The following is a 57,671-nucleotide window of genomic DNA, read 5'->3' on the forward strand; positions in this document are numbered from 1 at the left end:
TTAGGATTTATCGTCTTAGATTTATTAGCTTTATTTAATATCCCAAATCAATATCACCTCGCTAAATTCCAGTTTGTCAATATGTATTTGGGATTAGTTATTTCACCCTTTCAAGTTGTGTATCTATAAAATAAATTCTTAATTTTCCCTTGTTTATTTTAATACAAGCTATTTATTAATACAATGGCTGAAATAAACTTTCATTGTCATGTTCCCTCTCTTGCTAGGCGCAGTAAAAAATCACGCTGAATATTATTTCAACGTGATAATTATAAAAATTAATCATTTTTCTCTTTCAATTCTTTAAGTAAGGCATCTGAAATAAAATAATAAGTCCATGTTGCGAGATAATTTTGTGTAATACGAGGAAACTGGTTCCGTTAATACTTAGGCAATCTTAGCGGGTTCAGTCGACGAAATATTACGCAAAATTAGCCGCTAGACGGCCTTATTATTTTTTTGAAGATGCCTAAATAGCAAAGAAAAAAGTGCTCCATCCCACAAAGATTAGCACCTTTTTCTTACTAAGATATTAATTAACTACTTAAAATATAAAAACCTACGATATTCCATCGCAGGTCAAAAGTGGAGGCGAAGGGAGTCGAACCCTTGTCCGAAACTGGTAACACTTAAGCATCTCCGAGTGCATTCCGTAGTTTTACATTCCCTCCATCAGACGCCTACGGACAGGCTTCTGACTTCAGTAGCTTCATAAATTCCGTTCCTTACTCAAAGCTTTATAAGGCTCGGTTCCCCGCTATCGACGCCAGGTCCTAAGTCGCGGGACTCTTAGGCTGACGTTAGCTGACTACGCAGCTAAAGCTAAATTATTTTCGTTATCGTTTAATTTTTATCCTATAGTTTTTTAACGCGGGTCCACAGGTTCCCTCGACTCGCTTCTTAAATGCAACACAACCCCGTCGAAACCAAAATGCGCCCCCATAATATTTGTTTAGATTGTGATAAACAATAAATTTATCCACAAACTAAAAATAGTATGACACAAATCTGTGAATAATCACAGGGTTTCGTGTTGATAACGAAGAATAAACATATTAAATTTTATTTTATACTGCATTAAAATTATAGCACAAATTTTTATATTTGCAAGTAAGCTTTATAAATTGCAATAAATTTAAATGATTTAAATTTATGCATTGTCACCTGCGGCATGTATTATAATACTCTAACAGCAGCACAATTTCAACATTTACTTTTTGGAAATTTACATAAATTTATCTTACTTTCATACTTCTTTCTATATCACGCTTTGCTGCTTTTTCCCTTAAGGAATCTCTCTTGTCATAATCCTTTTTACCTTTAGCAACTGCAAGTTTCACCTTTACACGTCTATTTTTAAGATACATAGCTATAGGAACAAGAGTATATCCTTGTTGAGCTGTATATCCAATAAGCTTTGTTATCTCAGACTTATGAAGAAGAAGCCTTCTTTTCCTCAAAGGATCTACATTATATATATTTCCCTCTTTGTAAGGACTTATGTGTATATTACAGGCAAAAATTTCACCATTTCTAACTTCAGCATAGCTGTCCTTTAAGTTGGCTCTTCCCCCTCTTATGGACTTAACCTCAGTTCCAACAAGTTCTATACCACATTCATAAGTTTCCTCTATAAAATAATCATGCCAAGCCTTTCTGTTATCCGCCAGAGTATTGTCAGCAGTATTCTTTTTAGGCATAAAATATCACCACGCTTGTAAATAAATTTAAACTACACTTATTATAACACACCAAAGGACAGAGTACAAAGCACAGAGTACAGATGACAATAAAGGTAGATTTATCTTCCTTTCGTCAGATAAATCTATGCCATCATCTCAAGATGGCGTCAGCTATGAGTTCTAAGATTTTCTGTAGTGAAGCGGAAGAAAATACTCCTTCACTGTACTCTGTACTCTATTTTAAGTGTTCTGGTGAAGCTGCTTCGCTTGTTATTGTGTTTTTTCTAACATGATGTATAGCTTCCACTCCGCTTTCTTCAATTTCAACACCTTCGTCTACAATTTCTTCAGACTCTGGGATTGGTTTCATTGCACATAACTGGAAGTATATTTCGTGGGAATCAAGGTCTACTCTTTCTACTCTTATTCTAACCTCATCACCAAGTTTATATATCTTCTTTGTTCTTTCACCTATAAGACTTAGGAACTTTTCATCATAAACGTAATAATCATCTGTAAGAGCACTTATATGGACAAGTCCTTCAACGGTATTTTGAAGTTCAACAAACATTCCAAAACTTGTTACGGAAGATACTATGCCGTCGTACTCCTCTCCAATTCTTTCTGACATATACTCAGCTTTCTTTAAATCATCAACTTCTCTTTCAGCTTCCTGGGCAACTCTCTCCATTTCTGAGGATTGAATTGCTGCATAGTCTACTGTACCTATTAGTTTTTTGCAAGATTTATCATCCAATCTGCCATTTAAGTAATACTTTATAACCCTGTGGATCATTAGGTCTGGATATCTTCTTATTGGGGACGTAAAGTGACAATAGTATCTTGCGGCTAAACCAAAATGTCCCGAGCACTCTGGTGAATACCTTGCCTGTTTTAACGAACGCAAAAGAAGAGTGCTTACAACTGTTTCTTCTTTCTTGCCTTTTACTTTTTCAATAATCTCTTGAAGCTGCTTTGGATGAACCTCCGCACTCCATCTTACTATATAGCCAAGGTTGTGAACAAAATCATTAAACTTCTCAAGCTTTTCACTGTCTGGATCTTCATGTATTCTGTATACAAAAGGGACATTTGCCCAGAAAAAATGCTCTGCTATAGTTTCATTGCAAGCAAGCATAAACTCCTCTATTATTCTATTGGCTACAGCTCTTTCATATGGTTTTATTTCAACTGGCTTTCCTTTTTCATCTAGTATTATTTTGCTTTCCTGAAAATCAAAATCTATTGCTCCTCTTTTAATTCTCTTATTGTATAAAATTTCTGCAAGTTCTTCCATTGCTTTAAAATCTTCATGTAAGTATTCATACTTTTTTATAGTCTCTTCATCTTCGTCTCTAAGTATTTTAGTTACATCTGTGTAGGTCATTCTTTCATTAGTCTTTATTACACTTTCAAATATCTTGTGATCTAGAACTTTTCCTGTATAATCTATTTCCATAAAGCAAGACAAAGCAAGTCTATCAACCTTTGGATTTAAACTGCATATTCCATTAGAAAGCTTTCTTGGAAGCATTGGTATAACTCTATCTATTAAATATACAGAAGTAGCCCTTTTAAGTGCTTCTTTGTCCAGTGGATTGTTTTGGGTAACGTAATTTGAAACATCTGCTATGTGAACTCCAAGTTTAAAGTTACCATTTGGAAGCCTTTCTATGGATACAGCATCGTCAAGATCTTTAGCATCTTCGCCGTCTATTGTAACCATTTTTATGTTTCTTAAATCTTCTCTTCTTTCATACTCTTCCTGTGGTATTTCATCCGGAATATTAGCTGCAAAGGCTTCAACCTTTTCTGGAAACTTCTCTGGAAGCTTAAACTTTTTGATTATAGTTAATATATCAATTCCTGCTTCTCTCTTGTTTCCAAGAACCTCTATTATCTTACCCTCTGGATTCCTTCTTTTCTCTGGCCACAAGGTTATTTCAGCAACAACCACATCTCCAGACTTTGCCGTGCTTTTTTGACTTTTAGGGATAAATATATCCTGAGATATTCTAACATCATCTGCTACAACAAAGCCAAAATTCCTACTATCCTCGTAAACTCCTATGATAGTTTTATTTGCCCTTTCCAGTATTCTTATTATTTCACCTTCACATTTTTTAGTACCTTTTACTTCTCTTGATATTTTTGCTACAACTCTGTCTCCATTTAACGCACCATTCATATAAGAGGACGGTATAAATATATCAGGTAAATCTTCCTCGCAAATTACAAAACCAAATCCTTTTGCATTTCCTTGAAGTTTTCCTATTATAAGTCCCATTCGTTCTGGAACCCCGTAATGGCTGGTTCTATTTTTAACTATGTCTCCATTTCTCTCCATTTCGTTTAGAAGTTTTTTAAAGGATTTGTATTCAACCTTTGATACTCCAAAAACTTCAGATAATTCTTGTATATTACAAGGTTTATACGCCTGTTCTTTCATAAAATCAAGTATATTTTCTCTTAAACTCATTTAATCACCTTCTTACTATATTTTATCATTTTTCTCATATATTATTCAGAATACACTATAAATAAAAAAGATACAATCCATTAAGTACTGAATTATATCTTTTAACTCCCGTTTATTTACTTGAATTGTGACAAATTTAATAAAATAGTTACTATTGCAAATAATACTCCAACTACAGCTGTAACCCTTTTTAGAAATGATTCACGTGTCTTGGACTTATTCTTTGCAAAAAAAGTATCAGTTGCTCCAGCTGAAAAATTTGTGAAACCATCCATTTTTCCTGGCTGTACAAGAACAACTGCTATGAGAACTATAGCTAAAATTATCTGCAACCCCAATAAAACATTGTGCATATCAGTACTAGACCTCCTATGATTTTAAAATTATGCCTGTAAATACATAAAATATCATCTTAGATTTCATTGTATCATAAACAATATTAGATTACAACCTAAAAATCAAGATGGCACAAGAGTCCATCTTGATTTAAAATAAAACCAACAAATTACTTTTTTATATTGTAAAATGCTTTTAATCCTCTAAACTCTGCTACTTCTCCAAGTTCTTCTTCTATTCTTAAAAGTTGATTGTATTTTGCAACTCTTTCAGTTCTTGCAGGAGCTCCTGTTTTAATTTGACCAGCATTTACAGCTACAACAAGATCTGCAATAGTTGTATCTTCAGTTTCTCCTGATCTATGAGATACAACTGCTGTATATCCAGCTCTTTCTGCCATTTCTATAGCATTTAATGTTTCAGTTAATGTTCCAATTTGATTTAACTTAATTAATATTGAATTTGCAACACCCTTCTGAATTCCTTTTTCAAGTCTCTTAGTGTTAGTAACAAACAAATCATCACCAACTAATTGAACTTTGTCTCCAAGTTTTTCAGTTAGTATCTTCCAGCCCTCCCAGTCTTCTTCTGCAAGACCATCTTCGATTGAAATGATAGGGTATTTATTAACTAAGCCTTCATAGTAACTTGCCATTTCTTCAGCTGTTAACACTTTTCCTTCACCTTTTAGGTTGTATTTACCATCCTCATAAAACTCAGATGAAGCAGGGTCAAGAGCTATAAATATGTCCTTTCCTGGCTCATAATTTGCTCTTTTAATAGCTTCAACTATAATTTGTATTGCTTCTTCGTTGCTGTTTAAGTTTGGTGCAAAGCCACCTTCATCACCAACTGCTGTATCAAGACCTTTTTCTTTTAAAAGTGATTTTAAAGCGTGATATACTTCTGCACTCATTCTAAGAGCTTCGCTAAAGCTAGGTGCTCCTGCTGGCATTATCATGAATTCCTGAAGGTCAACGTTGTTATCTGCATGCTTTCCTCCATTTATTATGTTCATCATAGGCACAGGAAGAACTTTTGCATTAATTCCACCTATATATTGATATAAGCTTATGCCGAGGTATCCTGCTGCTGCCTTTGCTGCTGCAAGCGAAACCCCAAGCATTGCATTTGCTCCAAGCTTTGACTTGTTTTCTGTTCCATCAAGTTCAAGCATTGTCTTATCTATTAATGTCTGATCAAAAATGTTCATTCCTATAAGCTCCGATGCTATAGTTTCATTTACATTTTCTACAGCTTTTAGCACACCTGTTCCATTATATCTTGATTTATCTCCATCTCTAAGTTCAACTGCCTCAAACATACCTGTTGATGCACCTGAAGGTACAGAAGCTCTACCAACAGTTCCATCCTCAAGAGTTATCTCAACTTCAACGGTAGGATTGGCCCTCGAATCTAAAATTTGTCTTGCTAATACGTCAACAATTTCAACATATGATTTCATATAAAACACCTCTCCTTTTTAATTTTAACCAAATTTACTTAACTCTATCTATTTTTATCTAAAAGCAGCTTTATTATTCTAGTAAATTCATCTTCACTTTAAATAAGTATTAGTCTTATACTTATTCAAAATAAAGCTTTTTTAGTGTCCATTAATGACATAAATTTTATTAAGTTCTTTAAATTATAGCATTATTTCACTAAAGTTTTACCTGTCATTTCTTTAGGTTTTTCAAGACCAAGCTCCTGAAGCATTGTAGGTGCTATGTCTGCTAACACTCCATCTTTTCTCATTTCCTTTGAATGATTGCTTACATATACAAAAGGAACTGGATTTGTAGTGTGTGCAGTCATTGGCTTTCCATCAGAATACTCTATCATTTGCTCTGAGTTTCCGTGGTCAGCAGTTATAAATACAGTACCATCAAGTTCAAGTACTTTATTCACAATTTTTCCAAGGCACTCATCAACAACTTCAACGGCTTTTTTAGCTGCTTCAAATACTCCTGTATGCCCAACCATATCAGGGTTTGCGAAGTTTAATATAACTGCATCATATTTATCTTCGTCAAGTCTTTTTAAGAGTTCATCTGTAACTAAATATGCACTCATCTCTGGTTGAAGGTCATAAGTTGCAACCTTTGGTGAAGGTATTAAAGCTCTATCCTCGTTTTTATTAGGCTCTTCAACTCCTCCATTAAAGAAGAAAGTTACATGTGCATATTTTTCTGTTTCAGCAATTCTAAGCTGATTAAGTCCTTTGCTGCTTATATATTCTCCAAAAGTGTTTGTAAGAACTTCTGGTCCAAATGCTACATCTACTCCCTCAAGAGTTGAATCATATTCTGTCATTGTAACAAATTCAAGTTTTAAAGTTTCTCTTTCAAAACCATCAAATTCTTTATCATTTATTGCTCTTGTTATTTCTCTTGCTCTGTCTGGTCTAAAGTTAAAGAAAATAACTGAGTCATTGTTTTTAACCTGTGCAAGAGGTTTCCCATCTTCCATAACAACAGCTGGAAGAACAAATTCATCTGTCTTGTTATCATGGTAAGATTTATTTAAAGCATCAAGAGCACTATCTGCTGTTTCTCCTTTTCCAAGTACAATGGCATTGTATGCAAGCTGTACTCTTTCCCATCTCTTGTCCCTATCCATTGCATAGTATCTTCCTGAAACAGTTGCTATTTTTCCAACTCCAATTTCAGTCATATAGTCTTCTATATTTTCTATATACTCTTTTGCAGAAGATGGTGGAACGTCTCTTCCATCAAGGAAAGCATGAACAAATACTTTTTTAACTCCTTTTTTCTTTGCAAGATCTAATAATCCTTTTAAATGTTCTATGTGTGAGTGAACTCCCCCTGGTGATAAAAGTCCCATTAAATGAAGAGTTGAATCATTTTTAAGTACATTATCTACAGCTTTGTTAAGTGCTGCATTTTTATAAAATTCACCATCTTGTATTGCTTTAGTTATTTTTGTAAGTGACTGGTAAACTACTCTTCCAGCTCCAATATTTAAATGTCCAACTTCTGAGTTTCCCATTTGTCCATCTGGAAGACCAACGCTTAATCCGCTTGCACCAAGATGTGTATGTGGGTAATTATTAAAGCATTTATCAAAATTAGGTTTGTATGCAGCTGCAACTGCATTTCCTTCAGTCTTATCAGTTAATCCAAATCCATCTAAAATCATTAACATTACAGGTTTCTTAGCCATTTTATTTCCTCCATTTACTCTTTAATTGACAATTGACAGTAGACAACTTTTTTATTATCTCATTGCCAATTCTCAATTGTCAATTATCAATCTCTTCCATTTAAGTTTATTAATGAATTCTAGAATGAACATTTATTAAAAATGTTCATTCTAAATTCATTTAGCTTAATAAAAACTTTGATTAAAAGTTTACTATTGCAGAGAAATCTGCTGCTTTAAGACTTGCTCCTCCAACTAATGCACCATCTATTTCAGGCTTAGCCATTTGAGCTTTTATAGTATTTGGCTTAACTGATCCGCCATATTGAATTCTTACTTTGTCAGCAATTTCTTTTCCGTAAACTTGTTCTACAGTCTTTCTGATTGCTCCAATTGTTTCATTAGCTTGATCGTCTGTAGCAGTTTTTCCTGTTCCTATAGCCCAGATTGGTTCATATGCTATAACAACTTTTTCTGCTTGTTCTGCAGTCAAGCCAGCTAAATCTAATTTAATTTGTTTTCCTATAACTTCGTTTGTTACATTTGCTTCTCTTTCTTCAAGAGTTTCACCACAGCAAACTATAGGAAGTAAGTTATGTGCGAAAGCAGCTTTTACTTTTAAATTAACTGTTTCATCAGTTTCATTAAAGTATTGTCTTCTTTCACTGTGGCCTATTACTACATAATCAACACCTAATTCTTGAAGCATGTTAGGTGCAACTTCTCCAGTAAAAGCTCCACTTTCTTTGAAGTACATATTTTGTGCTCCAACTTTTATGTTAGTTCCCTTTGTTGCTTTTAACACTGCATCTAAACATACAAATGTAGGGCAAACTACAACTTCTACTTTAGCATCCTTAACAAGTGGTTTTAATTCTTCAATTAAAGCTACTGCTTCAGATGGTGTTTTATTCATTTTCCAGTTTCCAGCGATTATTGGTGTTCTCATTAAATACACTCCTTATTTATGGATAAATAACATTTATTTATCTTTAATTACATTATAGCACTATTTAGCATTTTGTAAATATTATTTACTAATAATTATTATTATTTATCATTAAGTGCTGCAATTCCAGGAAGTTCTTTTCCCTCTAAGAATTCAAGAGAAGCTCCGCCTCCAGTTGAAATATGAGTCATTTTGTCTCCAAATCCTAACTGGTTAACAGCAGCAGCACTATCTCCTCCACCTATAACTGTTGTAGCATCGGAATCAGCCATAGCTCTAGCAACTGCTTTTGTTCCCTCTGCAAATTTTTCGAATTCAAATACTCCCATAGGTCCGTTCCAAACAACTGTCTTAGCTTCTTTTACTGCATCAGTGTAATTTTTTTGAGTTTTTGGTCCTATATCTAAGCCCATGTATCCTTCTGGAATGTTAGCATCCTCAGTTGTAACTGCTTCTGTCTCTGCTTTGAATTCAGCTCCAACGATGTTATCTATAGGAAGAAGTAATTTAACTCCCTTAGCTTTTGCTTTTTCTATCATTTCTTTTGCATAATCAACTTTGTCTGCTTCAAGAAGTGATGTTCCTATTGTGTATCCTTGAGCTTTTAAGAATGTATAAGCCATTCCGCCTCCAATGATTAATGTATCAACTTTTTCAAGTAAGTTGTTTATAACATTTATCTTATCAGAAACTTTTGCTCCTCCAAGTATAGCAACAAAAGGTCTAACTGGCTTTTCAACAGCATCTCCTAAAAATTTTAATTCTTTTTGGATTAAATATCCGCATACTGCTGTCTTAACAAACTTAGTTACACCAACTGTTGAACAATGTGCTCTGTGTGCAGTTCCAAATGCATCATTTACATATACATCTGCAAGTGAAGCTAAATCCTTTGAAAATGCATCGTCATTTTTTCCTTCTTCTGGTCTGAATCTTGTGTTTTCAAGAAGAACTATTTCTCCTTCTTTAAGTTCAGCAACAGCTTTTTTAGCATTTTCGCCAACTACTACATCGTCAGCAGCAAATTTAACTTCGCATCCAAGTAATTCGCCTAATCTTTTAGCAACTGGAGCCAATGTTTTTGAAGGATCTGGTCCTTTTGCTTTTCCAAGATGTGAACAAAGTACAACTTTTGCACCGTGCTCTGAAAGGTATTTTATAGTTGGAAGTGCTCCGTTAAGTCTATTTTCATCAGTTATAACACCATCTTTTAGTGGAACGTTAAAATCGCATCTAACTAACACTCTTTTACCTTTTACATCTACATCTTCAATAGTCTTTTTATTGAATTGCATACTATTCACCTCATAATTATATATTTTATAAAAGGTCCAGCCTCATAGCCTTAACTATAAAACCAGACCTTTCTACTATGTTTTTAATTCACATTATTTAATAAAATTAATTATTGAATTTTAAACTATTTTGCAATTTTTGCAAAGTACTCTAAAGTTCTAACTAATTGTGAAGTGTATGACATTTCATTATCATACCAAGCAGCTGTTTTAACTAATTGTGATCCATTAACATCAACAATTTTAGTTAAAGTAGCATCGAATAATGATCCGTAGTTAATTCCTACAACATCAGCTGAAACGATTGGATCTTCAGTGTATCCGAATGATTCATTAGCAGCTTCTTTCATAGCAGCATTAACTTCTTCAACTGTAACGTTCTTCTTAAGAACTGAAACTAATTCAGTGATTGAACCAGTTGGAACTGGAACTCTCTGAGCGTTTCCGTCTAATTTACCAGCTAAATCAGGAATAACTTGTGCTATTGCTTTAGCAGCTCCAGTTGAGTTAGGGATAATACTTACAGCAGCAGCTCTAGCTCTTCTTAAGTCTCCTTTTCTGTGTGGGCCATCTAATGTGTTTTGATCATTAGTGTAAGCATGGATTGTAGTCATGAATCCTTTTTCTATTCCAAATTTGTCGTTTAATACTTTAGCCATTGGAGCTAAGCAGTTAGTTGTGCATGATGCACCTGATACAACTGTTTCAGTTCCATCAAGAGTTTCATTGTTAACGTTGAATACTATTGTCTTTAAGTCGTTTCCAGCTGGAGCTGAAATAACAACTTTTTTAGCGCCTGCTCTAACGTGAGCTTCTGCTTTTTCTTTCTTTGTGAAGAAACCAGTACATTCAAGAACAACGTCTATTCCTAATTTTCCCCAAGGTAATTTTTCAGGATCTTTTTCAGCGAAAACTTTGATTTCTTTTCCGTTAACTATAAAAGCGTCTTCTTTAACTTCGATTTCGCCTTTGAATCTTCCCTGTGATGAATCATATTTGAATAAGTGTGCTAACATTTTTGCATCAGTTAAGTCGTTTATTGCAACAACCTCTAATCCAGGAACTTCAAGAATTCTTCTTAAAGCTAATCTTCCTATTCTTCCAAAACCATTAATAGCTATTTTTGCCATTCTAACTACCTCCAAAAATTTTTTTAATATTCTAAAATTATATGTAACATATAATTATTAGCAACTTATGTTTATTTGCCACTTAAAATTTTAACAATTTCATTTGCTGCACCCTCATCTGTAATGAGTACATTATTGTTATTGTTAATTTGCGTTGATATTATTGCTTCTGCTTTTGATTTTTGACCTGCAACTGCTATAAGATTCTTAGCATTTCTTATATCATCACTTTTAAGTCCAATTGAAGGCGTAGAACAAACAACTTTACCTTCATTGTTAAAAAAATAACCAAAAGCCTCGCCCACAGAGCCTCCCTCGAGTATTTTTGAAGTTTCCTCTATGCTAAGTCCTCTTCTTCTACTCATTTCATCGGCTCTTCCTATTCCATAAATTATTATATCGGCTTTTCTTATTGTATCTATAATATCTTTTATACCTTTTTCATTTATAATTACATTCATAATCTCGCTGCTTAAATTATCTGGAACATGCAGTAATCTATAAGCAGCACCAAGTTTATCTGCGAAATTTGCAGCCAATGTATTAGCCTCTGTTTCAACTTTTCTTGACATTCCGCCCCTTGCAGGAACAACGATAGTATTATGATAGCGCAAGGAAGTAGAAAAATTATCAATAACTTTTTTCATAGTAGTTCCGCCAGTAATTGCAATAGTGTTGCCATCCACAATTACGCTTTCTACATATTTTGCAGCAGTTCTTCCTAATTCATCTAGGACTGTCTCATCATCATCTATACTTCCCGGAACTATAATTACCTTTTTTATTTTAAGCTTTTCACGCAAGTAATCTTCGACTTCAGTTAACCCCTTAATCTCACGTATAAAATTCTTAAGCTTATCTATAATTTCTTCTCCTTCGCGTGTTACTAACATTCCAGGAGTACCTATGCTGATTAAATTTTGTTCTTTTAAAAAATTTATTTCAGTTCTTACAACCCTTTCTCCTATTTCAAGCTTCTTAGCAAGTATTCTTCTTCCTATAGGCTGATTGTAATATATGGTTCTTAGAATATTATATCTTTTTTCAAGTAATATCATAAGTTCGGGAATAATTTTTTGCTGTAATTTTAAGATTTCATGCAATTCAATCACCCCACTGGTCCTAATGCGTCCCAGCAATTTAATTCATGTCCCACTTAGTATTATAGAATAAAAACGAAATTTTTTAAATAGTATTTATAAAAAAAATTAATTTTTCATGGATTTTAACTATATTGGCACCTTTTATTATAATAAAATACAAATATAGTTAAAAACTTAATCATAATACTAATAACGTTTTCTCTTGCTTGAAGACTTTATATTCATTTCTTCTCTATATTTTGCTACCGTTCTTCTAGAAATATTCATGCCCTGTGAATTTAAGAGATCACATATTTTTTGATCTGAAAGTGGACTACTTTCATCTTCTTTTTCTATAAGATCTTTTATTTTTCCTTTAACACTTGACGAAGACATAGAATCAGAAGACGAACTTTCACTTGATATTCCTGTAGTAAATAAATCTTTGATTTTTACAATTCCTCTTTCAGTATAAATATACTTTTCTCTTATAGCCCTACTTACAGTAGATTCATGCATTCCTATTTTATCAGCTATGTCCTTTAAAGTCATTGGCTTTAGATATTTTATTCCTTTGTCAAAGTATTCTTTTTGATAATCAATAATTTCCTTTAAAACAGAGTACAGCGTGCTTTTTCTCTGTTCTATGCTTTTCATTAAAAATACAGCACTGTTTATTTTGTTCTTTACATATTCTTCAGCATCCTTACTTTCTCCGCCAGCTATTATTGTTTTATAAGTATTATTAATTGAAAGCCTAGGGATAGAATTATCATTCATAATTATAAAAAATTCTTCATCAATCTTTTTCACAAAAGCATCAGGAGCTATAAACTTAGTTTCATCGCCTGTGTAAAACCCTCTTGATGGCTTAGGCTCAAGTTTCTTTATAACATCACCATACTCCTGCGCATCTTTAGGAGTTATGTCTAAATCTTTTGCTATGGCATTATATTTATTCTCTGCAATGTTATTAAGGTGATTATCTATTATATAAAATAATTTTTCATCATTAATATTCTTCTTTTCAAGCTGCAACTTAAGGCATTCCTCTAAATTTCGTGCACCTATACCATCTGGTTCAAGGGATTGAACTATCTTAAGTGCATTTAAAACCTTATCTTCGTTTACATTTAATTGAAGAGCGATATCCGAAATAGAATCCGGTAAATATCCTTTTCCATCTAGATTCTCGATTATATACTTACATATATTTTTTTGTGAATTTTTTATTTGAATTTCCCCGAGCTGCTTAATAAGATATTCCCTTAGAGATTCTTGTCTACTTATAAAATTAAATGGAGATACTTCATCCTCCCCTTTGTAATTGTTTTCATGACTGTAATTTTCAAAATCAAGGTATTTCATAAATTTGTCATAATCAATCTTATCATTAAAGTCATTTTCCTTGTTAATACTATTTTCTTCACTTTTTTCGACATACTCTTTTTCGAGAAGTGGATTCTCCTCAAGTTCTCTTTCAACATACTCATTTAATTCAATACTCGACATTTGAAGCATTTTTATAGACATCTGCATTTGCTGCGTCATTACAAGTTTTTGTTGCTGACTTAAATTCAATTCAAAATCCAAATTCATTTTTTTCACCCTAATCAATTAATCTTAAAATCTAATAATTTTATTATAACATATAAACATTAAAAATGAGTACGATATTTAAAGAATGTCGTACTCATGAATTTTATATAATATTATTTATTCCATTTAAAACTAAAAAATATAATAAAAAATAATTTCTAAATTCTGTACAATCTAATAATTTTCAATAAAAAATACTCCACAAGCTCCGGACCCTGAATGCGTCCCAACTACACAACCAACCTCACACTCTATAAAATCATTTTCTTCTTCCTTCAATCTTTCCCTTAGCGCAGGTAAAATTTCAGTGTCTCCTACGTGAAGAAGTATTGATGTTTCATTTCTTATAATTCCTTTTTCATTTAAATAATCTAAAATAACCTTTACTGCTTTTTTACTTCCGCGAACCTTGTCCATTACCGACATTTCCCCGTCTTTTACCTCTAAAATAAGTTTTATTCCAAGAATATTTCCTATGGTACCTGCAGTTTTTGAAAGCCTTCCCCCTTTTACAAGATTATCAAGACTTTCAAAGGCTAATGCACTTTTAACATGTGGTATAGTTTCTATAATTTTAGCCTCTATATCCTTAAAATTCATTCCCTGCTCTTTTAGTTTACACGCTTTTATTACAAGTAGTCCAAGCCCTGAGGTCACATTAAGACTGTCAATGACAGCTATATCATTGCTTTCAAGCATATCTTTAGCTATACAGGCTGACTGATAGGTTCCACTCATCTTAGAAGACATTATTATGCTAATAATTTTATATCCCTTGTCCAAATAATTTTTAAAGCAATCATAGAACCTCTGTGGATTAACCTGCGATGTAGTTGGAAAAATATTTTCTTCGTCCATTACTTTAAGCAGTTGTGGAAGTTTTATCTCCTCGATATCAAGATACATTTTTCCCTTTATATTAACTATTAAAGGAAGTACTTCTATATCATATTTATCGACTATATATTGAGGTAAATCTGCTGTACTGTCTGTTATTATCTTTATTTTTTCCATGGAATCCCTCCTCTCTATTTCATATTTGGAAATCCAAGCTGTCTTATACCTTCATAAGCAACAATAGCAACAGTGTTTGATAAATTAAGCGATCTTGTTGTCGTTTTTACCATAGGTACCCTTATACATCTTTCTGCATTGCTTTCCCTTATATAATCAGGAAGTCCGCAGGATTCTCTACCAAAGATTATAAAATCACCTGCTTTAAATTGTACATCATCATAGTAATTATCACCATGTGTAGTTGAAAAATAAAATGTTGAATTCTTATATTTTTCTCTTAGCTCTTCATATGAATCATATAAAGTCATATCGAGATCTTTCCAGTAATCAAGGCCAGCTCTTCTTACATGCTTTTCATCAAGACTAAAACCTAGTGGTTTAATTAAATGCAATTTACAGTTTGTAAGAACACATGTCCTTGCTATATTTCCAGTATTTTGTGGAATTTCTGGCTGGAATAATACTATATTTAAATTTTCCTGTTCTAAAATCATATATGTTACCCCCGTAAATTAAATAATAGAAAACTATACCTCATAGAATCTCAATAAATATATATTACCTTAATAAGTGTATACAGTAAAGTTTATAATTTTATGTTGTTCTAATTTTATATGTATAAAACCTACCTCATGCATTTATAATAAATTCATTGATTGCCTTTGCAACACCAGAATTATTATTAGTATCAGTAATGTAATTAGCAGACTTTTTTACAATTTCCTCTGCATTTCCCATAGCTACTCCCATACCTGCATATTCTATCATGGATAAATCATTTTCATTGTCACCTATGCACATTACTTCTTCCTGTTTTATGCCATAAAAATCTGCAAGAACTTTAACTGCATTTCCTTTTGATACACCACTCTTCATTACTTCAAAATTATCTCTAAATGAACTTGCAATTTCAAAACCTCCCAATCTTTCTATTTCTTTTCTTGCTGCATTTAGTTTTTCATAATTATTGTTTTTAAGGGATTCCTTATCTATGCATATGCATTTTAGTATTTCATCGCCTTCTTTATCAATAACCTCTAGCATATTTTCAGCATATAAAAGTCTCACACGCCTATCTTCCGGGAGTTCCTTATTCATCTTTACATATATATTTTTATCATTATCAAATTTTTTACCAGATATTACACAATTACATTCATTAAAAAATATTAAAAATCCATATTTTTCAACTATAGAATAAAGCTTTCTCGCTTTTTCTTTTCCAAGTACACATTTATAAATAACGTCATTGCTATCCTTATCCCTTATATAAGCGCCATTAGAAGCTATAATTGGAGCTTTAATTCCAAATATATCGGCATAAACTCTTGCATTTGCAAACAATCTTCCTGTACATATTGCTATCTTTGTTCCAAGCTTATGTGCGGCCTTTATGGCTTTTAAGTTTTCTTCGCTTACTTTTTTTTCATCACTTAGCACAGTTCCATCCATGTCAAGACATAGTAATTTATACTTCATAAAATCGCCCCTTAAAATTTCATTTGTTACTCTTATATTTTATCATAAAACTTATGAATATAAATAAGCTCAATACAGTGAAACTACTGCGAAACTTGAACTATTTATGTACCAAAATACCAATTGTAAAGAGGATTATGGTGCACATATAGTTTGTATTTGAACTAGTTTCACTATACATTTGAAGATCAAATTATAAAAATAATAGAAGGCAGTTAGAATTTCAATACTAACTACCCCCTAGATCATATGATAAAGCAATTTTTATTTATTTTACATCTTCAACAAATATTTTGCAAATCTCAAGCCATTCTTCTTTTGGCATGAGTGTTCTAAAACCTGTTATACTTTTATCAAGTTTCAAATTTGGAGAATTAATTGCACTTGTTTGTGGTTCCAAGCATACATAATTTTTATCTCCATTGTCATTCCATATAACTATATGATTATATTTCTCTCCCATATTGTATACTACTCTTACTTTTTTCAACCTATCTTCTATAATTGCTCCTTTGAAATCATTTCCATTGAACTTAATAGGTTTTAATGAGTAATGCTTTTCAATAGGTTTCTCTAAAGGGGCTATTCCTTTATCAAGATATTCCTTTTCATATGCTGATAATTCAAGAAACTTTCCTGTTGGTAAAAGCCTATCATTCTGTTCCCATCTCTTATCAATTGAAGCTATAACTCTATAATCTTCTGCTTTGCTTTCAGAACAAAATGGAACGTTAAATGCAGTGTGGAAACCTATTGCCATTGGCATTTCTTCATCACTTAAATTTGCAACACTTACAGCTTGCGTTAAACCTTCTTTTGAAAGTTTATAGAGGAGTTTAAACTTAAATTTATGAGGAAAATATTTATAAAAATCATGATTTTCATCAAAATTAAAAGTTGCTTCTATTGAAACTTCATCATTTAAAATTTCTTTTTTAGTTATACTCCACTTTTCATTCTTAATAAAACCATGTATATAATTATTTCTATTTGGTTCGTTTATAGGAAACTTATATTGCCTACTTTCGGTTCTAAAAGTACCATCCTCTATTCTATTTGGTGGAAATAAAAGTGGTAATCCATAAACTTGAGGAACAGTTTCAAATATTTTAAAATCCTTATCTTGGGGAGTCCTAAGAATACTTATTTCTCTTGTATTATCCTTTAATTCTATTATATTGGCTCCAATATCAGGAATTATAAGCGCTTCATAGCCACCTGCTGCAAAGCGCAAACATTTATATTCTCCTCTTAAAATTTCTTCTTTAATCCATGTATTTTTATTATCAGTCAATTATACCATCTCCAAATTACAATATACCTATAATTTAAGATACTCCATCTTATAAAGCAAGTCCTATAATGTTACTCCATTTTTAAATATCACCATTTCTCTTATGTTATTCTTTTCATTATTAGCAGTATCACCATTTGCCACATCTTAGAATATAATTCCAACAAGTAATACTCAAATTACATAATTGCCATAAAGCAGATCTACTTCTAGTGTTCATTTCTATTATAATTAATTTCCGGCACTTTCATATATGCTGATTCCTTTCTTAAATAACCAGTAAGCTATGCTCCAAAATATTATAGCAAGAATACATTCTACTCCAACAGTTTCTAATACACTTGTCTTAACTAAGAAAAATTTAGCTGGAATATATGCAACGAATGCAAATGGCAATATAAAAGTAATTACAAACTGTATAGGTTTTGGATAAATTTCTATAGGATACTTAGCAAAATCTGCTGTGTCATATGCTGCTTGCAAAAAAGGGACACTTTCCTTAAACCAAAAAGCAGTTGCAGCAAAGAATAACTTTATAGCTGTATATATTACAGCTCCTGCCGTAACAGATACAATAAATATTACAATATTAGCCGCTGTTACCAGCTTTAATACATATGCCAACCAAGGTAAACCCAACAATTAATTCTCCCAAGGCATCAAACTGGAACTTTTCACATATAATTTGAAAAAATATACCTATGGGTCTTAACATATAACGGTCAAAGGTCCCCCTCACTACCATCTGCCATGCAATCATCCATAAATTATCGGTTAATAAATGATCTATTCCTCTTGGAATCTGTGCAAATCCATATATAAAAATGAGTTGTTCAAATGACCAATTATTAAGTGATGGTATCCTTTGAAATACCAAATAAAGAAATATAATTCCTGCAAACTGAGAACAGAAAAATCCAATAAGTCCAACAAAGAAATCCATCTTTGATTGCATTAATGAATCTACATATTGTATAACAAACATTTTATATAATTTTAAATATCTTTTTAATTTACCGCACATATACATTAGCCTCCAAGAACTACTAATCTTTTTGTCACTTTTCTCCATACCAATTCTCCAAAAATGTATAGAATAATAACCCACATTATTTGTTTTGTAAGTGCAAGCAGTATTTTATCAGCAGAATACTTTCCTAAATAAATTATCACAGGAGTATATGTCATAGAAGCAAAGGGCAAGAAGGAAAAAACCTTCTGCACAGTACCCGGAAAGAAATCAAGTGGAATAAGTTGACCTGTAAGAAGGGCCATTATTGCGTTTTTCACCATAGTCATTCCGAAAATATAGGTAGTATAAAAAGCTAGCATAGCAAAACAAAAATCAAAAAGATCATATATTAAAAAACTAAGAATGCAACTAACTAAAAAAACTATCATATATATAGGATTAGTTATGGAAAGCCCAAGCCCTACGTATCGATAAATTTATATTTCTACCCATATAAATACGGATGGTACAACTGCACGGTAAACCATAGTTCCAAAAGCTTTTGATATAACACTAAACCTATAATCAATAGGTTTAACTAACATCATAGCAATGGATCCGTCTACAACATTTTCTCCAATTTCTGATGAAATTCCAATATTAATCATCCCAGAAGCCACATATGACATAAATATATATAAAATCATTTCATTTCGAGTAAATCCAGCCAGCACACCATTTCTACTACTGCCATATATAGCCATCCATAAGTAATATGTAATGAACATACTAAATATCCGTCCAAGAATAAAAAGATAAAATCTTCCTTTATAAGCAAAATTACTTTTTATTTGATTTAAAGCAAAGGGCCAGTAAACTTTTAAAAATCTGTTCATAATGTACCATTAATCACTCCATTTTTATATATTTCTTTTACCACTTCAGATAATTCTGTTTCCTGAATTTTAATATCTTTTACTTCAGTTTGTCCCATAACATAAGAAATAACATCTGCTACTCCATATAACTTTTTATTAAAAGTAAATATTATACTTCTTCCATCTGACTCCACTTTAAGTTGATTGTTTTCCAAGCCGAAAATGCTATAATAATCCTGTTTTTGAATTTTCCCTAAATCTTTTACATCTATCTGCACTTTACACTTTCCCCCAAAATCATTTCTGAGCTCTTGTAATCCACCATCATAAATTAATTTCCCTTTATCTATTATCATAATTCTATTACAAAGCTCTTCGATATCGCCTAAGTCATGAGTTGTTAAAACAACTGTTGTATTATACTGCTTATTAATGTCTTTTATTGCTTGTCTCATTTTATCCTTTACTAATAAATCTAGTCCTATCGTTGGTTCATCTAGATATAATACTTTAGGATTGTTCAATAATGCAGCTGCTAAATCCGCTCTCATTCTTTGACCTAATGATAACGTTCTAACCGAATTATTTATAAAACCGGTTACATTTAATACTTCATTCAAAAACTTCATACGTTCTTTAAAATCCTTGTCACTAACATTATATATTTCTTTTAAAATAGTAAAAGATTCGCTTAGTGGAAGGTCCCACCATAACTGCGTCCTTTGTCCAAAAACAACACCTATATTTTGTGCATTTTCTTTACGATTTTTATTTGGATCAATGCCGTTAACAATACATTTACCTTTTGTTGGTGTTAAAATTCCCGTCATCATTTTAATAGTAGTAGATTTACCAGCTCCATTACTTCCAATATAGCCTACTATTTCACCTCTATCAATATGAAATGAAATATCATCAACAGCAACTTTACAAACTTTTTCGGTTGTAAACAGGCCCTTCACTGCCCCTTTAAAACCAGGATATTTTTTAGTTGTTACAAATTCTTTTGTAACGCCTTCTAGTGTAATCACTTAAAACTACCCCTCATGCAACATATTTAGACTATTTAATAGGAAAATCTATAAACCTTTTTTGTCTTTATCTCATAAAATTATTATATTTTAAAAACTTAAGAACTTTGCTTTCTCTAACTACCCAATCATTCGTATTCTTGTTATTTTTACTGATAACTTTTTCATTCTGTTGTACTGTATTATCTAAATCCATAAATACAGGAGCAAATTCTTCTTCTTTTTCATATTCATCTAAATATTGTTCACTTTTATTATTAGTATCAATTTCACATTCATAATAAATTGATTTCATGCGAAATATTGTATTCACATCAAATCTATCTACATTTTGCTGAATTATCTCTCCAATTTTTTCAATTAATTTTAACATGAACCTTGTTTTGTGAATTAATAGTTTTCAAAAATAAAAGGAAATTCAATAATTAAATTGAATTTCCTTTTATTGATATAAATAATTATTTAATTACCTTTAACCAACCCTTAGGTGCCTCAACACGCCCCATCTGGATTCCTGTTAATGTATCACGCAGCTTTGTGATAACAGGTCCCATATCTTTCATGCCACTTGGAAAACAAATTTCTTTGCCGTGATCTACAATCTTTCCTACTGGTGAAATAACAGCTGCTGTTCCACAAAGTCCACATTCTGCAAAATCTTTTACTTCGTCAAAATAAACAGTTCTTTCTTCTACTTCTAGTCCAAGATAGTCCTTTGCAACTGTTAATAAAGAACGACGTGTAATTGAAGGAAGAATAGTATTTGATTTTGGTGTAACAACCTTGTTGTCCTTTGTTACAAATAAGAAATTAGCTCCTCCAGTTTCTTCTACCTTTGTTCTAGTAGCTGCATCTAAATACATGTTTTCATCAAATCCTTCTGCATGTGCAGTAACAATTGCATGAAGGCTCATTGCGTAATTAAGTCCAGCTTTGATATGTCCAGTACCATGTGGTGCAGCACGATCAAAGTCACTAACACATAAAGTTAAAGGCTTAACGCCTCCTTTAAAATATGGTCCAACTGGTGTTGCAAATACTCTAAACTGGTATTCATCTGCTGGTTTAACTCCAATAACTGGTCCTGTTGCAAACATAAATGGACGGATATAAAGAGTAGCACCGCTTCCATATGGAGGTACCCATGCTGCATTTGCCTCTATAGTCTTTACAATAGCATCTACAAATTTTTCTTTTGGGAAAACTGGCATTTCCAATCTCTTGCAGGAGTTTTCCATACGTTCTCCATTTAAGTCAGGACGGAAGGTAACAATGTGACCATCCTCAGTTGTATAAGCCTTCATACCTTCAAAGCATGACTGAGAATATTGCAGTACACCTGCACATTCGCTAATTGCAACAGTTGCATCCGAACTTAATGCACCCTCGTCCCATTTACCATCTTTGTAGTTAGCAACAAATCTTTTATCTGTTGGAACGTATCCAAAACCAAGGTTCGCCCAATCTATGTTTTTCTTTTCCATACCACTACATCTCCTTATATGTATTAATTAATGTTCCATTGATTCTTCGTCTTATTAATAATACTCTTCTAATCAAATGAAGCATATCGACAATTAATTAGCAACATTTAAAATTGCTTACTTTACATTACATACTATCACATATAATTTTTAAAATAAATATTAAATTCATATTTTTTTATAAAATGCTAATTAAAGGTGTGATTTATTAAACAATAGTAAAATGTAAATGGTTTAAATAAAACAATTGAATTTTAACTTGTACTTATCTTTTTTCATTGCCTTAAATATGCGTAAATATTTTAAGCTTTTTTGCATCAAACCCTAACTGAATCGCCACTGCTTCTATAAGCAGAAATACGCTGCATCCATATTTCTTTAAAAAGTACTAATTTAAGCATAAAAAACACACACTAGAATCATCACAAATAATGCAATAATCTAGTGTGTGTTTTTGTTATCAACAACTAATCAAAATCTTGTGAACTCGTTATTTCTATGTGTCATTTGCTCAATTTAGATGCAGGTTCTGATTATACTCAAAATGGGAAGTCATAGATCCAATGAAAATTGCACTGCATGTTTTACGAATTTCTCACGAACTTTTTCGAAACCTATATTACCCCATTCCCATTTTTCCTGTGTTTCATTAAGTGGATGCTTATCAGAGGCTAATAAGATTGATACTGCAGGAAAGGAATAGTACCGACTCACTAGCAACAATGCTGATGATTCCATATCGACACCAACACAACCTTTATTTCGCCAAAACTCTTCTTTTGCAAAAGTTTGACGATACACAGCATCACTTGTTACAGTTGCATCTGTCTTTATTTCAAATTGATTCTTAAAATAGGTATTTGCCTTTCTAAAAAGTTCACTATTGGGATGTGCAAATTCAACATTTTCAAAATAGTGATGTGAAGTTCCCTCTTCGCATAATATTCTATCGGGTATGATTACATCTCCAACATCAACATTCTTTGCAAAAACTCCACACATGCCCACAATGACAATTCGTTTGACACCTAGAACCCTTAATGTTTCCAATGTATCAACCGCCGCCGGAGCACCATATCCTCCACGTGTGAAACACACGGAAGGTTTGCCTTTTATGATTAAACATTTAGGACTATCAAGAAAACAAGGTAACTTTTCAATTAAGGTCTCCGTCTTAAATTCCTTTTCAATAAATTTCAAAGCCATTCCAATTTCAAAAATAACGCATGTCGCTGGCAATTCACAGGCATTGCTATTTCCATGATTACTTTTAACGTGTCTTTCTGCCGTTATAATTGGCATGGTATGATCATCTTCTAAAGTCCAATTCAAAACAACTCACCTCCATGTTGAGAAACATTGTGCGAATTATAAATAATCTGAACCGAATATACCATAAAAAACAATATAATAAAAAGATTCGAACCGTGATGGTTCGAATCCTTTTATTATCTTTATAAATTGGTGCGGATAACAGGATTTGAACCTGCACGATTTCTCACTAGAACCTGAATCTAGCGCGTCTGCCGTTCCGCCATATCCGCAAGATACAAAAAATATTATACCACCTTGGTAATAAATATACAACCAGAAAGATTGAAATGGCTAATACCAAATTCATTCTAGCAAACTGGAAGTTTACTCAGAGTACAGTTAAGTATGATTTTTCTCCGCTATCCCTGCTAAAAATCTTGAACTTAATGCTAACGCATGGCGTAAACAATAGTGCTCAGCGCAGCTGGCACTATTAAGTTCTAAGATTTACCTAAGTGAAACAAAAGGTAAATCCACCTTTGTTGTACTCTGTACTCTGAATAAGTTACCACAAATATTTGAAGAAATAATATTTTACTCTCCCCTGTCTTTTTCTCATTAACTCCTCAAATTTATTATAAAAACTCTTTTTATCAAACTTACCTTCCCCTCCATTTCCATAATATTCACTATAAACCCGATCTGCAATATATCTAATAATATTACTAATTTCATTATCCTTTATAGCTTCCGAAAATTCAATTTCGCCTACATTAAGTGGTTTATATATACCAACACTCTCAAGTCTCCTTTGACAATAATTATAAAGTTTGAGCACACCTTTATAATTTAAAGCTCGTCTTATAATAATTATCTTATATAAAGCTCTGAGCAGAAATATTACAAAAATACAAATAACCAATAGATGAAATTTATAATTTACTTTTTTCTTAATTGAAGTGTTTTTTTTGACGTTTGTACTCTTTCCCTTCTGCTTATTATCATCCTTTTTTACAATGCTTTTTACACTTTGCTGATTTTGTATACTTGAGCTTTGCCTCGTTTTTTCGCTACCTGAATTATGTGTAATTTTATTATTTTCACTATTCTCGTAAATATATTGTGCCGCTGATGGAGTAGCATCTGCAATGTACCACATATTAAGGCTCGAATTAATTAACACTTCTGTCCAAGCATGCGCATCTGCATTTGTAACAACATAGTTTCCATCAGAGTTTTTTCTATTTATCATTTTTACGCCTTCTACGTATCTTGCTGGTACATTGGCAATTTTGCACATAACGGTCATGGCGGTAGCAAAGTACACACAATACCCCTTTTTTTCATTAAACAAAAAATTATACAATAAGTTCCTATCTATATTTTTAACCTCAAGAGAATACGTATAATTCTTTTTTAAATATTGCTCTATTCTGTAAGCTTTTTCTGTATCAGATTTGGCTCCTTTGACTATTTTTTTTACAAGCTTCACTATTCTGTCATCAACATTGCTGTATCCACTAATAAATTTTTCATTATATTTTTTATATTCCTTATACTCCTTGTCAGTAAAAGTGGTATTTCCATTATCATCTTTAAAGATTTTGTCTTCGCCTATTTCTTCATTATAAGCCTTGTCCAACGTCATATCCTCTCCATAATCATAGTAAGATATATTATAAGTCGCTATGTCATCTTCTTTAAAAATAGAATTTTGTGGGCTTAAAAACGTATTTATGTTGTTTACAGAATAGGTTAGATATGGATGAAATAACATGTTCTTGTCATATCCTATTTCAATATTGAACTTATTTACCTTCAAGTTTTTTAAAGTGGAATATAATTTTTTTTCAGGATAATACTTATTGTTTTTCACATATTTATCATCATATATAAATGCTTTCTTGGGTATTTTAATCAGCTTTTCATAATCATTATCCCATGTATTACTATCGTCATCATACTTATTTTTTATTGAAGCCTCTAAATAAACAGGTCTCTTTGCTTTAACCTCAAATTGAGGAGTATTATCAACATTAAGGCTGCCGCCTATTTTTTCTTTGCTTACTTCAGTAATGCTGTCTATGCCTTGAAATTTATGATTTTTATCCGACGAACTAGTAAATCTACCATCATCAAATCCATTTACCCTAGTATATATCAAATCTGAATATACGCCTGAATGATCGTCAGATACATTTGTTATTGACGCATAAATAATCCCTGTAATAAATAAGCTAACAATAAAAAAAGCTGCAAAACTTCTTACTCTTTTATTTAAATTTCCTTTATATTTTGTTAAAACCCTATAATATCCGTCAAACATAAAAGAAAAAACTCCAATGCAGCAATATATATAAGAATATTTTGTTAAAATGCTTTCATAATGCCAAAACCAAAGCACTATCATTAAAATAATATTTATAATTACGCCTATAAAATTTCTCACTTTAAGCGCATTATGAGTATATATAATTGCTATAATTGGAATTAATATAATCATATATGGAAGTATTAAATTTACACTTATGCTTTCAAAATTAGAGTATAAATACACAAATTCATTAGGAATTCCAACAAACAATTTATTAAATGTATTTTCACCAATAAAAGAATCCATTTCCATTAATAGTATAACAATAAAGCATATAAACAAACCTATAGTTAAAAATAATCCCTTTTTTAGGAAAACTTGTTTGAGTCCAGTATATGCTAGCATTCCTACGCCAAACAGCACTGAAAAATAAAGCACATATTCATTTGTATTACCTATTTTTAAACAAAGGCTTATTATTAAAAATATAAATATTAAGTTAATATATGATATAAATATTTGAACTGCCTTCACATTTTCACCCGTTCCCCATCATTTTTGACATTGAAAAACATTGAATTTTAATTGTGCTTAAATATTTATCTTCAAAATAAAACACTATATATTTTATCCTACTCTTTTCTAATAAAACAATTTTCTCTCTTAAGCTTTCATCTATTTTAAATACAATAATACACATACAGTCTTTTTCAGCTGCGTTCTTAGGGTTTAGTATGCTGTCAATCACATTTTTCTTTCCTGTACACTTATTGTAAATCAAATATTCCATAACTTGACCAAATTCAGATTTTCCATTAGAAAAAATAGTCTTTTCATTATCGTTAATAAAATGAATTTCAAATTTGCTGTGCTTGTCCATAATATAACTCAGCATAGATACTGAGTATTCTATATATTTTTCCTCAACGCTCTTTCCAAGCTTCATAATGTATTCATTCATATCTATAAAAACTTTTATCTTCCCATTGTCAAAGTTTTCGTAATTTTTCACATACAACTGCCCCGTCTTTGACGTAGCTTTCCAATGTATCCTCTTATAACTGTCATTATATTTATATTTTCTTATATCTTTGACATTTAAATAGTCATTTTCGATTAAATTTTTACCTATTACGGTTTTAAATATATAATTTAACTTATTTATTTCATCTTGTTTTATGCTCCACACTTTAGGATAAACCCTTATTTTAGGCTTATTTTTTAAATACTTATATTTCGTAAATATAAACATTATATCTTTTATTTCTAATTTAAAATCATTAAAATCATAAATTCCTCTATACTGAAACATAATTTCACTTTTAATTTTCTCTTCCTTATGAAGATTCATATAAAGCATTTTAGTTACTAATTTATTACCACTTATATAATTTACAACTGCAAATGGAATAAAAGAATACAGCTTATTTTTTAACTTTAAATTAAAATCATAATTATCGACAGTATTATACTTCCTTTGATTAAATTCTATTTCTATACTTATTCCAAAATACGAAATAATTAATGAAATTAAACTTATAATCCAACATAAAATTACACAGTAAAATGCTAAATTAAAAATAACTTCTCCCTCTATAAAAAATAAGAAAGCAATGATTATGGTAAAAATCACAAATAATTTATTTACTTTCATCACTTTAAAATCCTTGGAACATATGTTGAAGCTACTATATTATCTATAATTTCTCTAGAAGTTAAATTATTAATATTAGCATTATAGGATAATTTTATTCTATGACAAAGCACCATATAAATATTTTTCCTTATATCTTCTGGTATAACATAATCCCTTCCATCCATAAAAGCCGAAGCTTGTGCAATTCTCAAAATAGCCAGAGCCCCTCTTGTACTTACACCTAAGCTTATATTATCATCATTCCTTGTTTTATCGACTATATCTAATATATAAGATATAAGTTCATCTCTTATATTCACTTTTTTCACTATCTCTTGAAGATAGATTATGTCCTTTTTTGACGCCATTGGTCTAAGCTCTTCTATTGGCTTGCTTTCTTTATATAACTTTAGTATTTTCATTTCATGTTCTTTTACTGGGTATCCTATATTCACTTTTATTATAAATCTATCTAATTGAGCCTCAGGAAGTTCAAAGGTTCCCTCTTGCTCTATTGGATTTTCAGTAGCTAGTACACAAAATGGTTCTTCTATATCATAAGTTGTATTACCATCAGAAACTTGTCCCTCATCCATGGCCTGAAGTAAAGATGATTGGGTTTTAGGTGACGTTCTATTTATCTCATCCGCTAAGAGTATATTGCAAAATACAGGTCCTTTTTTAAATTCAAACTCCATACTTTTCTGATTATAAATTGAAACTCCTGTAACATCTGATGGCATTATATCAGGTGTAAATTGTATTCTTTTATAAGTTAAGTCAAAGGATTTTACGATTGCCTTTACAATAGTTGTTTTTCCTACTCCAGGTACATCCTCTATTAAAACATTTCCACCTGCAATTATGCCCATGAGAATATTTCTTATTTCAGTATCCTTTCCTACTACTGCTTTTTTGCAATTTTCTATAATTTCATTTATTAATTCATTATTCATAAAAACACCTTTAATCTTAATAGTCTATTTATTTAAATCATAGCTTTATTTTAAAATTATAACATAAAAACAAGCTAGTAAATACGTATTTAGTTTGAATTTTATTTTTATATTATGTTAAAATATCTATAAGGAGCTGATAGAAGTGTATAATCTTGAAAAGTTAAAATACTACCTTAAAAATATACTTGAAATTGCAAGTCCAACTGGATATACCGAAAATTTAATTGATTATGTAAGTGAAGAATTGCATATTTTAGACATAAGTTTTGAAACTACAAACAAGGGTGCGTTAATAGTAACACTGCCAGGTGAAAATGATGAATATCAAAGAACTATTTCAGCACATATTGATACTCTTGGAGCTATGGTAAAAGAAATAAAAGAAAAAGGAACTTTGGCTATTACTCCCCTTGGTGGATATATGATGAATTCTATTGAAGGTGAAAATTGCACTATAGAGACTATTAATGGTAAAAGTTATTCAGGAACAATTCAAACAATAGAACCATCAGTTCACATTTATGATGATGCCAGAACCTTAAAAAGAGAACCTAAGAATATGGAAGTCGTTATAGATGAAAAAGTCTCATCAAAAGAAGATGTTGAAAACTTAGGAATTGATGTTGGAGATTTTATATGCTTTGATTCAAGAACACGTTTTACTGAAAATGGGTTTGTAAAAAGCAGACATCTTGATGATAAAGCAAGCGCAGCAATATTATTATATGCCATAAAATACATAAAAGAAAATAATATAAATTTACCTTATACTACTAGTTTTTACTTCAGCAATTATGAAGAAGTAGGCCATGGTGCAGCCTATATACCCCCTAATACAAAGGAATTCCTTTCAGTTGATATGGGAGCTCCTGGAACTGGGCAAAATTCTTCTGAATACAGTGTGTGCATATGCGCTAAGGACTCCTCCGGACCTTATGACTATTCTTTTAGAAAAAAACTTACTGAACTTTGCCGTAAAAACAATATATCTTATAAAATAGATACTTACCCTCATTATGGTTCTGATGCCTCTGCAGCTCTCCGCGCAGGATGGGATATAAAAACCGCGCTCATTGGAACTGGTGTTTTTGCTTCTCATGGCTATGAAAGAACTCACATGGAAGGAATGGAAGCAACTTTAGATTTACTCATTAAATATTGTGAGCAAAACTAATTGAACCGTTACATCCAAAAAAGATTGCAAACTAAATCAGTGCACAATTCACAATGCACAGTTCACAGTGAACTGTGAATTGTGCACTGCTCTTATAAGTTTCTTAATTTAAAAAAGTATAGTAAATTATATGAAATATTATCATAAGAACAAAAAATATTGAAAGTGCTATGTGTGTATATCTTAAATATTTTTTGTTTATCCCTTTCAAATATCGCATCATTAATCCTGAAATATCTAGACAAATAAAAATGAACAAAGCAGCTTTACCAAAGGTGAACTCCAATACAAACAAACTACTGTAAGAATGAATAACTGCAAACACAGTTCCAATTAAAGCAAAATAGCAATGAAATTCAAGAAATTTTATTTTCATTCTTTTAAGTACAAAATAACTTATACTTAAAATCACAAATATTAAAGCAATTATGCCTAATAAATGATTGATATTCATAAGCCCACCTCACTGCAATACTCAAAACCATTATCTTCTATTAAATAAAAGTCTTGCCTCATATTGCTTGTTATTTTCACCTTTTTATCTTTTGTTATGAATATAGCCTTTGCACCATAATTTTTTATAAGCTGCATTCCTTCTTTATCGCCAAGCACAAATGCAGCTGTAGATAGTGCATCTCCTTCCATAGAATTCTGTGAAATGACAGTAACGCTCATCAAATTAGAATCTGCTGGATATCCTGTTCTTGGATCGATTATATGATGATATTTTACACCTTTGTCCTCAAAATACCTAACATAATTTCCAGACGTAACCACGGACTCATTTGTTATATTAGCAACACCAATTATTTCTCCTCTACTTTTAAAAGGTTCTTGTACCCCAACACTCCAATCACTGTTATCAGGCTTTTCTCCAAAAACCATAACATTTCCACCCAAATTTATGAAAGCAGCATTAACATTATTTTGTTTATATATTTGGGTTGCTCTATCTGCAGCATAACCTTTAGCTATTCCACCCAAATCTATCTTCATATTTTCTTTAGAAAACTTAACTGTATTTTCACCCTCATTTAAAATTAAATTATTATAACTTACAAGAGATATTTTTTCTTTTATTTCTTTTTCAAGTGGTACTCTCTCATGTTTTGTAAAAACACCCCATAGTTCTATGACAGGTGCTAATGATATGTCAAAGGCCCCCTGACTTATTTCAGAAAAATATTTAGCTTTTTTTATTATATAAAAAACATCTCTACTAAGCTTAACCTCTTTTTCGAATCCATAGCTATTAAGTATTCCAATTTCACTTGAATCTTTATAAAAGTTCATTAAAGCTTCAAGTCTTTTCATTTCATTTTCAACTTCCTTTATAGTTTTCCTTGCATTAAATCCATACACTCTCTGAATTATATTTGTTCCCATGCAAAAAATTTCACTTTCAAGGTATTCACTACTCATGCCTTTTCACCGTTTTGTAATGCACTTTCAATAGCTCTTAAAATAACCTTGCTGCTATTTGTTGCACCAGTTACAGTATCTACTTTAACGCTTTGAGCTTTTATAACTTTTTCTAAAATAGTTTCGGCTTTTTTACCTCTTTCGTTTTTATGTTCAAGAAGCTTTATATACATAATTTTATTGTCTTTAACTTGTACCTTAACTACCGCTTTTATATAGCCGACATCACAAGAACCTGTATACTTACCATCTTTAACTTTTTTTAAATCCACATTCTTAATACTAATGTTTTTAACTTCTTTTTTATACTCATTTACAGAAACAAGATACTTTACACCAAAACCAATACAAACTACAATTAAAACACATATTGATATTATAAAAACTTTTTTCATCATATAAAATCAGTCCTTTCGTATTGAATTTAAAATTATTTCGAATCCATTTTCAAGCACCTCTAGTGATGTTCTATCATATACTTTATTTATATATTCTTCTTTTTTATCTATAAGATTAGCAAAACCTAAGATGCACGACCAAAGTGTAAGCGAAATATCTAAAGAAGAAAATTTTTCTGTTATCTCACCATTTTTTATGCCATTTTCTATACTTTCCTTTAGAATATTAAATGTATATTCTCCTTCTTTATCACATTCCTTGTATAATTCATCACTTACATTACTGGTATAATATTTATTTTCATAATCCACGATAGCCTTAAAATATCCCTTGTACTCAACGCTAAATTTAATGAAAGCTTTTCCTAAAGTTTTTATATTAGTAATCTCACTATCATTCTTTCCTTCCTCTAGCATTGTTTTACTCATACAATTAAGTATTTTATATCCCCTAAGCATTATTTCATAATATATATCCTCCTTACTTTTAAAATATGAATATACTGTTTTTTTAGTAAATTCAGCTGCCAGTGCAATATCATCCATAGTTGAATTTTCAAACCCTTTTTTAAAGAATATTCTTTCTGCTGCATCTAATATTTCTGATTCTTTATTTAGTCTTTCTCTAACTTTACGATTATTCATTTGCATAATTCCCTCCGCATTAATATACTCTAAGTTTATAGACTATACTCTCAGTATACTTTATAAACTTATAAAGTCAATATAAAAAATTGTTAATTAACATATTTTTTATATTTTAAATTTAGGCTTAAATGAGCACTATATATAATGTAAAATATTTATAATTAAAATTATATGATATATAATTAAATGAATGAACAATTATAAATTACTCATATCAGGAAAGGGGAAAATATAATGAATAAAAATTGCATTTACATACAAAAAACTCAAAAAAATGAATATGATGAACTGCGAAAAATTTTTTTCAACTCAAGACAAGAAAATTTCAATTGGATGGAACCTGATAGTATAAATTTAGACGATTTTGATAGTAGTACAAAAGGAGAGTTAATATTAACAGCAAAAATAAACAATGAGATTGCAGGATTTATTTCAATTTGGGAAGAGGATAAATTTATTCACAATTTATTTGTTTCGTCAAATTTTCAAAGGTGTGGGGTAGGAAAAGCATTGATAAGTGAAGCTGTAAAAGTAGTTGGATTACCCTTAACATTGAAATGCGTAAAGGTAAATGAAAATGCTTTGAATTTTTATTTATCTCAAGGCTTTACAATCGAGGAGGAAGTTACTGAAAAAGAACCTTATTATTTAATGAAATGGGACTGTCACACTAAATAATGATTTAATATATTTAGTGTGACAGCCTCATATCAATACTGCTCTTTAAAAAATTCACATACCACATTTACTGGACACTCACTGCATTTAGGATTTCTTGCCTTACAAATTTTTCTTCCATGCCATATTATACAATGGTGCATTTTAATCCAATGATCTTCATCTATATTTTCCATAAGCTTGTTTTCAACTTCATGAACGTTTTTTCCTTTAGCTATTCCAATCCTATTAGATACCCTAAAAACATGGGTATCTACTGCAAATGCTGGTTTTCCAAAAGCATTTGCCATAACAACATTAGCTGTTTTTCTTCCAACTCCTGAAAGACTTGTTAATTCCTCTAAAGTTTTTGGCACTACACCGTCAAACTTTTCTACAATGCTCCTAGAGGCTTCAAGTATATTTTTACTTTTATTTTTATAAAGTCCACAAGTTTTTATTATATTTTGAAGTTGTGCTTCATCTAATGTTATCATCTTTTGGGGCGTATTATATTCTTTAAATAGCTCTTTTGTTACAATATTAACTCTTTCATCTGTACATTGTGCACTTAATATGGTTGATATAAGAAGTTCATAAGGACTATTAAAATGCAGTGCACATTCAGCGTCTGGATATGTTTCTTCAAGTATATCTACAACTTTTTTTATATCTTTTTTTAGCACTCTTACACCACCTTATATAATATAACTACATGAAATCTTTATAGTTCTAGAAGGATAATGGGCTCACGCCCAAACCCCGCGTACATTATTACTGCAAATTTTAAACCTAGTGCATTAACTACAGTGTAGTTATTTATAGTTCTAGAAGGATAATGGGCTCACGCCCAAACCCCGCGTATGTTTACTTGCTATAAACTCCTCTGTATTTCTCAGGCAATAGTTCAGCGATTTTGTACATCGCCTCATCTACAACTCTTTTTTCATAATCTTTTCTGTTTTCGTCTTTACCTTTTTTATCTAAGTAAAAAGCTTTTCCAAATGTAACTTGTACATCAGCATATGTGAAATCCTCCTTATACATATCGCCATTTTTATTTATTGGCAGAAGATTTTCACTTCCACTTATACCTATTGGTACTATTATGGCTTTACTCAATTTTGCAATTAACGCAAGCCCTTTTGTTGCTTCTATCATTGCTCCATTTCTGCTTCTAGTTCCTTCTGGGAAAATCAATATATTGCTATTACTTTTCAAAATTTTGATTATTTTTGATAATCCCTCTTTATCAGCAGTATTAGGTCTAATAGGTGTAGTTTTAACGCAGTATGTACCCAATTGAGTAATAGCATCATGTTTAAGTTTAACTCCTGCAACAAAAGTTACATCAAAATCATTTGATACATTTAAAATTTTATTTAATACAAGTCCATCAGAATTGCTTAAATGATTACATATAAATATTATTGGCTTTTGTACATTTTTTAATTCATCTATACCCTGAACACTTATATTTGCATATTTATTTAAATATGAGTTCAAAATCTTTTTGCCTATATAACCGGCAAAAGATACTGGAAGTATTTCTATTATTCTAGCTAGTTTAGGAGAAAGCACATCAATTCCACCTTTCAAAACTTTATAATTTAAAATATGCTAAATATAATTTTATTATAGTTGAAAACCCCCCAAAAGTCTAATTGTTTATTATTTATAGGCAATAAAATAAGCGAGATTTAGACAAATCCAAAATCTCGCGCTTTTAATCTCTAGGCACTTTAAGTTTTCTTTATTGCTAAGAAAGCAACTTTTTTAAGTTCTAGAAGGATAATGGGCTCCGCCCAAACCTCGTATATGATTACTCTCCATAGAATTGATTTATGCTTATTATATTTTCTTTTTTAACTACTTTTTCTTCTTGCTTTTTGCTTTTGGGCACCACCACTTTTGCTGGAACACCAACTGCAGTTACATTTGCAGGGACATCTTTTAGCACAACTGCATTTGCTCCTATTTTAGAACCGTCTCCAACATTAATAGGTCCTAATACTTTTGCTCCACTACCTATCATTACATTATTTCCAATAGTTGGATGTCTCTTTCCTTTATCTTTACCAGTCCCCCCTAAAGTTGAGCCATGATACATAACAACATTATCGCCAACCTCTGCTGTCTCTCCTATTACAACGCCCATTCCATGATCTATAAAAAGTCCTTTTCCAATCTTAGCACCAGGATGAATCTCTATTCCTGTAAAAAATCTACTTGTTTGAGAAATAAGTCTTGCAATAAAAAACATCTTATGATTGTAAAAGTAGTGGGCAACTCTGTACCAGATAAGTGCATGTATACATGGGTATAATAAAAATATCTCCAAGGAATTTCTAGCCGCAGGATCATTTTCCATTACTTTTTTTATATCATATCTTAATGCTTTAAACAATATATACTCACCATCCCATTAATATTAAAAAATAAAGGCTTCACCTCGAATTAGAGACAAAGCCTTGTTGTTTTTTCCACTCTAAGAATAAATTCACACTCCAAAAACACCATCATGTCAGGCAATTTAACGGTTGCAACCGCTGCATCATACTAATTTGTTCAGATGCAGTACTCCAAAGTGCACTTCATGTAAACTCCATTTAAGAACCTTCCAGCATACAGTCCTCTCTCTTAAAACTTCATTTACATTACTTTACTTCATCAACGTATATCCGAGTGATTTACTAAGAATTATACTATTATTATATACTAATTTCCTTGTTTGTCAACATCATTTTTTAATTAAACTTACCTACAAAATCTATGCTTTCCTATAACCTTAATAAGTGGTCTTGACCATATCCACTTATTTGTTGTTTTTGCAGGATTAAAATAATATATTGCTCCGCTAGAAGGATCCCATCCATTTAGCGCATCCCTAGCAGCATTAATTGAACTTTGCTCAATATTAGCATGAATTTGCCCATCAACAATAGCAGTAAATGCACCTGGCTGATATATAACTCCTGCAACAGTAGATGGAAATTTTGGATCTCTTGTTCTATTTAAAACAACAGCTCCAACTGCTACCTGTCCCGTATATGGTTCCCCTCTTGCTTCACCATTAATAAGTCTTGAAAGCAGTACTAAATCTTGGCTATTATTAGAATACCTTTGAGTTGCTGTAGCTGCTGTGCCTGTTGGAAGTCCGAGCGCTGTAAGAGTCCCATTACCTGCAATTCCGTCTGGAGTAAGACCATTATTAGCCTGAAATCTCATAATCGCACGGTAAGTAACATATCCGTATCTTCCATCTATGCTGCCAGTATAGTACCCCCAGCTTTTCAACCTAGTTTGAATTTGAGTTACAACGCTTCCAGAAGAACCATACTTGTATGTAACAGCCTTAACTGCACTATTATATGGTAAAAGCCATACATACATACTAAAATAAGTCATAAGTATAGCAGTACACATAACAATGCTTAATTTATACTTTTTTATCAAGTTCACAAATTTCACAATTTCACCTCCAGCAAAACATTAATTTTGTATTACAAGGTTATTTTGCTCTAAAGTGAAATTTTAATTCAATTTTTTTTAATAATTAGCTTTGTTTTAAATAAGATACCTATTTTTACACTTATTCAAAACAAGGCTACCTTCATTACAACTAAATAAAATTACCTGCAAATGCTAATATAGTAAGTACTATTATAAGTATAACAGTAAATTTTGCTATAAAATTTTGTAACTTATTGTTTACGTACTTTCCCATTATTTCCTTATCATTTACTAACTTAATCATAAAAATCAATACTACTGGACATAATATTCCTGCTATTTGCTGTGTAACCAATATTATATCTACAAGTGATAATCCAGGAACAAGAACAACAATCATACTTACAATTAACATAAACAAAAATAATCCAAAGAATATAGGTGCATCTTTAATTTTATTATCAAGTCCACTTTCAAATCCAAAGGCTTCACATACAGCATATGAGGTTGAAAGCGGAATTATACAACAAGCTAAAAATGATGCTCCAAAAAGTCCTATTGCAAAAAGCGCAAATGAATACGAACCTGCTAATGGTTTAAGTGCAACAGCCGCATCCTGTGCAGTTTCCACCAATTTATGTGCTTTAAACAAGGTTTCAGCTGTACATATAGTTATAAATAAAGCAGTTAAAATTCCCCACACGGTTCCAAGATAAACATCGAGTTTTTCATATTTGTACTCTTTTAACGAAATCCCCTTATCCACAATAGAAGATTGAAGATAAAACTGCATATATGGGGTTATTGTTGTACCTACCATTCCTATGAGAGTTAGCCAATAATCCTTTGTTAAATTTGCCTTAGGGTCGGTTATCCTAGAAACTACATTATTCCAATCTGGTTTAACTAAAATTGCTGTAATAACATAAGCAAAAAAAGTCAATGTCAATAGCAAAAATATTTTTTCCGCTTTTGAATAATTACCCTTTGTCATTACAACCCATATCATAATAGTAAGTATAGGAACTGAAATATATTTGCTTATTTTAAACAATTCCAGACTTGCAGCTATACCAGCAAAATCACCTATGCAAACTCCAAGATTTGCAATAATAAGCACTAACATTGCAAAAAAAGCCCATCTTACTCCATACCTTTCTCTTATTAAATCTGAAAGTCCTTTTCCTGTAACTACAGCCATTCTTGCATTCATTTCCTGCACAACCGCAAGACCAATTCCTATAGCAAATAGTCCCCAAAGCATTGAATAACCGTAATGTGCTCCAATAACAGAATAAGTCGTTACACCTCCGGCATCATTTCCTGCATTTGCTGTAATTATTCCTGGTCCAATTATACTAAATATTAAAAATAATTTTCCAAATTTCTTTTTCATGCGCTCCACCCCTTTGTTAAAAATCAGTTGCCAGTTCATTTACATATAAGTATCTTGTAAAAACTAAACAAAATACTTATACGTAAAAAGTAGAATGTTAAATCGATGTACTTTCTACCCAACCTTCTTAAATTTCTTTTTCCATGCTGGAAATAACACCTGGTCAACTAAATCATTTATTATTATTACTCCACATAACTTTTTATTGTCATCTACTGCTGGAAGCGCCAACAAATTGTACTTAACTGAAATTTCTATAGCATCTTCAAGTTTATCAGAATCTTTAACCATAACTAGCTTTTTACTCATTACATCCTTAAGTTTCTTTTCTTGCGGCATAAATATTAAATCCTTTAACGATATAACTCCTTCAAGTACACCATTTGAGTCAGTAATATATATATAATACATTACTTCCTCCTCTGGTTTCATTTCTTTTATTATATCCATAGTTTCCTTAAGCGTTATGTTTATATTAAATGATATAAAGTCCTTATTCATTATACTTCCGACTGTCTCTTTCTCATATTCCATGAGACTTCTTACTTCATCTGCATCATCTTTTTCCATATTCAAAAGAATTTTTTCTGCAGTTTCTTCATCTACTTCATCTAAAATATCAGCTATTTCATCATTAGGCATACTATCAAGAACTTCAGTAGTTTTATCATTACTTAAATTTTCAATAAGGTCTGCTTGTATATCAGGTTCAATTTCCTCAAGTATATCTGCTGCAAAATTCTCATCAAGACTTTCAAATACTTTCTTTCTATAATTAGAATTCATATCCTCAAGTATATCTGCTAGATCTGCTGGATGAAGTGCCGATAGCTTTTTATATGGTACAGATAACTTTAAATTATCATTTATCATTTCAAGTGATTCTACGTTATCCCACATTATAAAACTATCCTTTGGTTTTCTATTAATTATTTCGTACATACCTTTAATTAAACCTTCTACGCCAATTCTTCTTCCTAGTGACATTATTCCTGTATCAACTGCTATAACTTTAAGTTCTCCGGCAATTTGAGCCATTCTAAGATCATTCACTCTTACAAGCTTTTTTCCGTTTATATCTACTATTTGTTTATCCAAAAGATTTTTTGATAACAAATAGGAATACTTTCTCATCATAGTATCTTTAACTGACTTAACTTTGATTAATATTCTTCCATTTTCCTCATCTCTATAAAAATCTATGGTTTTAAATTCATAGTTTATATATTCACCACTTTTTTTCATTTTATAACCTATTGCCTTAGGATAATTTTCCTCCGTTGACACATATATGTCCCAGAGCTTTCCAACGTATTCGCCATACTCATCGTATACCTTTTTATAAAGAATGCTGCTTAAAAAAAAGTCATTTAATTTCTGCATTTTAATCCTCCCTTTCCAAATTGTTTATTAAATAGCCTAAACTATTTAACCTAAGACATATTATTACCAATATATAATATGCTTAACAATGGAACTGGTATATTGTTAAAAAGAAAATGCAGATTTATTGTGAATACATCTAATATTATTAAATTATATAAACTATAAATTTAAATGCCACAAATATATGCCAAAATCATTTTTCATAAAAACCATCTGCCGTTTTCTTCTTTTTAATACCAGTTTCCTCCGGGTATCCGGTCCACCTTCCATTAAATACTCACCACCTATCATAAATAAAGAGCCTTCAAGGCTCAATTTAATTTATAGGATCACCAATTCAACTATTAACTTATACGTGTCTTACAATTTCTTGAACATTTAATTTTCAAACATGTAGTAAGTTAAGTTTCAGTGAGGTAATCCTTTAGTAAAATCAAACCCGCATAACCTTATAAATAGAATTTAAAATAGCTTTAACGAGTTTATAAGTTGACATAACTAAGTATAGATAATTATTTTATAACACATAACTTTTCAAGTTTCAGGGTGTTTTATCTTTAATTCTATTTAATATCATTAGATAAATGAAAAAAACTAACGTATAATAAATATAATTATCCTAAATAGTCCTTACCTTTTAATTATAGTATAAAACGTGAACTTTTCAACCACAATATTCAAACTTATATTTTTTTTTATGTTAATTCTATTTTAAATAACGTAAACCTCTTGTTTTACATAATGTATTTTTTTCCTTTTAGTATTAACTTATAATATAACAGGTTATTAATTTAGCTTTTTATCAATTTTCGTGCCTATTTATTGATAATATTGTTGCAAAAAATACTTTCGGATGTTATTATATTAATACAAATAAATTTTAAAGTTTACAAATAATAAATTACGAAGGGAAGATCATTAAAAATGAATACCGGAGATACTGCATTCATGTTTTTATCAACTGTTTTAGTTATGTTAATGACACCTGGCCTTGCACTATTTTACAGCGGAATGGTCAAAACCAAAAATGTTTTGAGTACAACAATGCATAGTTATTGTTGCATTGCTATCGTTTCTATTCAATGGATACTTGTGGGTTATTCATTAGCCTTTGGACCTGATGTCTCTCACACAATTGGAAACTTAAATTGGGCTTTTTTAAATAATGTAGGTTTTAAACCCCTTGCAGCATATGCACCTACAATCCCTCATAACTTATTTATGATGTATCAATTAATGTTCGCAATAATAACACCTGCTTTAATTACCGGAGCATTTGCAGAGAGAATAAAATTCCCTGCCTTCTTAGCCTTTATAGTATTATGGACAACTGTTGTTTATGATCCTGTTGCTCATTGGGTATGGGGAACTGGAGGATGGATAAAAAATTTAGGTGCACTCGACTTTGCTGGAGGAACTGTAGTGCATGTTTCTTCTGGAATTTCAGGTCTTGTAGCTGCCATTTATATAGGTGGAAGAAAAATAAAAAAAACATCACCAAACAATCTTCCAATGACTATACTAGGTGCTGGTTTACTATGGTTTGGTTGGTACGGATTTAATGCCGGAAGTGCTTTAGGTTTAAATAATGTTACTATGACAGCATTTATTACAACAAACACTTCTGCAGCTGCTGCAACAATTTCATGGATTACATGTGAATGGATTGTAACCAAAAAAGCTACTGTTTTAGGAGCTGTTACTGGTGCTGTAGTTGGACTTGTTTCTATAACTCCTGCTGCTGGTTTTGTAACTCCTGCTTCATCTATTGTAATAGGTGCTATTGGAAGTATAATATGCTACTTTGCAGTGTCATATTTAAAACCTAAGTTCAACTATGATGATGCTTTAGATGCTTTTGGATGTCACGGAATTGGTGGTACATGGGGGAGTATTGCTACTGGAATATTCGCTACAAAAGCAGTAAATTCTGCTGGTGCTAATGGGCTCCTCTATGGAAATCCTTCATTAGTTTTAACACAATTTATTGCCACTATAGCAACTTATGCATATTCTATAGTCATGACTATACTAATACTAAAGGTAGTAAGTCTTGTATTTAAACTTCGTGCAGATGATAATGAAGAAGATCTTGGTCTTGATATTTCAGTACACGGAGAAAAAGGTTATCATATAGCTTGAGATTTTATTTAAATAGTTTATAATAATAGGGAGACAATACTTTTATAATTTATTATTGTTTCCCTAGTTTAATATAAGGAGTTGAATGTGCCATGGAACACAAAATATCTAAAATTGACATTGTTACTAGACCAGAAAAATTTGATGAACTTAAAAATGAGCTCAATAAAATAGGTGTTACAGGGATGACTGTAACTAATGTACTTGGCTGTGGCCTTCAAAAGGGTGTTACTGAATATTATAGAGGTAACCCAATTGAAATCAATCTTAATCCTAAAATAAAAGTAGAAATTGTTGTATGTGCCGTTCCTGTTGAAAAGGTTGTTGAAGTAGCAAAAAGCGTGCTCAACACAGGAAAAATTGGTGACGGAAAAATATTTATATATGATGTAAGTAAGGTAATTAAAATCAGAACAGGCGAAGAAGATTATGATGCACTGCAAGATTATAAATAAAGATTATGTTTTAAAAGAATGTTGATAAATATTCATGTCATTAATGGACTCTTATAATTCCCAATTCTAAGAGTTCATTAATTTCAAAGTATACTATCAACATTTTTAAACATACTTAATAATACTAAAGGAAGCTATATTTTAAATAAATTCTGTATCCTTTGAAGGGAGATTATTTTTTATAATGACAAATACTCGCAGCAAATTTTTACCTATAAGTAAAGAAGATTTAAAAGAACAAGGAATCACACAATTGGATTTTATAATTGTTACAGGGGATGCCTATGTTGATCACCCTTCTTTTGGAACCGCAATAATCGGTAGAACTTTACAACATGAAGGTTTCACCGTTGGAATTATTCCTCAGCCAGACTGGAAAAAAGTTGATGACTTCAAAAGACTTGGTGAACCAAAATATGCATTTTTAGTAAACTCTGGCAATATAGATTCCATGGTAAATCATTATACTGCCGCAAAAAAAAGAAGACATGATGACTTATATTCACCTGGTGGGAAGGGTAATTCAAGACCTGATAGAGCTGTTATAGTTTATTGCAATAGAGTAAGAGAGGCATTCAAAAACATACCTATAGTAATAGGTGGTGTAGAAGCAAGCTTAAGGCGTTTTGCACATTATGACTATTGGGAGGATAAAGTAAGAAGAAGCGTTTTAATTGATTCTAAAGCAGATTTACTTTCATATGGTATGGGTGAAAAATCCATAGTTCAGATTGCAAACTTATTTAAATACGGTGAAGACGTACACAAAATGAATAATATAAAAGGAACTGTATATATTTCAAAAGATATATCAAATTTAAGTAATTATGTCGAACTCCCAAGCTTTGAAGAAGTAGCTTCTGATAAAAGAAAATATGCTGAAAGTTTTAAACTTGAAGCAAGAGAGCAGGATTCAATAAACGGCAAAACTTTGGTACAAAAATATGGAGATAGATATATAGTGCAAAATCCTCCTTCAATACCACTTACAGAGGAAGAAATGGATATAGTATATAATCTTCCTTATGTAAGAACTTACCATCCTATATACGAAAAAGATGGTGGAATTCCTGCTCTTAAGGAAGTTAAATTTTCAATAACTAGTCATAGAGGGTGTTTCGGTGCATGCTCGTTTTGCGCAATAACTTTCCATCAGGGAAGAACTATACAACATAGGTCTCAGAACTCAATAATAAATGAAGCTAAGGTGCTTACTGGTTTAAATGATTTTAAAGGATATATACATGATGTTGGCGGTCCTACTGCAAACTTTAGGCATACTTCTTGTGAACTTCAAAAGACGAGAGGCGTATGTAAAAACCGTCAGTGCCTTTTCCCAACACCATGTAAAAATTTAAAAGTGGATCATAGTGAATACTTAGATTTATTAAGAAAACTCAGAAAACTTCCAAAAATAAAAAAGGTTTTTATACGTTCCGGAATAAGATACGATTACCTTATATATGATAAAAACCCTGAATTTTTTGAGGAACTTTGTAAATTCCATGTTAGTGGTCAACTTAAGGTTGCTCCTGAGCATGTAAGCGATAAGGTATTAGCACAAATGGGCAAGCCAGGTAAGAATGTATACGATAGGTTTGTAAAAAAGTTCTTTGAGATTAACAAAGAAATAAACAAAAAACAATATCTTGTTCCTTATATGATATCAAGCCATCCTGGAAGTGACTTAAGTTCTGCTATACAATTAGCTGAATATATAAAAAAAATGGGATATATGCCTGAACAAGTCCAGGATTTTTATCCTACACCGGGTAGTTTATCTACTACAATGTATTATACTGGCATCAATCCTTTAACAGGGACTAAAGTATATGTCCCTAAAAAACAGCATGAAAAAAATATTCAAAGAGCTCTACTTCAATTTTCAAAACCGGAAAATTACAATTTAGTTAGGGAAGCTCTTGTAACAGCTCATAGAGAGGATTTAATAGGAAATGGTCCTAAGTGTCTAATTCCAGAAAGACCTCTTAAGTTAAAAAGAAATAAAAACAATAGAAACAAAAAACTAAAAAGGCCTAAAATTTAGGTCTTTTTAGTTTTTTATTTGGCTTCGTTTTAAATAGTGAAATTGCATAATCCAAACACAGAAGGCATATGAGTTCTCCGAGCAAATATTCAGGCATAGCCTTTGTTCCTACTAAAAGTATAATTTTTTCAACAAAAGAAGCTAAAAGCGATACCATTACTATGCTTATTCCTTTTTTATTTACATAACTTTTCCCAATGCAAAAGCCGCAAAACGTTATAAGTAAAATATTTATCATTGTGTATATAGCTAGTACATATTCACGATAATTCATAAAACTAATTACATACCCAAATCCATAATTTGAAGCAGGTATTATAGTAGGTGTCATTCTTAAAGCTACATAAAAATATAAGCTTATAAATAAAACTATAGCAGCAAATAAGTATGCTATGTTAAACTTTTTATTCCTCATAAATATAAATACCAAAAGCAAACTTAAAGATGGTATGCATACAAAATTAAGTAACACAAAATACTTTATAAACTGTATATAATATACTCTTTTTAGAATAAACAGTGCTGCCAATGAAAAATATCTCAGCAGAAGAGCACCTAAAATAAATATGCATATAATTTTTATTTTAGTAGGACACTTGAAGCTTCTTTTTAAAAGCAAAATTCCTAAATAAGTAACAAGCAATAACAAAAATAAATAAATATACTCTATCAATATTATTATCTCCCCAAAATGCTATCACTTATTATTACTACATATATTTATCAAATATTCTTTACTCCTAAAATCTTAACGCCACCTTTTATACATGAAATTTCAACAGGAAAGTCAGGTCCTCTCTCTCCGTCAATATCTGTAACAACATCATCACTGCACTCTATTCTTAAATTATCCGTTTTAAAATATGTAAGTCCATTTACATCCTCAAGGTGTTCTCCTCTTATCATTTTAATAAGGATATTAAATAAATCCTTTACCATTCCTGCTTCAACTATTATTACATCAAGCATACCATCATCAGCGCATGCTTTATAAGCAAATTTAAAATTTCCAGCTGTCTGTCCATTAAACACCAGCATCAATATCATATCGCCATCAAATACATTTTCCTTTGATGAAACCTTAATTCTTATTTTCCTAAAATTAGGAAGCTGCTCTATTCCTTTTACATAATAAGCTAGTTTTCCTATAGTATTTTTCATATTTATATCTGTTTGCTGAGAAACATTTGTAAAAAGACCTGAACTAGCGACATTTATAAAGTATTTATCATTAATTTTTCCTAAATCTATTTCTTTAGGTTGACTATCAAGTATCTGCTTGCATGCCCTTTCTATATTTAATGGCATTCCTATAAATTTTGCAAAATCATTTGCAGTACCTGTTGGTAATATCCCTATAGGCAAGTTTATATCTAATTTTTTCATGTAATTTACAATATTATCTACAGTACCATCTCCGCCTGCCATTAAGATATATTTATATGTATCATCTATATCCTCAAATGCCTTTTCAACTGTATTACCCAAAGAAATTCTATATGGTACTATTGTAAGTCCATGTTTTTGATGAATTTTTATTATCTTGTCTATCTTTCCTATAATTGTGTTTTCTCCTGAATAAGGATTATATATAAACTTAACTTTATCCATAAGTTTACTCCCCTCGAAACTAAAATTACATTTTGATATGTCATAACATATCTTATATATTATATCATTATTTGCATTAAATCCACAAGATTTAACATATACCTTGTGGATTTAACATAAAACTTAAGCTACATCTTAGGCGAACATGGCTCTGAAATCCCACAAAGTGCTTCTCCTGCGCAATGATCAAGCTTCTCCTCCACAGCAAAATCACCTAGTGAAACCATACCAACTAAATTTCCATTCTCAATAACAGGAAGTCTTCTTATTTGTCTTTCTTTCATAATCCTAGCTGCTTCTCTTACATCCATATCAGGCTCTGCAAATACTGGTGTAGATGTCATAGCATTTCTTACAGTTTGCTGTGTCGCATTTTCTCCATCTGCAACAGTTCTAAGTGCTATATCCCTGTCTGTAATAACACCTATAACTTTCTCCTGCTCACAAACTGGAATAGCACCAACATCATGCTCTTTCATAAGTTGGGCTGCTCTTTCAACTGTATCACTTGAATTTAAACTCGCTATATCCTTAGTCATTATATCCTTTATCTTCATAACAACACCTCCACAGATATTTTACCCATGAAAATGCTTTTTATTTATATATTACATACTCCTTTTTGACTTATAATTTTTATAAACAATTATTGCTATTGGAGCCACAATTATTATTATTATCAAAGGAGTAAACGATCTTAAGGAAAAACCTCTTTCAAAATTTTTTCCCATAAAAGAATAACAAAGCATTTCAGGTATAATTCCTATAATTGTGCCTAAAATAAAATCCCTATATTTCATTGATGTAAGTCCTGCAGCATAACTCAAAGGATCATAAGCAAATACAAATGAGAGTCTCATTAGAAGCATAATCATAAAGCCATGTTTCTCAATTCCATTATCAAGCTTCATAACCTTTCCTTTAAGAATCTTATCAACAAATGGTCTTCCTAATTTTTTGGCAAGAAAAAAAGCAACTGTAGCTGAAAAAAAGCAGCTTATCATACTTAGAAAAAACGCCTTCCACGGTCCAAAAATGCCACCTGCCATTATAGACAAAAGAGACGCTGGAACAACAAAAAGTATTGGCTTTAATGAATATATTATTACAAAAACAAGAGCAGCAAATTCACCATAGCTTAATATATACCTTTTAATATCCTTAGGTCTAATATGTAATATCCTAAGACCGTTTATTTTATGTGATACTCTAACTGAATAATGTCCTTTAAATCTAAACGTCAAAATAAGTAGAACAATTATTAAAATTGCAATGCACATATACATTAATATTTTTTTTGCTTTAGAACTCATTTGCTTCCTCCAAGCTTTATATCATGCTCATAAATTATTTTCCAACGAACTTATGATATCATATTTTGTTACATTATTGTATACTTTTTTTATTAAAAACTCATTACAAATTATATAGTAATGTGTTATAATAATATCTGCTATACATCTATGTTATTATATTTATAATAATGAACTATTTTAATGAAACAACTATTATTTAAATTTATTAGGAGTGATTATTTATGACTAAAAGTTCAGTTGCCAACATCTTTACCTTTAGTAATTTATCATGTGGTTTATTATCACTAACTATGACTTTGGCTGCTGCACCACAAAATAATTCGGAATATTATAAATTAGCTTGCGTTTTTATATTACTAGCTGGAATTATAGATAGATATGACGGTAGAGTTGCACGTGCTTTGAAAGTATCAAGTGAGCTTGGCAAGGAACTTGATTCATTAGCCGATCTTGTATCTTTTGGTGTTGCCCCATCAATTTTAGCTTACAATTTGCTCAGCACTAATTTAGATTTTAAATTTGTAAGTTATATTTTACTTTTGATATTTCCTATATCAGGTGCATACAGATTGGCTAGATATAATTTATCAACTTTCGATGGTAATTTTAGAGGTATTCCTATTACTGCTGCCGGGATGTTTATGGCTTTATACTTTTTAATTTTACTTTCGTTAAACGTGTCTTTTAATCCTATTTTAACAATTATACTTATGCTTTTACTTTCTTACTTAATGGTAAGTAAAATAAAAATTAAAAAGTTCTAATGATAAAATGTTTTGTTATTACGTATTTAAATTCCATATGGTAAATACCATATGGAATTTTTGTTTATGATATAATTAAAGAGGTGGAGGCTTTTGATTATCTCCTTTAGCCATTAACTCTTCTTCTATTTGAGATAGCACAAATTCTTTATTTAGTTTACACTCCATAACACTTGCTTTTATTTTACAGTAGTTAATATAATCAATTTCATAACATTCCATAGTTTTAAGCAATTCATCAATTATATCTCCTAATTTATTTACTCTTTGTATTGCCTTTTTAACATCATGTTTTGTTGCAGGTGTAATTTGATTTAATTCTGAAGCTCCTCCTATTAAAAGCCTGTATGAGCTAACACAATTAGTAAGTAAGCCAGATAAATTATTTAAATCACAATAGTAATCTTCTATTATCTTTCTTTTACACATTTTACACCTACCATACCTATTACTCTCTATAATTTACTATTTTCTAATTGTTTTCGAAGCTTCTCTCCAGTTTTTGTAACTGCGAGACCTCCCATAGCGGTTTCTCTAAGTTCACATGGAAGCTGTTTTCCAACCCTATACATTGCAGCAACACAATCATCAAATGGAATTATGCTCTTAACTCCTCCCATAACTATATCCGCCATTGTAAGTGCACTTACGGCTCCAGCTATGTTTCTTTTAGCACATGGAACTTCAACCAACCCTGCTATAGGATCACATACAAGCCCAAGCGTATTTTTTATAACCATAGCAGCTGCGTCAAGTGCCATTTCTGGAGTTCCTCCCATCATCTCAACCACAGCTGCTGCTCCCATAGCTGCTGCAGAACCACATTCAGCTTGGCATCCACCCTCAGCACCTGAAAGAGTAGCATTTTTAGCAATCAATATCCCAACACCAGAAGCAGTAAATAATGCTCTCACAGCTTCATCGTCATTTTTGTTAAGCTTCTCTCCGGCGGTTATTATTACAGCGGGAAGTATTCCGGAAGAACCTGCAGTTGGCGCGGCTACAATTTTGCCCATCGCAGCATTTACTTCAGAACATGCTACTGCCCTCGCCATTGCCTTTACAATAAACTTACCAGTCAATGTTTTTCCACTACTAGCATAATTATTCAACTTAAATCCATTTCCACCCATAAATCCGCTTAAAGATTTAACACTATTTTCTGTGCCATAATCAGCAGCTTGTTTCATTACCTCTAAGTTTTTACTCATCTTTTTTAATATATTTTCACGAGTGTCTTCCGTCTTTTTAATCTCTTCTCTAATAGTATATTCACTTATACTAATATTATGTTTTCTACACTCATTTAACATCTGTACTCCACTATCTGCAAACATATCATTCACACTCCATAATAGGTTTTATAAAAATTACATCTTTTACATTTTCCATTTGCTTAACTGAATTAATCAGCCAATCTGGAATTATATTATCCATTTCAAAAATCATTGATGCAGATGAACCTTTAATACTCCTATAAACCTTTAAAAATGCTATATTTATATTATTATCATATAACATAGTACTTATTTTTGATATCATTCCAGGAATATCCTTATGATATACTATTAGGGTAGGATAATCTCCCGAGAAATCCATACTCTGGTTGTTTATCTCTATTACTTTAATACTTCCACCGCCAATTGAAGAACCCGTTATCTCCATAATACTTTCATCTTTTTTATGAATTATAAACTTAACTGTATTAGGGTGTACATCTCCCAAATCTCCTGGTATAAAGCCAACTTTCAAACCAATCTTTTCTGCCACTTCAATTGAATTTCTAAGTCTTTCATCCCATGGATTCATACCCAAAATTCCAGCTACCAGGGCTTTATCTGTACCATGCCCTCTATAAGTTTTTGAAAATGATCCATGCAAAATAAATTCAACGCTTTTTATATTTTCTTTTCCACCGGCTATTATCCCGGCTATTTTTCCAAGTCTTGCTGCTCCTGCAGTATGAGAACTTGATGGTCCTATCATAACAGGTCCTAAAACATCAAATACGCTATATTCTTTCACATCACAACACCACCGCAAATTTAGTATTTATAAAAACAGCTTCCGCCTACAAATTCTCTTAATATAGAATTATCAGGTACAAATTTCATGTCTACATCCTTAAAAAAATTAAGGAAACTTCTAAGCTTTTTTGCCTCATAGTAGACACTACTAGAAGCTTTAATTTTCGACAATTCTGCAAGTGCATATTTTCTAAGCACGCATAGTTCATAAACTAAGGAAGAATTAAACATAACATCGGCTTCTTCTTGAAATACAAAAATATTTTTTTCTTCTCCCTTTTTTATTGATGGCCACATCTTTAAGGTTTCTTCTGCTCCGTATCCTCTAGATAAATAATCTCTTACAATTCTCCTTATTTTTCTAGTATCTGTTGTAGAAATTCTATTATGGCTATCAAGATTAAGTTGAGTTAATGCACTTATATATATTTTAAATTTATTTTTTCTTGGTACTAACGGAGTAAGCATTTCATTAAGTCCATGAATTCCTTCAATAATTATAACTCCATTTTCAGGAAGCCTTATGCTTTTTTCGTTCCATTCTCTTTGTCCTGTCTTAAAATTAAATATTGGAAGTACAGTTTCTTTACCTTTCATTAGGTCATTAAGGTTTTCATTAAAAAGCTTTATATCAAGAGCATATATGGATTCAAAATCATAGTTACCATTCTCATCCTTAGGGGTATGTGCCCTATCTACAAAGTAGTCATCAAGCGATATAGGTACTGGTATCATTCCGTTCACCCTAAGTTGAATTCCAAGTCTCCTAGCAAAGGTAGTTTTACCTGACGATGAAGGTCCTGCAATTAAAACAACTTTAATATCCTTTTTAGCATATATCATGTCAGCAATATAAGCAATCTTTTTTTCATGAAGTGCTTCCGAAACCCTTATCATATCAACACTTTCTCCATTTTTAACATTATTATTCAAAGATCCAACATCGCCCACTCCGATAATATCTCCCCATTTTTCAGTTTCATAAAAAATCTGAGATAACTTTTTTTGCTCAATAAATTTAGGCAATTTGTTTGTTTCTTTTTCACTTGGAATCATAAGTATAAATCCTGGCTTATAGTATTTTAAATCAAAATTTTTAAGTATTCCCGTTGAATATGCCATAGCTCCATAAAAATAGTCATATCTTCCCTCTAACTCATATAACTTTAACTTTTGAAAATGAACCTGATGAAGCAATTTAACTTTGTCTTCCATACCATAGCTTTCAAATATTTCTATAGCTTTTTTCTTGCTTACAGATATCTTTTTAATAGGAACATCTTTGTCTATAATCTCTTTCATTTTTATTTTTATTTTTTCTATATCCTCTTCATTTAATTTATCACCTTGTTTATGAATTTCTCCAAATATTCCATTTCCTAAAGAATGCTCTATGGTTATTCTGCTATCAGGATACACATCAAGCACTGCTTTTATAAGTACAAACTGCAAAGTCCTTTCATATACCTTTATTCCAGTTGAATTTCTTATATCTACTACATCGAATGTTCCTGAATGATAAATTTTATAAGTTAGTTCATGAATATACCCATCTAATATTCCTAAAACTACTGGTGCATCTGCATCCAAATTGTTCTCCTTTACAACATTAAAAAATTCACTACCTTTTTTTACTGAAATGCTTTCGCCATTTTTCAGTTTTAAAGTCACTTTATCCACAATAACATCTCCAAACTTAATTAAATCTTTAATATTATACTTTAAAATAACAAAAATGTACCTTACTTCACTAATAATTTTTTGCTTTTTTTGAAAGAATAAAACCATTAAATAATTTTATTTATATTATAAATCATTAAACAGAAAAAGGATTGATATTATGATTATCGTTATGATAAGAACAATAATACTATATTTTTTAGTAGTTTTAACTATGAGAACTATGGGTAAAAGACAAATAGGTCAACTCCAACCTTTTGAACTTGTAATTGCTATAATGATCTCTGAACTTGCTTCATTACCTATGCAAGATACTAGAATTCCACTTATTCATGGAATAATACCTATAATTACACTTCTTATTCTTGAAATAATTTTATCTGTTTTGCAACTTAAAAGTGAAAAAGCAAGATCTATTTTATGTGGTAAACCTACAATATTAATAAATAACGGTAAAGTAGACTATTATGCTTTAAAAAATCAAAGAATTAATATTAATGACCTCCTTGAAGAATTAAGGTTGAAAAACTTTTTTAATATTAATGATATTGAATTTGCGATTTTAGAAACAAGTGGTCAATTGTCCATTATTCCCAAAACTCCACTCAATCCATCAACAAAGAAAGATTTAAATATACAAACTTCTCAAGAGATTTTGCCTGTAACCTTAATCTTAGACGGCAAAGTAAATTATAAAAGTTTAAGTTTAATAAATAAAAACTATACTTGGTTAATAAATGAGTTAAAAAAACAAGGTATAATTTCTCCTAAAGATGCATTTATAGCAATATTAGATTCAAACCAAAAATTTTACTGCCAAAAATACATAAAAATTAAGGAGGAATAAATATGAAAAATGTGATATTTTCAGCCGCTCTTTTTGCATGTATATTAGGTTTTAGTATTTATTCAATAGCTCATATAAACAAAGTATGTAATTCCATGCTTTCAATGAATTCCAAAATAGAAAACTCAATAAAAGATAGCTCATGGGAAGAAGCTGAAAAAAATATAAATGCTTTCTCCAAAGAATGGGATAACCATTCAAATTTACTTTCGGTATATGTACATCATGCAGAAACAGACGATATAAGCATGGAAGTAGAAAAATTATCTCAATCAATAAAATATAAAGAAACTAAGGATTCAATGGAATCCGCTCATACTATTGAATTTCTTATAAATCATATTAGGGATCTTGAAAAAATAAACTTACAAAATATTTTTTAGAGTAATTATTATTTATAGATAATTGTTATTTGTTGTGTTATAATAATTTATGTATAGGAGGTTACTATGGATAATAATATTAATGAAAATATAATGGATAAATTAACTAAAGTATGTATATGCAAGGCTATTCCAAGATCAAAGATAAAAGAAGCTATAAGGAATGGAGCTAAAACCGTTGATGATGTTAACAAAGCAACTGGCTCAGGTTCGGGTGGCTGCTGTGGAAGAAGATGTGGACCAAAAATTCAAGAACTTATAGATAAGCAAGCTGAAAGTTTAAAAATATAAATTTCAGGATTTTACAAGTAATATTTTATATTCATTAGTGAAAAAGTGAAGGGTTTTAACTTACCTTGCTCGTTAAAATCCTTCACCCTTAGCTTTTTGCCTCTTTTAGGCAAAAAATTAGTTATTGCTTTCTAATTTTTTAATTACGATTAAATTAATTTTTAGTTCATGAATCACATGGGCTTTCGCCCAAACCCCCATAGCTTAATATGTATTATATTTAGGTTTTTGCTCTATTTTTTAGACCGCTAATTTTTAGTTCATGAATCACATGGGCTTTCGCCCAAACCCCCATATGTTTACTTCTCTATATAATTTCTTACTTGTTTTATTACCATGTTTATGGTACCATCGCCATTTCTGGTTATTTCAAAGCGGGAGGAATCATTGTAGGCCTCTTCATTGATATATATGTCTATATCTTTGTCTATTTTTAATCTTACTCTGGTAAGTTTGCTTTCAACCCATTGCTTGTCTACTTCTATTTTTTCCTCTACACCCTGTTCTTTTACAAACTGTGAAAAATCCTGCGATACTTCTTCGTTCCCATTGAATATTTCATGTGAAAGCTCATTTACATTTATAACTTCATCTTCTTTAAGTTTTCTCTTAATTGAACTTCTTACCTTTTCTGCTTCATCCGCATTGTCCTTAAGATTACTCTGTGTCCATTTTTCAGCTGCTTTCACAAAGGTTTTTGTAAGATCTCTCTCATTATTTATTATGGTACATCCAAGATAATTTCCTATAAAATAATTTGAACCATAATCTTCATCTTCTTTTTTAGGCTGCTTGTCTATAACCATAAGATCAAATCTATTATCTTCCTGTACAGGTTTTATAAAAGCACATTTTTGTATCCTTTGTCCACTAGATGGAAGTCCGACAAACTGAGGGATTATATTTATGCCAACCTTATCCTCAACAACATCTATACTGTGTATATAATTTTTTACATAATCCATTTTAAGAATAGCAAGCATTGGTCCATATTCTGTAGATATTGATACCACAAGTAAATCACAAGATGGTACATTACCCTTCGATTTCATGATTACAAAGAGCTGAGATGCAAGCTCCTTTGAAACAGGTATAAGTCCACTTTTACCACTTAAATATTCCTGACTCAATTCTTTTGTTAAATTTCTTTCTGAATTAAAAACTGCATATTTAAGTTCTTCATCCTTGAGGCATTTTCTAACATGTTTTAATATGTATTCATATGTTTCATCATTTAAAGTCAATCCTATTTCATCAAAAACAACCTCATCGGAATTATTATCCAAAACATGGATAACTGCTTCATTTATACTTACATCATTTATATATTGCAAAATATCACCACTTTAATTATATTATATTATCTAAAAAAATCCTTTTTAACTGCCCTTGGATTTTTCTGAAAACACAAATTTAAAAATTCTTTATTTGGTACGAACTCAATTTGAGCTCTACTAACTCCACCAGTTAGAATTGCTGTATAAATCTTTTCATTAGTTTCCTTAGGATAACATTTTAAAACTCTGTCAGGTTTATTTGAAACACTTTTTATTTCATCACTATCTTTAGGTGCTAAAAGTTCTACATTTTTAATATCAAAGCCAATAATTTTCTTTCTCTTTATTTTATCACCTATGCTAACTATATCTATTTCTCCATTAGTAAAATCATATTCATAGTCTATATATATTTTTCTTTTTAGCATAATCATAGAAAAATATATTATAGCACATAAAACACTTAATATAAGCCCCATAACACCTAAAATCACTCCTGAAAATAAATACAATATTGCAAAAACTATACTTACTCTCATTATAATTTTAACTACTTTATAACTTGTACTTTCATGTGCACCAACAAATTGTTCATAAAAACTATCCTGCATATCTCTACCTCCAAAATTTATAAAATTATAAAACGTATACAAACTAAACTTACTTTATTGTTATTATAACATATGAACGCTTCATCTTAAAACTTTTAAATTTATAATAAAAAGACAATATTTTTGTAAATTATGATATAATACTTAATATAAATGCGACTCAAGAGGTGACTATTTTGAATGAAATTGAAACAAGAATTTTAAATATAAATGTAGATGATTTAAGAAAAAAATTATTAAATTTGAAATTACCTATAGTAAAAAAAGAAAATCAGATAAATGACATTTATGATTTTAATGATAAAAGACTTTTAGCTAACAAAGGTTATGCAAGAATAAGAACAATTCAAAATATGCTTGATAATACTATCCATTACTATATGACTGTAAAGAAGCTATTAAGCCAAGAAAAGTACAAAATTATGGAAGAAAATGAAACTGAGATATTAAGTGGAGATGAAGGCAAGAAAATTTTTGTTGCCCTTGGGCTTTCAAATATAAGTTCAATAAAAAAATACAGAGAAAGTTATAAATATAAACATTCTTTAATAGAAATTGATATTAATGATAAATCCTTTTGCCCATTTCCTTACATTGAAATAGAAACTTCAAAAGAAGATGAACTTAAGGAGATTGTACATTTTTTAGGTTATACCTTAGCTGATACAACTTCAAAAACAATATACGAAATATTAAACGAAAAGGGAATTAAAGGTATATAAAATGTTTGGATATGTAACGCCATGTAAACCTGAACTAAAAATAAAGGATTATGAAAAGTTCAAGGCATACTATTGTGGACTTTGTCTTTCCATAAAGAAAAATTATGGAAATTTGCCAAGACTTGTTTTAAATTATGATATGACATTTCTTGCAGTACTTTTAGACTCAATATCAGACAAAAAATGCGAAGTACATTTAGGAAGATGTATAACTCATCCTATGCGTAAGAAACACTTTATAATTTCGAATGCTGCAGTAGATTATGCCGCCTTTTGTAATATATCCCTGGCATATTATAAACTTTTAGATGACGTTGAGGATGAGAAAAATAAAACTAGTAAGATTAAATCAATTTTACTAAAATCCTATTTCAACAAATTTCCCAAAAATCTTAAAGATAATACTGATTACATAAAAAACAACTTATTAGAACTTAGTAAATTAGAAAAAAGTGATTTAAAATTAAGTATAGATGAGTTGTCCCACCCTTTTGCTGATCTAACAGGATTTATTATATCCAGATATAGTGATGACAAAAATTTACGTAATGTTCTTTATAATCTTGGTTATAATCTTGGAAAATGGATTTATATAATCGATGCTTATGATGATTTAGAAAAAGATATGAAAAAAAATAAATTTAATGCTTTAAATATTTCGATGAATGATGATCATTTGCCATATAAGGAATTCTCAAGTAATATAAAATCGAAGGTTAGCTTTATATTAGGTCTGTGTGGTAAAAGTTGTCTTGATTATCTAAATAAACTTCCTATGAAAACAAATGTAGCTATCCTACATAACATACTTCAATATGGTCTTCTAAGTAAAATGGAAAATTTAAATTTATAAAAATTAGCAATATTTTATTGTCAAAAAGGAGTGTAGTGTTAATGCAAAATCCATATGAAATTCTAGGTGTAAAAGAAGGTGCCTCCCAAGAAGAAATAAAAAAGGCTTATAGAGAACTTGCAAAGAAATATCATCCTGATCAATATGGAAACAATCCTCTAAAAGATCTTGCAGAACAAAAAATGCGTGAAATTAACGAAGCATATGATTATCTTACGAAAAATGCTAGTAGCAATACATATTCTGGATATACGGACAGTTCCAGTTCAAGCTATGGTAATAATAGCTATGCAGATTATAATTCAATACGTGCCGATATAAATAATGGGAATGTAGCCTCTGCTGAAAGTAAACTAAATAATATAAAAACAAGAGACGCTGAATGGTTTTACCTCATGGGAAATGTATGCCTAAGAAAAGGATGGTATGATAATGCCTATAAGTACATACAAAATGCCTATAATTTGAATCCTTCAAACCCAGAATACAGGTCCGCATATGAAAATTTAAGTAGGCAGAATACTTCCTATAGAAATCCATATGGCAATAGAGGATTTAATGATAGAGATGACTCTCTTTGCAATTTATGCATAAGTCTATGGTGTGCAGAAAATATATGCGACTGCCTTGGTGGCGGTATGGGTGGATGCTAATATCATATACATTTTATAGTACATAAAATCTAAAAAAAAATATATATAAAGGTTATACAAGTAATATTTTTTAGTTCACAATTCACCTTAGCTGTGAATTGTGAACTACGCATTGTGCATTATTAAAAATACATGAAATAAAATAAAATTTTTTTATAATATAAAAGGAGCGCTATAAAGTATGGATAAAACTAAAAAATTGACAAGAAGCAGCTTTTATACTGCACTCTCGGTTTTAATAATATACTTGTCCACAATAATGCCTGTAGGAAGATTATATCTTTTAGCTGTTGCCTGCTGTATTATACCAATATCAATTTTAACTACAGATATAAAACATTCGCTTTTAGTCTATGTTGCCTCCTCCATGCTCAGTATATTATTATTAGGAGTGAAAATTAACGTATTTTCGTATATAATCTTCTTTGGAATTTATGGATTTGTAAAGCTATATATAGAAAAATTAAGAAAACTATATATAGAGGTTTTTTTAAAACTAGTGTTTTACAATGCAGCAGTTCTAATTATATTCATGATATATAACGCTTTATTCATTAATACTAGTAATATAAAGCTTCCTATTTACCTAATTGTACTTATCTCAGAGCCAATATTCTTGCTGTGTGATTATGTAATCACTTTATTTATAGGCTACATGAATAGACACTTTATTAAGACTTTGCTTTAGTACGTTTACCTATGTTTAAAAAAATTTTTATAATACATGGTAATGCATTTAAATAGGTATTAAATTATAAATGAGTAATCCTTAGAGCCCATTTATGACATAAGTTTTATCAACATTCTTTTAAATCAGACTTTTTATTAAAAATTTCAGATAAAATATTGACAAATTTTTAATAAATGCTATAATAATATTTGTCGCTGCGGTGCAGTAAAGGAAATTAATGCCCTATAGCCAAATTGGTAAGGCACCTGACTCTGGATCAGGCATTGTGTAGGTTCGAGTCCTGCTAGGGCAGCCAAAAACTTCAAGTTATTCTTGAAGTTTTTTATGTATATCTTTAAATTTATGAATCTTGACAATAGTTTATTGTTAAACTATAATTAGTAATTACAAAATAAAAATATCTTAAAGCTTTGAACAAGATTAGTAGCATTTTTTTCATTTTAAGAGAACTGTTGTGTGGTGAAAAACAGTATTGAACAATGTGAACTCGCTTGGGAGCTTATCTGAAGAAAATCAGATACGGATTTATCCGTTAAATTTTTAAGTGGGGTATTTTCCTAATTTGAGTGGTACCACGGAAGTATAGCTTTCGTCTCATTATATGAGATGAAAGCTTTTTTATTAGGTTAAATTCGATAGAACAAGACAACAACCCTATCGATTTTCATTTATACATAACAAATTTATATTAAATAGGAGGTTTAATTTTAATGAGCAATTACAGTATTAAGATAGACGAAAAATGGCAGAAA

Annotated in this window: 54 protein-coding genes, 2 tRNA genes, 1 other RNA gene, 2 pseudogenes and 1 other annotated feature (1 of these 60 running past the window's edge); of the genes and pseudogenes, 15 read left to right on the forward strand and 44 right to left on the reverse strand. The window is 30.8% G+C overall.

Features of this window, described 5'->3' with window-relative positions:
* Positions 1 to 583: 583 nt before the first annotated feature.
* The 25 genes and pseudogenes from ssrA to LQK79_RS07685 form a co-directional block, all read right to left on the reverse strand.
* Positions 584 to 941: a transfer-messenger RNA gene (ssrA, locus tag LQK79_RS07560) on the reverse strand.
* Positions 942 to 1,235: 294 nt separating this feature from the next.
* A complete protein-coding gene (gene smpB / locus LQK79_RS07565; protein ID WP_053242624.1) occupies positions 1,236 to 1,700 on the reverse strand; it encodes an SsrA-binding protein SmpB in 465 nt (154 codons plus the stop codon).
* Between the two features lie 217 nt (positions 1,701 to 1,917).
* Entirely contained in the window at positions 1,918 to 4,161 is a 2,244-nt protein-coding gene (gene rnr / locus LQK79_RS07570; RefSeq protein ID WP_053242625.1) for a ribonuclease R, read from the reverse strand.
* A 116-nt stretch (positions 4,162 to 4,277) separates the two neighbouring features.
* A complete protein-coding gene (gene secG, locus LQK79_RS07575) occupies positions 4,278 to 4,514 on the reverse strand; it encodes a preprotein translocase subunit SecG (protein WP_053242626.1) in 237 nt (78 codons plus the stop codon).
* A gap of 152 nt (positions 4,515 to 4,666) precedes the next feature.
* Complete coding sequence (eno, locus tag LQK79_RS07580) at positions 4,667 to 5,962, reverse strand: phosphopyruvate hydratase (RefSeq protein ID WP_053242627.1); 1,296 nt, start codon at positions 5,960 to 5,962, stop codon at positions 4,667 to 4,669.
* A gap of 191 nt (positions 5,963 to 6,153) precedes the next feature.
* Positions 6,154 to 7,683 (reverse strand): 2,3-bisphosphoglycerate-independent phosphoglycerate mutase, encoded by a 1,530-nt coding sequence (gene gpmI, locus LQK79_RS07585; RefSeq protein ID WP_053242628.1) that lies wholly within the window; start codon positions 7,681 to 7,683, stop codon positions 6,154 to 6,156.
* 181 nt (positions 7,684 to 7,864) lie between these two features.
* Complete coding sequence (gene tpiA / locus LQK79_RS07590; RefSeq protein WP_053242629.1) at positions 7,865 to 8,611, reverse strand: triose-phosphate isomerase; 747 nt, start codon at positions 8,609 to 8,611, stop codon at positions 7,865 to 7,867.
* A 101-nt stretch (positions 8,612 to 8,712) separates the two neighbouring features.
* Positions 8,713 to 9,906: a phosphoglycerate kinase gene (locus tag LQK79_RS07595; protein ID WP_053242630.1), complete on the reverse strand. Its 1,194-nt coding sequence runs from the start codon at positions 9,904 to 9,906 to the stop codon at positions 8,713 to 8,715.
* A gap of 125 nt (positions 9,907 to 10,031) precedes the next feature.
* Complete coding sequence (gene gap, locus LQK79_RS07600) at positions 10,032 to 11,036, reverse strand: type I glyceraldehyde-3-phosphate dehydrogenase (protein WP_231016121.1); 1,005 nt, start codon at positions 11,034 to 11,036, stop codon at positions 10,032 to 10,034.
* 71 nt (positions 11,037 to 11,107) lie between these two features.
* Positions 11,108 to 12,139: a sugar-binding transcriptional regulator gene (locus LQK79_RS07605; protein ID WP_053242631.1), complete on the reverse strand. Its 1,032-nt coding sequence runs from the start codon at positions 12,137 to 12,139 to the stop codon at positions 11,108 to 11,110.
* Between the two features lie 186 nt (positions 12,140 to 12,325).
* Positions 12,326 to 13,711: an RNA polymerase factor sigma-54 gene (gene rpoN / locus LQK79_RS07610; RefSeq protein WP_198150093.1), complete on the reverse strand. Its 1,386-nt coding sequence runs from the start codon at positions 13,709 to 13,711 to the stop codon at positions 12,326 to 12,328.
* Between the two features lie 180 nt (positions 13,712 to 13,891).
* Positions 13,892 to 14,731 carry a DegV family protein gene (locus tag LQK79_RS07615; RefSeq protein ID WP_053242633.1) on the reverse strand — a complete coding sequence of 280 codons (840 nt, stop codon included), beginning with the start codon at positions 14,729 to 14,731 and terminating at the stop codon, positions 13,892 to 13,894.
* Positions 14,732 to 14,745: 14 nt separating this feature from the next.
* Entirely contained in the window at positions 14,746 to 15,228 is a 483-nt protein-coding gene (locus LQK79_RS07620; RefSeq protein ID WP_053242634.1) for a tRNA (cytidine(34)-2'-O)-methyltransferase, read from the reverse strand.
* Between the two features lie 136 nt (positions 15,229 to 15,364).
* Complete coding sequence (locus LQK79_RS07625) at positions 15,365 to 16,213, reverse strand: Cof-type HAD-IIB family hydrolase (protein WP_053242635.1); 849 nt, start codon at positions 16,211 to 16,213, stop codon at positions 15,365 to 15,367.
* 268 nt (positions 16,214 to 16,481) lie between these two features.
* Positions 16,482 to 17,507 (reverse strand): aldose 1-epimerase, encoded by a 1,026-nt coding sequence (locus LQK79_RS07630; RefSeq protein WP_053242636.1) that lies wholly within the window; start codon positions 17,505 to 17,507, stop codon positions 16,482 to 16,484.
* 231 nt (positions 17,508 to 17,738) lie between these two features.
* A pseudogene (locus LQK79_RS21195) lies at positions 17,739 to 18,579 on the reverse strand (ABC transporter permease).
* Positions 18,537 to 19,355: pseudogene (locus LQK79_RS07645) on the reverse strand (ABC transporter permease). The pseudogenes LQK79_RS21195 and LQK79_RS07645 overlap by 43 nt, the downstream one beginning before the upstream one ends.
* Complete coding sequence (locus LQK79_RS07650) at positions 19,352 to 20,368, reverse strand: ABC transporter ATP-binding protein (RefSeq protein ID WP_053242639.1); 1,017 nt, start codon at positions 20,366 to 20,368, stop codon at positions 19,352 to 19,354. Before LQK79_RS07650 ends, LQK79_RS07645 begins: the two are co-directional and overlap by 4 nt.
* Before the next feature lie 67 nt (positions 20,369 to 20,435).
* Positions 20,436 to 20,741, reverse strand: coding sequence for a hypothetical protein (locus LQK79_RS07655; protein WP_231016124.1), 306 nt, complete (start codon positions 20,739 to 20,741; stop codon positions 20,436 to 20,438).
* A gap of 85 nt (positions 20,742 to 20,826) precedes the next feature.
* Positions 20,827 to 21,852 (reverse strand): branched-chain amino acid aminotransferase, encoded by a 1,026-nt coding sequence (locus LQK79_RS07660; RefSeq protein WP_231016125.1) that lies wholly within the window; start codon positions 21,850 to 21,852, stop codon positions 20,827 to 20,829.
* Positions 21,853 to 22,404: 552 nt separating this feature from the next.
* Positions 22,405 to 23,154: a nucleoside phosphorylase gene (locus LQK79_RS07665; protein WP_231016126.1), complete on the reverse strand. Its 750-nt coding sequence runs from the start codon at positions 23,152 to 23,154 to the stop codon at positions 22,405 to 22,407.
* Between the two features lie 160 nt (positions 23,155 to 23,314).
* Positions 23,315 to 23,396: transfer RNA gene (locus LQK79_RS07670), tRNA-Leu, on the reverse strand.
* A 275-nt stretch (positions 23,397 to 23,671) separates the two neighbouring features.
* Positions 23,672 to 25,954 (reverse strand): transglutaminase-like domain-containing protein, encoded by a 2,283-nt coding sequence (locus tag LQK79_RS21045; RefSeq protein ID WP_231016127.1) that lies wholly within the window; start codon positions 25,952 to 25,954, stop codon positions 23,672 to 23,674.
* A gap of 4 nt (positions 25,955 to 25,958) precedes the next feature.
* The gene (locus LQK79_RS07680; RefSeq protein ID WP_053242140.1) at positions 25,959 to 27,074 is read right to left on the reverse strand and encodes a DUF58 domain-containing protein; all 1,116 of its coding nucleotides are present in this window, start codon (positions 27,072 to 27,074) and stop codon (positions 25,959 to 25,961) included.
* Entirely contained in the window at positions 27,074 to 28,012 is a 939-nt protein-coding gene (locus LQK79_RS07685; protein WP_231016128.1) for an AAA family ATPase, read from the reverse strand. Before LQK79_RS07685 ends, LQK79_RS07680 begins: the two co-directional genes overlap by 1 nt.
* A gap of 145 nt (positions 28,013 to 28,157) precedes the next feature.
* Between LQK79_RS07685 and LQK79_RS07690 the strand changes: the two genes are divergently transcribed.
* Positions 28,158 to 29,189 (forward strand): M42 family metallopeptidase, encoded by a 1,032-nt coding sequence (locus tag LQK79_RS07690; protein WP_053242141.1) that lies wholly within the window; start codon positions 28,158 to 28,160, stop codon positions 29,187 to 29,189.
* 450 nt (positions 29,190 to 29,639) lie between these two features.
* Here the strand turns inward: LQK79_RS07690 and LQK79_RS07695 are convergent, their stop codons facing one another.
* The 3 genes from LQK79_RS07695 to LQK79_RS07705 are packed head-to-tail and all read right to left on the reverse strand — an operon-like array spanning position 29,640 to position 31,654.
* Entirely contained in the window at positions 29,640 to 30,611 is a 972-nt protein-coding gene (locus tag LQK79_RS07695; protein ID WP_231016129.1) for an FAD:protein FMN transferase, read from the reverse strand.
* A complete protein-coding gene (locus LQK79_RS07700) occupies positions 30,608 to 31,009 on the reverse strand; it encodes an FMN-binding protein (protein ID WP_231016130.1) in 402 nt (133 codons plus the stop codon). The genes LQK79_RS07695 and LQK79_RS07700 overlap by 4 nt, the downstream gene beginning before the upstream one ends.
* A 6-nt stretch (positions 31,010 to 31,015) precedes the next feature.
* Positions 31,016 to 31,654, reverse strand: a complete 639-nt coding sequence (locus tag LQK79_RS07705; RefSeq protein WP_231016131.1) for a TetR/AcrR family transcriptional regulator — start codon at positions 31,652 to 31,654, stop codon at positions 31,016 to 31,018.
* Positions 31,655 to 31,891: 237 nt separating this feature from the next.
* On the opposite strand from LQK79_RS07705, the gene LQK79_RS07710 reads away from it, so the two are divergent.
* Positions 31,892 to 32,335, forward strand: coding sequence for a GNAT family N-acetyltransferase (locus LQK79_RS07710; protein WP_231016132.1), 444 nt, complete (start codon positions 31,892 to 31,894; stop codon positions 32,333 to 32,335).
* A 32-nt stretch (positions 32,336 to 32,367) separates the two neighbouring features.
* Here LQK79_RS07710 and nth read toward each other — a convergent pair whose 3' ends face one another.
* The 6 genes from nth to LQK79_RS07740 all read right to left on the reverse strand — a co-directional run bounded on the left by nth (position 32,368) and on the right by LQK79_RS07740 (position 38,546).
* On the reverse strand, positions 32,368 to 33,000 hold the full coding sequence (gene nth, locus LQK79_RS07715; protein ID WP_231016133.1) for an endonuclease III: 633 nt from the start codon (positions 32,998 to 33,000) through the stop codon (positions 32,368 to 32,370).
* 181 nt (positions 33,001 to 33,181) lie between these two features.
* Positions 33,182 to 33,895 (reverse strand): lysophospholipid acyltransferase family protein, encoded by a 714-nt coding sequence (locus LQK79_RS07720; protein WP_053242147.1) that lies wholly within the window; start codon positions 33,893 to 33,895, stop codon positions 33,182 to 33,184.
* 241 nt (positions 33,896 to 34,136) lie between these two features.
* Positions 34,137 to 34,685 (reverse strand): serine O-acetyltransferase EpsC, encoded by a 549-nt coding sequence (epsC, locus tag LQK79_RS07725; protein ID WP_231016165.1) that lies wholly within the window; start codon positions 34,683 to 34,685, stop codon positions 34,137 to 34,139.
* Positions 34,686 to 35,071: 386 nt separating this feature from the next.
* Entirely contained in the window at positions 35,072 to 35,740 is a 669-nt protein-coding gene (gene sleB / locus LQK79_RS07730; RefSeq protein ID WP_231016166.1) for a spore cortex-lytic enzyme, read from the reverse strand.
* Positions 35,741 to 35,936: 196 nt separating this feature from the next.
* Positions 35,937 to 37,163, reverse strand: a complete 1,227-nt coding sequence (locus LQK79_RS07735; RefSeq protein ID WP_053242149.1) for an Nramp family divalent metal transporter — start codon at positions 37,161 to 37,163, stop codon at positions 35,937 to 35,939.
* 114 nt (positions 37,164 to 37,277) lie between these two features.
* A complete protein-coding gene (locus tag LQK79_RS07740) occupies positions 37,278 to 38,546 on the reverse strand; it encodes a magnesium transporter (RefSeq protein WP_231016134.1) in 1,269 nt (422 codons plus the stop codon).
* Positions 38,547 to 39,473: 927 nt separating this feature from the next.
* Here LQK79_RS07740 and LQK79_RS07745 point away from each other — a divergent pair.
* The 3 genes from LQK79_RS07745 (at position 39,474) to LQK79_RS07755 (ending at position 43,193) form a co-directional block, all read left to right on the forward strand.
* The gene (locus tag LQK79_RS07745) at positions 39,474 to 40,691 is read left to right on the forward strand and encodes an ammonium transporter (RefSeq protein ID WP_053242150.1); all 1,218 of its coding nucleotides are present in this window, start codon (positions 39,474 to 39,476) and stop codon (positions 40,689 to 40,691) included.
* A gap of 92 nt (positions 40,692 to 40,783) precedes the next feature.
* Positions 40,784 to 41,146 (forward strand): P-II family nitrogen regulator, encoded by a 363-nt coding sequence (locus LQK79_RS07750; RefSeq protein WP_053242151.1) that lies wholly within the window; start codon positions 40,784 to 40,786, stop codon positions 41,144 to 41,146.
* 184 nt (positions 41,147 to 41,330) lie between these two features.
* Complete coding sequence (locus tag LQK79_RS07755; protein ID WP_231016135.1) at positions 41,331 to 43,193, forward strand: YgiQ family radical SAM protein; 1,863 nt, start codon at positions 41,331 to 41,333, stop codon at positions 43,191 to 43,193.
* Here the strand turns inward: LQK79_RS07755 and LQK79_RS07760 are convergent.
* From LQK79_RS07760 to LQK79_RS07775, 4 genes are all read right to left on the reverse strand, one after another.
* Positions 43,183 to 43,866, reverse strand: coding sequence for a hypothetical protein (locus tag LQK79_RS07760; RefSeq protein WP_231016136.1), 684 nt, complete (start codon positions 43,864 to 43,866; stop codon positions 43,183 to 43,185). The genes LQK79_RS07755 and LQK79_RS07760 overlap by 11 nt on opposite strands.
* 50 nt (positions 43,867 to 43,916) lie before the next feature.
* Positions 43,917 to 44,804, reverse strand: coding sequence for a YegS/Rv2252/BmrU family lipid kinase (locus LQK79_RS07765; protein ID WP_053242153.1), 888 nt, complete (start codon positions 44,802 to 44,804; stop codon positions 43,917 to 43,919).
* Positions 44,805 to 44,932: 128 nt separating this feature from the next.
* On the reverse strand, positions 44,933 to 45,361 hold the full coding sequence (locus tag LQK79_RS07770) for a CBS domain-containing protein (protein WP_053242154.1): 429 nt from the start codon (positions 45,359 to 45,361) through the stop codon (positions 44,933 to 44,935).
* Positions 45,362 to 45,412: 51 nt separating this feature from the next.
* Positions 45,413 to 46,117: a TVP38/TMEM64 family protein gene (locus tag LQK79_RS07775; RefSeq protein WP_231016137.1), complete on the reverse strand. Its 705-nt coding sequence runs from the start codon at positions 46,115 to 46,117 to the stop codon at positions 45,413 to 45,415.
* Between the two features lie 224 nt (positions 46,118 to 46,341).
* Here LQK79_RS07775 and pssA point away from each other — a divergent pair, with 224 nt between their 5' ends.
* Entirely contained in the window at positions 46,342 to 46,884 is a 543-nt protein-coding gene (pssA, locus tag LQK79_RS07780; protein WP_053242155.1) for a CDP-diacylglycerol--serine O-phosphatidyltransferase, read from the forward strand.
* Between the two features lie 75 nt (positions 46,885 to 46,959).
* On the opposite strand, the gene LQK79_RS07785 is transcribed toward pssA, so the two are convergent.
* Genes LQK79_RS07785 through LQK79_RS07800 form a run of 4 tightly spaced genes read right to left on the reverse strand, consistent with a single transcriptional unit; the run spans position 46,960 to position 50,591 of the window.
* Positions 46,960 to 47,313, reverse strand: a complete 354-nt coding sequence (locus tag LQK79_RS07785; RefSeq protein WP_053242156.1) for a hypothetical protein — start codon at positions 47,311 to 47,313, stop codon at positions 46,960 to 46,962.
* A 26-nt stretch (positions 47,314 to 47,339) separates the two neighbouring features.
* Positions 47,340 to 48,221 carry an L-serine ammonia-lyase, iron-sulfur-dependent, subunit alpha gene (sdaAA, locus tag LQK79_RS07790; RefSeq protein WP_053242157.1) on the reverse strand — a complete coding sequence of 294 codons (882 nt, stop codon included), beginning with the start codon at positions 48,219 to 48,221 and terminating at the stop codon, positions 47,340 to 47,342.
* Position 48,222: 1 nt separating this feature from the next.
* Positions 48,223 to 48,909, reverse strand: coding sequence for an L-serine ammonia-lyase, iron-sulfur-dependent subunit beta (gene sdaAB, locus LQK79_RS07795; protein ID WP_053242158.1), 687 nt, complete (start codon positions 48,907 to 48,909; stop codon positions 48,223 to 48,225).
* 20 nt (positions 48,910 to 48,929) lie between these two features.
* Positions 48,930 to 50,591 carry a nucleoside kinase gene (locus LQK79_RS07800; RefSeq protein ID WP_053243312.1) on the reverse strand — a complete coding sequence of 554 codons (1,662 nt, stop codon included), beginning with the start codon at positions 50,589 to 50,591 and terminating at the stop codon, positions 48,930 to 48,932.
* Between the two features lie 160 nt (positions 50,592 to 50,751).
* On the opposite strand from LQK79_RS07800, the gene LQK79_RS07805 reads away from it, so the two are divergent.
* From LQK79_RS07805 to LQK79_RS07815, 3 genes are all read left to right on the forward strand, one after another.
* Positions 50,752 to 51,438 carry a DUF421 domain-containing protein gene (locus tag LQK79_RS07805; protein ID WP_231016138.1) on the forward strand — a complete coding sequence of 229 codons (687 nt, stop codon included), beginning with the start codon at positions 50,752 to 50,754 and terminating at the stop codon, positions 51,436 to 51,438.
* Positions 51,439 to 51,440: 2 nt separating this feature from the next.
* A complete protein-coding gene (locus LQK79_RS07810) occupies positions 51,441 to 51,821 on the forward strand; it encodes a DUF4363 family protein (RefSeq protein WP_231016139.1) in 381 nt (126 codons plus the stop codon).
* A gap of 66 nt (positions 51,822 to 51,887) precedes the next feature.
* Positions 51,888 to 52,112 carry a (2Fe-2S)-binding protein gene (locus LQK79_RS07815; protein ID WP_053242160.1) on the forward strand — a complete coding sequence of 75 codons (225 nt, stop codon included), beginning with the start codon at positions 51,888 to 51,890 and terminating at the stop codon, positions 52,110 to 52,112.
* A 299-nt stretch (positions 52,113 to 52,411) separates the two neighbouring features.
* Here the strand turns inward: LQK79_RS07815 and LQK79_RS07820 are convergent, their stop codons facing one another.
* Together LQK79_RS07820 and LQK79_RS07825 are read right to left on the reverse strand one after the other, a co-directional pair.
* Positions 52,412 to 53,446: a nucleoid-associated protein gene (locus LQK79_RS07820; RefSeq protein ID WP_231016140.1), complete on the reverse strand. Its 1,035-nt coding sequence runs from the start codon at positions 53,444 to 53,446 to the stop codon at positions 52,412 to 52,414.
* Positions 53,447 to 53,472: 26 nt separating this feature from the next.
* A complete protein-coding gene (locus tag LQK79_RS07825) occupies positions 53,473 to 54,000 on the reverse strand; it encodes a hypothetical protein (protein ID WP_231016141.1) in 528 nt (175 codons plus the stop codon).
* A gap of 176 nt (positions 54,001 to 54,176) precedes the next feature.
* Here LQK79_RS07825 and LQK79_RS07830 point away from each other — a divergent pair, with 176 nt between their 5' ends.
* The 6 genes from LQK79_RS07830 to leuS all read left to right on the forward strand — a co-directional run.
* The gene (locus tag LQK79_RS07830; protein ID WP_231016142.1) at positions 54,177 to 54,722 is read left to right on the forward strand and encodes a class IV adenylate cyclase; all 546 of its coding nucleotides are present in this window, start codon (positions 54,177 to 54,179) and stop codon (positions 54,720 to 54,722) included.
* A 1-nt stretch (position 54,723) separates the two neighbouring features.
* Positions 54,724 to 55,575, forward strand: a complete 852-nt coding sequence (locus LQK79_RS07835) for a DUF5685 family protein (RefSeq protein ID WP_231016143.1) — start codon at positions 54,724 to 54,726, stop codon at positions 55,573 to 55,575.
* 41 nt (positions 55,576 to 55,616) lie between these two features.
* Positions 55,617 to 56,228 carry a J domain-containing protein gene (locus LQK79_RS07840; RefSeq protein WP_053242163.1) on the forward strand — a complete coding sequence of 204 codons (612 nt, stop codon included), beginning with the start codon at positions 55,617 to 55,619 and terminating at the stop codon, positions 56,226 to 56,228.
* 181 nt (positions 56,229 to 56,409) lie between these two features.
* Complete coding sequence (locus LQK79_RS07845) at positions 56,410 to 56,916, forward strand: hypothetical protein (RefSeq protein WP_053242164.1); 507 nt, start codon at positions 56,410 to 56,412, stop codon at positions 56,914 to 56,916.
* Positions 56,917 to 57,137: 221 nt separating this feature from the next.
* Positions 57,138 to 57,214 (forward strand) — tRNA-Gln (locus LQK79_RS07850).
* 106 nt (positions 57,215 to 57,320) lie between these two features.
* Positions 57,321 to 57,519: a binding site (T-box leader), on the forward strand.
* A gap of 110 nt (positions 57,520 to 57,629) precedes the next feature.
* Positions 57,630 to 57,671: the start of a leucine--tRNA ligase gene (gene leuS, locus LQK79_RS07855; RefSeq protein ID WP_231016144.1), read on the forward strand. 2,397 nt of this gene lie beyond the right edge of the window; only the first 42 of its 2,439 coding nucleotides appear in the window; its start codon is at positions 57,630 to 57,632; its stop codon lies beyond the right edge, outside the window.

This window comes from Clostridium guangxiense (assembly GCF_021043395.1).
Classification (GTDB): Bacteria; Bacillota; Clostridia; order Clostridiales; family Clostridiaceae; genus Clostridium_S; species Clostridium_S guangxiense.

Bases quoted from the DNA above. Each gene is read 5' to 3' on its own strand.
- smpB (WP_053242624.1), bottom strand. From the start codon at position 1,700: ATGCCTAAAAAGAATACTGCTGACAATACTCTGGCGGATAACAGAAAG.
- rnr (WP_053242625.1), bottom strand. From the start codon at position 4,161: ATGAGTTTAAGAGAAAATATACTTGATTTTATGAAAGAACAGGCGTAT.
- secG (WP_053242626.1), bottom strand. From the start codon at position 4,514: ATGCACAATGTTTTATTGGGGTTGCAGATAATTTTAGCTATAGTTCTC.
- eno (WP_053242627.1), bottom strand. From the start codon at position 5,962: ATGAAATCATATGTTGAAATTGTTGACGTATTAGCAAGACAAATTTTA.
- gpmI (WP_053242628.1), bottom strand. From the start codon at position 7,683: ATGGCTAAGAAACCTGTAATGTTAATGATTTTAGATGGATTTGGATTA.
- tpiA (WP_053242629.1), bottom strand. From the start codon at position 8,611: ATGAGAACACCAATAATCGCTGGAAACTGGAAAATGAATAAAACACCA.
- LQK79_RS07595 (WP_053242630.1), bottom strand. From the start codon at position 9,906: ATGCAATTCAATAAAAAGACTATTGAAGATGTAGATGTAAAAGGTAAA.
- gap (WP_231016121.1), bottom strand. From the start codon at position 11,036: ATGGCAAAAATAGCTATTAATGGTTTTGGAAGAATAGGAAGATTAGCT.
- LQK79_RS07615 (WP_053242633.1), bottom strand. From the start codon at position 14,731: ATGGAAAAAATAAAGATAATAACAGACAGTACAGCAGATTTACCTCAA.
- LQK79_RS07620 (WP_053242634.1), bottom strand. From the start codon at position 15,228: ATGATTTTAGAACAGGAAAATTTAAATATAGTATTATTCCAGCCAGAA.
- LQK79_RS07625 (WP_053242635.1), bottom strand. From the start codon at position 16,213: ATGAAGTATAAATTACTATGTCTTGACATGGATGGAACTGTGCTAAGT.
- LQK79_RS07655 (WP_231016124.1), bottom strand. From the start codon at position 20,741: ATGTTAAAATTAATTGAAAAAATTGGAGAGATAATTCAGCAAAATGTA.
- LQK79_RS07660 (WP_231016125.1), bottom strand. From the start codon at position 21,852: ATGGAAAAGAAAAACATAGATTGGGCGAACCTTGGTTTTGGATACGTT.
- LQK79_RS07665 (WP_231016126.1), bottom strand. From the start codon at position 23,154: ATGCCAATTATAACGGCAGAAAGACACGTTAAAAGTAATCATGGAAAT.
- LQK79_RS07680 (WP_053242140.1), bottom strand. From the start codon at position 27,074: ATGAAAGTAAATAAATTATTTGTGATTTTTACCATAATCATTGCTTTC.
- LQK79_RS07685 (WP_231016128.1), bottom strand. From the start codon at position 28,012: ATGAATAATGAATTAATAAATGAAATTATAGAAAATTGCAAAAAAGCA.
- LQK79_RS07695 (WP_231016129.1), bottom strand. From the start codon at position 30,611: ATGAGTAGTGAATACCTTGAAAGTGAAATTTTTTGCATGGGAACAAAT.
- LQK79_RS07700 (WP_231016130.1), bottom strand. From the start codon at position 31,009: ATGATGAAAAAAGTTTTTATAATATCAATATGTGTTTTAATTGTAGTT.
- LQK79_RS07705 (WP_231016131.1), bottom strand. From the start codon at position 31,654: ATGAATAATCGTAAAGTTAGAGAAAGACTAAATAAAGAATCAGAAATA.
- LQK79_RS07710 (WP_231016132.1), top strand. From the start codon at position 31,892: ATGAATAAAAATTGCATTTACATACAAAAAACTCAAAAAAATGAATAT.
- epsC (WP_231016165.1), bottom strand. From the start codon at position 34,685: ATGGAAAATGATCCTGCGGCTAGAAATTCCTTGGAGATATTTTTATTA.
- sleB (WP_231016166.1), bottom strand. From the start codon at position 35,740: ATGTGTACTGCTATACTTATGACTTATTTTAGTATGTATGTATGGCTT.
- LQK79_RS07735 (WP_053242149.1), bottom strand. From the start codon at position 37,163: ATGAAAAAGAAATTTGGAAAATTATTTTTAATATTTAGTATAATTGGA.
- LQK79_RS07740 (WP_231016134.1), bottom strand. From the start codon at position 38,546: ATGCAGAAATTAAATGACTTTTTTTTAAGCAGCATTCTTTATAAAAAG.
- LQK79_RS07745 (WP_053242150.1), top strand. From the start codon at position 39,474: ATGAATACCGGAGATACTGCATTCATGTTTTTATCAACTGTTTTAGTT.
- LQK79_RS07750 (WP_053242151.1), top strand. From the start codon at position 40,784: ATGGAACACAAAATATCTAAAATTGACATTGTTACTAGACCAGAAAAA.
- LQK79_RS07755 (WP_231016135.1), top strand. From the start codon at position 41,331: ATGACAAATACTCGCAGCAAATTTTTACCTATAAGTAAAGAAGATTTA.
- LQK79_RS07765 (WP_053242153.1), bottom strand. From the start codon at position 44,804: ATGGATAAAGTTAAGTTTATATATAATCCTTATTCAGGAGAAAACACA.
- LQK79_RS07770 (WP_053242154.1), bottom strand. From the start codon at position 45,361: ATGAAGATAAAGGATATAATGACTAAGGATATAGCGAGTTTAAATTCA.
- LQK79_RS07775 (WP_231016137.1), bottom strand. From the start codon at position 46,117: ATGAGTTCTAAAGCAAAAAAAATATTAATGTATATGTGCATTGCAATT.
- pssA (WP_053242155.1), top strand. From the start codon at position 46,342: ATGACTAAAAGTTCAGTTGCCAACATCTTTACCTTTAGTAATTTATCA.
- LQK79_RS07785 (WP_053242156.1), bottom strand. From the start codon at position 47,313: ATGTGTAAAAGAAAGATAATAGAAGATTACTATTGTGATTTAAATAAT.
- sdaAA (WP_053242157.1), bottom strand. From the start codon at position 48,221: ATGTTTGCAGATAGTGGAGTACAGATGTTAAATGAGTGTAGAAAACAT.
- LQK79_RS07805 (WP_231016138.1), top strand. From the start codon at position 50,752: ATGATTATCGTTATGATAAGAACAATAATACTATATTTTTTAGTAGTT.
- LQK79_RS07810 (WP_231016139.1), top strand. From the start codon at position 51,441: ATGAAAAATGTGATATTTTCAGCCGCTCTTTTTGCATGTATATTAGGT.
- LQK79_RS07815 (WP_053242160.1), top strand. From the start codon at position 51,888: ATGGATAATAATATTAATGAAAATATAATGGATAAATTAACTAAAGTA.
- LQK79_RS07825 (WP_231016141.1), bottom strand. From the start codon at position 54,000: ATGCAGGATAGTTTTTATGAACAATTTGTTGGTGCACATGAAAGTACA.
- LQK79_RS07835 (WP_231016143.1), top strand. From the start codon at position 54,724: ATGTTTGGATATGTAACGCCATGTAAACCTGAACTAAAAATAAAGGAT.
- LQK79_RS07840 (WP_053242163.1), top strand. From the start codon at position 55,617: ATGCAAAATCCATATGAAATTCTAGGTGTAAAAGAAGGTGCCTCCCAA.
- LQK79_RS07845 (WP_053242164.1), top strand. From the start codon at position 56,410: ATGGATAAAACTAAAAAATTGACAAGAAGCAGCTTTTATACTGCACTC.